Here is a 48583-nt window from a genome sequence, read left to right on the forward strand (position 1 = left end):
AAGCAGGTTAGTTGAGACTGCGGGAGGAGAAGTTTTACAGACAATTCACCAAAAGCGATCGCGTCCTCATCCCCAAACGGTTATCGGTGCTGGTAAAGTTCAAGAAATTGCTTTGCTTGTCCAAACTCTCGGTACTAATTTGGTCGTATTCAATCGCGATCTCTCCCCAGCCCAAGTCCGCAACCTGGAAAAACAATTCGGCGTGCGTGTGGTAGACCGTACTGAGGTAATTTTAGACATTTTTGCCCAACGCGCTCAATCTCGTGCAGGTAAATTACAAGTAGAACTTGCCCAGTTAGAGTATATGTTGCCTCGTCTCACAGGTCGAGGTGAAGCAATGTCTCGTTTGGGTGGTGGTATCGGTACCAGAGGACCTGGAGAAACTAAATTAGAAACTGAACGCCGTGCTATTCAACGTCGGATCTCGCGCTTGCAAAAAGAAGTTAACCAATTACAAGCACATCGTTCTCGTTTACGTCAGCGTCGTCAAAAACAAGAAGTTCCTAGCATCGCTATTGTTGGTTATACGAACGCGGGTAAATCTACTTTAATTAATGCCCTAACGAACGCGGAAGTTTACACCGCCGACCAACTTTTTGCTACTCTTGACCCGACTACAAGGCGTTTACCTGTTCCCGATGCGATCGCCGGAGAACCGCTTACAATTCTACTCACGGATACTGTCGGATTTATTCACGAGTTACCACCAGCTTTAGTCGATTCTTTCCGAGCAACCCTAGAAGAAGTTACTGAAGCTGATGCACTGCTACACCTTGTAGACTTATCTCATCCCGCATGGCAAAGTCAGATTCGTTCTGTCACCAGTATTTTAGCCGAAATGCCGGAAACCCCAGGCCCTGCTTTGATTGTCTTTAATAAAATTGACTGCGTAGACAGCGAAACCTTAGCTATAGCACAAGAAGAGTTTCCTTTAGCCGTGTTTATTTCGGCAAGCGATCGCCTCGGTTTAGAAACTCTCCGTCAAAAGTTAGGTCAGCTTGTCCATTATGCTGTTGCTTCTGTTCGGCGATCGGGTGTAGATTGACAAATTAAATATTATTGCTTCATTCAGGGATATGGTGAAAATTCGTGAATTTTACTTTCACATTCACCTCAAAGCCCGATCGTCATTTTAATTGAGTTATTCCTATTGAAAACTATAGCAAATAGTTCTTTCATTTCCATGACGTTGGCTAGGATTCCAGATTACGCAAATGGCTTCACTCCGATGAACATAAGCTGTATAGCCTTCAATCTCGGCTGTATCAGATGAACTAAACTGAACCTGAGTTCGAGAACCATTTGACCAGTGAATGATTACAGTATTGCCAGTTGACTCAATTTCACATTCTGAGTCTTCTATTATTGGCTCACTTTCTGGCTCACCATTTTGCCTCTCAAAATAAAGGCAATTTGCACTTTCGAAGGGTTCAGCTATGGAAGGATAAGCAATAACTAAATTAAGAAGTGAAACTGCAAGAGCGCAATAGTAGTAGTTAAAACCTAGTAGAAAATTAAGAGTACGTTTCATTAGGTGATTTCTTAGACAAATAATTTGGCAATCGAGATTAGAGGTTGGGGGTTGGGGACTGATAGTCAGTATTAATCACCTTACCTATCATTCCCTCATCACTTCATCCCATTACCCACCATTCCCTCATCCCACTCTCCCCCGTCTCCCTTTCAATTAACCCTCAGTCCGTCGCCGTACTGAATCAGCGTGAGAAGGTAAACCTTCAGCCTCAGCTAAAGCTTGAATCGCTGAAGACACTTTTTTCAAGGCTGTCGGTGAATATTGAATTAAACTCGAATGCTTCATAAACGTTTCTACGCCTAAAGCAGAGGCATAACGAGCAGCACCGGAAGTTGGTAAAGTGTGATTTGGACCTGCAAGATAATCTCCTACCGCTTCCGGAGTAGAGTTACCTAAGAAAATTGCGCCAGCGTGACGAATTAATTCGCTTAACGCCCAAGGATCTTCAACTTCTAATTCCAAGTGTTCTGGTGCGAATAAGTTAGAGAGTTCCGCCGCGACTTCTAAAGAATCGACAACGACAATCAAACCATAGTGCGCGATCGCTTTTTCGGTGAGAATCCGACGCTCGTGATTTTGCAGTTGATTACTCACTTCTTGTTGTACTTTCGCCGCTAGTTTGGGGTCGGTGGTTAATAAAATTGCTGCCGCTAAGGGATCGTGTTCTGCTTGTGCTAAGAGATCGGTAGCCACGTGAACTGGATTAGCATTACTATCAGCGATAATCAGCACTTCTGATGGTCCAGCTAACGAGTCGATCCCCACAGTACCGTAAACCAGCTTTTTCGCCAGAGTCACGTAGATGTTACCTGGACCTGTAATTACATCTACCTTCGGAATCGTATCCGTACCGTAAGCCAAAGCCGCGATCGCCTGCGCGCCACCGACTTTGTAAATTTCTGTAACTCCTGCTTCTTGGGCAGCTACTAGGACAGCAGGGTTAATTTTTTTCTCTTTTCCTGGTGGAGTTATCATAATAATCCGCGGCACTCCGGCAACTTTCGCCGGAATTGCGTTCATTAGTACCGTACTCGGATAAGATGCCCTACCACCCGGTACATATAACCCTGCGCGATCTACCGGGGTGTAGCGCTTGCCTAGCACGACTTCATCTTCCGCAAACTCCACCCAAGATTTCGGGATTCGTTTGCGGTGAAAAGCCGTTATTTTCCTATTAGCAAGCTGAATTGCCGCCAGTAACTCTTGATCTACTTGTTGATAAGCAGCATCTAGTTCCGAACCGCTCACGCGCAATTCTTCCGAATTGAGAGTAAGCCCGTCAAACTCTGCTGTATAGTCTAGGACGGCTCGATCTCCCAGACGTTTTACCTTTTGGAGGATTTCGCGAACGGTAGCCTCTTTGTAGAGAATCTCGTCATTGTGAGTGCGATCGCCAATCCGCCGCAGTTCGCTTTGTGCATCAGTTGCACGAGTGATGATTCGCAACATGGAGTTAACAGTCCCCATTGAAAGCTATTACCCACTGTGAGCTAACACCGTCAGCCCCACATCTTCTTTTGTTGCAGATGCGGATGCTTTCACGCTTACCCACTCCTCTAGCTTAACCTGGATTTTTGCCCCCTCGTGCTTTTTGGCAAACAGATGTTATATTGTTTGGAAGATACTATCCTTAAATTACTAATCAATTTTTTTGACCCCTTGAAAAATTTACTAAAATATGTTAATTAACTAACTTACGTAGAAAAATTAACTAAAAAGTGCTATGCTAGATAAGCTTAAGCTGATATAATTAAAATTTCAGTATAGTTTACATCGCAACAAGAAGATTTATCTAGACAACAGTGGCTAATTCTAAGTCTGCAATCAAACGAATCCAAATTGCCGAGCGCAACCGACAGCGAAACAAAACTTATAAGTCAGGGGTAAGAACTCTGATGAAAAAATATTTTGGTGCTGTAGAAGAGTACGCGGCGAATCCTACTCCAGAAAAAATGGAGCAAGTGAAACAAGCAATGGCGGCAGCATACAGCAAAATAGATAAAGCAGTAAAGCGGGGAGTATTACACAGCAACAATGGTGCAAGAAAAAAATCTCGTTTGGCAAGAGCTTTAAAGCGAGTAACGGGATCTTCCGAACAACAGCCTGCCTAAAACAAGGTATGCTACTTGTTCTTGGTGAAGAAAAAACCTCAGTCAGAAGATGATGTCCCCATGGGGGGATGCAGTTCCGAAGTAGTTTTTGGCAAGCTTGAGGAGTTTAGCTTTACTTCGATTGGGGAGAGAATGCCAAAGACAAATTTTTCAATCAGAGCTAAGCAAAAGGTTGTGTAGAAAAAAAAGGATATTTTTCTAGACAACCTCACAATTATCTAAAGATAGTCGTAGTTAGCTTGATAGAAAAAACAAAGCGAAAATAGGCGGCAAAATTAAGCAGCGCTGAAGCGCAAAAGTTCACCTCAGCAGAATGTGCCAATGGAGTTGATAGACACCCACGTTCATATTAATTTTGACGTATATCAAGGGGAGTTAGAAGCGCTATCGACGCGCTGGCGGGAAGCAAAAGTAGTCAAGTTGGTGCATTCCTGCGTTCACCCAAAAGAGTTTGCTAAGACTCAAGCACTAGCAAATCGATTTCCAGAACTGTATTTAGCAGTAGGATTGCATCCTCTGGAAGCAGACAAAGCAAACGCTCAAACTCTCCAGGAAATCCCAAAATTAGCTGCATCAGATCCGCGAGTAGTAGCCATCGGAGAAATCGGACTTGATTTTTACAAAGCAGAAAACCACGAGCAGCAAAAAAAAGTATTTATCGAGCAAGCAGCGATCGCGCGCCAACTTGGGCTACCTGTAATTATCCACTGTCGGGAAGCATCAGCAGCACTGCGAGATTTATTGCTGACAAGGGATGAAAAACAGCAACTGCGAGGAGTAATGCACTGCTGGAGCGGTACAGTAGAAGAAACAAAATGGTTTTTAGACTTAGGATTTTACATCAGTTTTAGTGGCATAGTCACGTTTAAAAATGCCACTCAGGTACAAGAATCGCTCAAAATAGTTCCTAGCGATCGCCTTTTAATCGAAACCGACTGTCCCTTTTTAGCACCAGTTCCCAAACGAGGCAAGCGTAATGAACCATCCTACGTCCAATATATCGCCGAACAAGCTGCCAAACTGCGCGGCGTATCTTTAGAAAAATTAGCAGCTCAAACAACCAAAAATGCTCGCTCTATTTTTGGTTTTTCCCTAACTCAGTCCCACGATCGCCATAAACACGCCGATTGATTTTTATCTTAGTTGAGTCAGTGAAAATCAAGCAGCAAAAAGTTACAACTCACAGCAGCGATCGAGTAACCATTACAGAAAAATTACGGGAGTAGCAATTGAGAGCAAAAAAACTAAGAAATACTCAAAATATAGCTGTGTAAATTTTAGCTGAATATCCCCAGGATCGAATTCCCAAAAATAAAATCTGTTAACAAAAAAAACTTTCCAGAAAACAACTGTAAATTAGTCAAACCGACAAAACTCAGACAAAGGCAAAAAAACCAGCAATATCAAGCTCAAAAAATTAGTAATAATCCCACCCGCTCGACTCCCCAAAACTCCTAGGGAGCCATAGTCAAAGACAAACAAAAGCAAACAAATCTTAAAGATCGCTATGAACAATTTAACTTATAACCTTCTCCCAGACTTAATTGAAATTCAGCGCTCCAGCTTCCGTTGGTTCCTTGAAGAAGGATTGATCGAAGAACTGAATAGCTTCTCGCCCATTACTGACTATACAGGAAAATTAGAGCTACACTTCCTTGGTTCGGACTACAAACTAAAACAGCCAAAATACGACGTAGACGAAGCCAAACGTCGCGACAGCACCTACGGGGTGCAAATGTATGTACCCACCAGATTAATTAACAAAGAAACAGGAGATATTAAAGAACAAGAAGTATTTATAGGCGACTTACCATTAATGACCGATCGCGGCACATTTATCATCAACGGAGCCGAACGCGTCATCGTCAACCAAATCGTCCGTAGCCCCGGAGTATACTACAAATCAGAAATCGATAAAAACGGTCGCCGTACCTACTCAGCCAGTTTAATCCCCAACCGAGGCGCATGGCTGAAATTTGAAACAGATAAAAATAGTTTAGTTTGGGTAAGGATTGACAAAACCCGCAAACTGAGCGCCCAAGTATTGCTCAAAGCCATCGGCATCTCCGATAACGAAATCATCGACGCACTACGCCACCCAGATTACTACGAAAAAACCTTAGAAAAAGAAGGCAACCCCAGCGAAGAAGACGCCCTCCTAGAGTTATACCGCAAACTGCGTCCCGGAGAACCCCCAACAGTCTCCGGCGGAGCCGCACTCTTAGAATCGAGATTCTTTGACAGCAAACGCTACGACTTAGGACGTGTCGGTCGTTACAAACTCAACAAAAAACTCCGCCTAAACGTACCAGACACCATGCGCGTACTCACCCCCACCGACATTCTCGCAGCGATCGACTACCTAATTAACCTCGAATTCGACCTCGGTGCAACCGACGACATCGACCACCTCGGAAATCGTCGCGTCCGTTCCGTCGGCGAACTACTGCAAAACCAAGTTCGCGTCGGCTTAAACCGCCTCGAACGGATTATCCGCGAACGAATGACCGTATCCGAAGCCGAAAACCTAACCCCCGCCTCCCTAGTCAATCCCAAACCATTAGTAGCCGCAATAAAAGAATTTTTCGGCTCCTCCCAACTATCCCAATTCATGGACCAAACCAATCCCCTCGCCGAATTAACTCACAAACGGCGTTTATCCGCCCTCGGACCCGGAGGATTAACCAGAGAACGAGCAGGCTTTGCCGTCCGCGACATACACCCCTCTCACTACGGTAGAATTTGTCCCGTAGAAACCCCAGAAGGTCCCAACGCAGGCTTAATTGGTTCCTTAGCGACTTATGCGCGGGTTAATCAGTATGGTTTTATCGAAACCCCCTACTACCCAGCTCAAGCAGGACGAGTCTTACGCGACGACGGACCAGTATTTTTAACCGCCGACGAAGAAGACGATTTACGGGTAGCCCCCGGTGATGTAGCCACCGACCAAGCAGGAAACATCATCGGAGACGAAATTCCCGTCCGCTATCGACACGAATTTTCCACCACCGTCCCAACTCAGGTAGATTATGTGGCTGTTTCGCCGATGCAAATCGTCTCCGTCGCCACCTCCTTAATACCCTTCCTAGAACACGACGACGCCAACCGCGCCCTCATGGGTTCCAATATGCAGCGTCAGGCAGTACCCTTATTAAGACCAGAGCGCCCCCTAGTCGGAACCGGCTTAGAAGCTCAAGCAGCAAGAGACTCCGGCATGGTCGTCGTTTCTCGCCACACTGGAATAGTCAGCTTCGTTGATGCCGAACGAGTAATCATTCAAACCAACGACGGTAAACAAATCGAGTACGAACTACAGAAATACCAGCGCTCCAACCAAGACACCTGTTTAAATCAGCGCCCCCTCGTCTACCAAGGAGAAGACGTCGTCCCCGGACAAGTTTTAGCTGATGGTTCGGCTACCGAAGGCGGCGAACTAGCCCTAGGACAAAACATCCTAGTCGCCTATATGCCTTGGGAAGGCTACAACTACGAAGACGCGATTTTGATTAGCGAGCGCCTAGTCTACGACGACATTTATACCTCAATCCACGTCGAAAAATACGAAATCGAAGCACGGCAAACCAAACTCGGTCCAGAAGAAATTACCAGAGAAATTCCCAACGTTGGTGAAGACGCTTTGCGTCAGTTAGACGAACGCGGCATTATCCGGATTGGTGCTTGGGTAGAAGCCGGGGATATTTTGGTGGGTAAAGTTACACCTAAAGGTGAATCTGACCAACCCCCAGAAGAAAAACTGCTGCGAGCTATTTTCGGTGAAAAAGCACGAGATGTGCGCGATAACAGTTTGCGCGTCCCCAACGGTGAAAAAGGTCGCGTCGTCGATGTTCGCGTCTTCACCAGAGAACAAGGAGACGAACTACCTCCAGGTGCGAACATGGTCGTCCGAGTTTACGTCGCCCAAAAACGCAAAATTCAAGTCGGCGACAAAATGGCGGGACGACATGGAAATAAGGGGATTATTTCCCGGATTTTACCGATTGAGGATATGCCTTTTCTCCCAGATGGGACACCGATGGACATCATCTTAAATCCCTTGGGCGTACCGAGCCGGATGAACGTGGGACAAGTTTTTGAGTGTCTTCTCGGATGGGCAGGAGAAAATCTGGGGGTTCGCTTTAAAGTGACTCCTTTTGACGAAATGTATGGTTCAGAAGCCTCCCGGAACTCAGTACATAGCAAACTAGACGAAGCCAGCAAACGTCCCGGACGGAATTGGATTTTCGACCCAGAACAGCCAGGGAAAATTTCCGTGTATGACGGCAGAACCGGCGAAGCCTTCGATCGCCCCATCGCAGTCGGTAAAGCCTATATGTTGAAACTAGTTCACCTAGTAGACGACAAAATTCACGCCCGTTCCACAGGTCCCTACTCCCTAGTCACCCAACAACCCCTAGGTGGCAAAGCCCAACAAGGCGGACAGCGCTTCGGCGAAATGGAAGTTTGGGCCCTCGAAGCCTATGGCGCAGCATACACATTACAAGAACTATTAACAGTCAAATCCGACGACATGCAAGGGCGAAACGAAGCCCTCAATGCGATCGTCAAAGGCAAACCCATTCCCCGTCCCGGTACCCCAGAATCCTTTAAAGTCCTGATGCGAGAACTGCAATCGTTGGGTCTAGACATCGCAGTACATAAAGTCGAAACCGCAGAAGACGGAAGCAGCAAAGACCTAGAAGTAGACCTAATGGCAGACATAGAACGAAGACGCACCCCCTCCAGACCAACCTATGAATCCTTAACAGCAGAAGACCTACAAGAAGAAGAAGAAGTCTAATTGATTTCAGCAAAAAGATTCACCAACTGGGAATCAGGAAAAATTAGCCACCAACTCCCCAACCCCCAACCACACCAAAAAAAAACATGAAAAATCAACTAGAACAACGATTTGACTACGTCAAAATTGGCATCGCCTCCCCAGAAAGAGTCCGTACTTGGGGAGAGCGAAGCCTACCCAACGGTCAAATAGTCGGCGAAGTCACCAAACCAGAAACAATAAACTATCGCACCCTCAAACCAGAGATGGACGGACTCTTCTGCGAGCGGATATTTGGTCCGGCAAAAGACTGGGAATGTCACTGCGGCAAATACAAACGAGTTCGCCACCGGGGAATAGTTTGCGAACGCTGCGGCGTAGAAGTCACCGAATCTCGCGTACGCCGACATCGCATGGGATACATCAAACTCGCAGCCCCAGTAACACACGTTTGGTACCTAAAAGGAATTCCCAGCTACCTAAGCATTTTGCTCGACATGGCACTGCGAGACGTAGAACAGATCGTTTACTTCAACGCCTACGTAGTCTTGAACCCAGGAAACGCCGGGAACTTAAGCTACAAACAACTACTCAGCGAAGACCAATGGTTAGAAATAGAAGAACAGCTTTATAGCGAAGACTCCGACCTAGAAGGCGTCGAAGTAGGAATTGGAGCCGAAGCAGTACAAAGATTACTGCGCGAAGTAGAACTAGAAACCGAAGCCGAAAAACTCCGCGAAGAAATTTCTACAGCCAAAGGACAAAAACGCGCCCGACTAATCAAAAGACTGCGAGTAATCGACAACTTCATTGCCACAGGTTCCCTACCCGAATGGATGGTCCTAACCTATATCCCCGTCATCCCCCCCGACCTCCGTCCCATGGTACAACTCGACGGCGGCAGATTCGCCACCTCCGACTTAAACGACCTCTATCGACGAGTAATTAACCGTAACAATCGATTAGCTCGCCTACAAGAAATCCTCGCCCCCGAAATCATCGTCCGTAACGAAAAGCGGATGCTCCAAGAAGCAGTTGACGCCCTAATCGACAACGGCAGACGCGGCAGAACCGTAGTTGGCGCCAACAATCGCCCCCTCAAATCCCTCTCCGATATCATCGAAGGCAAACAAGGTCGTTTCCGCCAAAACCTCCTCGGAAAAAGAGTCGATTACTCCGGACGTTCCGTCATCGTCGTCGGTCCCAAACTAAAAATTTATCAATGTGGTTTACCCAGAGAAATGGCGATCGAACTATTTCAACCCTTCGTCATTCATAGCCTCATTCGTTCCGGACTCGTCAACAACATCAAAGCAGCCAAAAAACTCATCCAGCGTAACGATCCCTCAGTCTGGGAAGTCCTCGAAGAAGTCATCGCCGGACATCCAGTCCTCCTCAACCGCGCCCCCACCCTACACCGCTTAGGAATCCAAGCCTTTGAACCAATCCTGGTAGAAGGTAGAGCAATTCAGTTACATCCCCTAGTCTGCCCCGCCTTCAACGCCGACTTTGACGGCGACCAAATGGCAGTTCACGTACCCCTATCCTTAGAATCCCAAGCTGAAGCAAGACTTTTAATGCTCGCCTGTCACAACATCCTTTCCCCAGCAACCGGAAGACCAATCGTCGCCCCCTCTCAAGACATGGTCTTAGGCTGTTATTACCTAACAGCAGAAAACCCCACCGCCAACAAAGAAGAACGCCACTTCGCCAACCTAGAAGACGCCATTAAAGCCTACGAACAAGGTCTCATTGGGCTACACGCCAAAATTTGGGTTCGTTACAACGGTGACGTCGAAACCGCCCAACTCGATACCAAAGTATTAAACCAAGAACAACACCCAGACGGAACTATCACCAAACACTACCGCCAGAAAAAAAGGAGAGAAACCCCCGACGGACAACTAATTTGTCAGTACCTGCTCACTACCCCTGGTCGAATCGTTTATAACAAAACCATTCAAGACACCCTAGCCCCAGCCTAACAACCAGTCAAACAATAAACCCCTCGATCGACTTTTCCACAGAATAAAAAAATGACAAAAGAACTCGTATTTTATAACCGCACCGTAGACAAAAAGATCCTCAAAAAACTGATCGCCTGGGCATACACCAACCACGGCAGCGCTCGCTGCGCCCAAATGGCAGACCATCTCAAACAACTCGGCTTCCGCTACGCAACCAAAGCCGGAGTCTCCATCAGCGTCGAAGACCTCCAAGTCCCCCCCATCAAGCGGAAAATGCTTGAAGTAGCCGAAGCCGAAATCCGCATCACCACCGATCGCTACTCCCGAGGCGAAATCACCGAAGTCGAACGCTTCCAAAAAGTAATCGACACCTGGAACAGCACCTCCGAAGCCCTCAAAGACGAAGTTGTCCGGAACTTTGAAGCCACCGATCCCCTCAACTCCGTTTATATGATGGCATTCTCCGGTGCCAGAGGAAACATGAGCCAAGTCCGCCAACTCGTAGGCATGCGCGGCCTAATGGCAGACCCCCAAGGCGAAATTATCGACCTCCCCATCAAAACCAACTTCCGCGAAGGTCTAACCGTCACCGAATATATCATCTCCTCCTACGGCGCCCGCAAAGGACTCGTAGACACCGCCCTGCGAACCGCCGACTCCGGCTACCTCACCCGGCGACTAGTCGATGTCGCCCAGGATGTGATCGTCCGCGAACCAGACTGCGGCACCACCAGAGGCATCCAACTCGTACCCATGAAAGACGGCGATCGCACCCTCATCCCCTTAGCAGACCGTCTCTTTGGACGCGTCCTCGGCGAAGACATCCACAGCCAAACCGGGGAATTAATAGCCTCTCGCAATCAACTAATAGACGAAATCCTAGCAAACAAAATTGCCCAACACGCCCAAGCAGTAATCGTCCGCTCCCCCCTAACCTGCGAAGCCTCCCGCTCAGTTTGTCGAAACTGTTATGGAGCCGCCCTAGCCACCGGAGACGAAGTAGACCTAGGCGAAGCAGTCGGCATCATCGCCGCCCAATCCATTGGCGAACCGGGAACTCAACTAACAATGCGGACATTCCATACCGGAGGCGTATTTACAGGACAAGTCGCCAAACAAGTGCGATCGCCCATTGCCGGAACCGTTAAACTCAAAGTACGCACCAGAACTGTTCGCACCCGCCACGGTGACGAACGAGAACAAGTCGAAGTAGCCGGTAACATCCTTATCGAACCAACAACAGGCAAATCTGTTACCTTTAGCGTCAGTCCTGGAAGTTTGATCTTAGTTAAAGACGGCGAAAAAGTAGAACCCTCCCAACTACTAGCAGAAGTTCCCGTCCGAGAGCGATCGCGCTCCACCGAACGAGCAACCAAAGACGTCGCCTCAGACCTAGCAGGAGAAGTATACTTCGACAATCTCCTCCTAGAAGAAAAAACTGACCGCCAAGGTAACACCACCCGCATTTGTTCCCGTGGCGGACTCATTTGGGTACTCTCAGGAGAAGTCTATAACCTCCCCCCAGGAGCGGAACCCGTCGTCAAAAACGGAGACTTTGTCCAACCCGGAACCGTTCTCGCCGAAACCAAACTTATCTCCGTATCCGGCGGCGTCTGTCGTACCTCTGGCGGTCGCGAAATTTCCATCATCACCGCCGACCTTCGTTTAGACCAAGCAAAAGTTCGGCGAGCCACTGGAGGTGGAGCAGAACAATACACAATTCACTCTGCCAACAACCAGCGCTTCCTCCTGAAAGCCACCCCAGGAATGAAAGTAGCCGACTCCCAAGTAATTGCCGAACTAATCGACGATCGCTATCGAACCAACACTGGTGGAATTATTAAATACGCTGGCGTCGAAGTCCAAAAAAGTAAATCCACTCGCAAACAAGGCTACGAAGTCGTTAAAGGAGGCACATTACTCTGGATACCCGAAGAATGTCACGAAGTCAACAAAGACATCTCCCTCCTTCAAGTCGAAGATGGACAATACGTTGAAGCAGGAACCGAAATCGTCAAAGACGTATTCTGTCAGTCCGCCGGAATAGTAGAAATCGTCCAGAAAAACGACATTCTCCGCGAAGTAGCAATTAAACCAGGAGAAATCCATCTCTTAGACGAAATCCCCACCTCCAATCCAGCCCCCGAACTACTATCCCCCGGTTCCGAACCCCTTCCGGGAATAATCACCCCCCACCTGAGTTGGGCAGAATACATCGAAACAGACGGCGGCATCGCCTTATTACTGCGTCCCGTCATCGAATATACCATTGCCGACGAACCCTCAGTTCCCTCCCAAGCCAGCATCAACGAATCAGACAAACCACCAATTCAACTCAGAGCAGTTCAACGACTCCTCTATAAGGACGGAGAACGAGTAAAATCAGTCGAAGGATTAGAACTAATGCGGACTCAGTTAGTCTTAGACATTAACGCAACTGACGAAGCAAGCGTTAGCGATCGCCTCTGGGCAGACATCGAATTAATTCCTTCTGAAGATGACCAACAAGAATGGCTTCTGCAAATGGTAATCCTAGAATCCCTAGTAATTCGCCGAGACATCGAAGCAGACCCCTTTGGTGGAGCCACCCAAACTAAAGTCTTAGTTTCTGACGGTGAAGAAATCGCCCCAGGAGCAGTCGTAGCTCGTACAGAAATCTACGCCAAAGAAGCCGGAGAAGTACGCGGAATCAAAGAAGGCGTCGAAGCAATACGCCGCATCCTCGTAGTTCGAGACTCAGACCGCGTTACCCTATCCACAACCGAGCGCTCCACACGCCAAATCAGCGAACTAGTCGTAGCCGGAACCGAACTTACCAACAATCAAACTAGCTCCGTCTCCGGTCAAATAGTTCGCATTACCGACCAAGAAATTACCCTCCGACGAGCGCGTCCCTATCGAGTCAGCACAAACGCTGTCCTCCACGTCGAAGACGGAGACCTAGTCCAGCGCGGCGACAACCTAGTCCTACTCGTATTCGAGCGAGCAAAAACAGGAGACATCATTCAAGGTCTGCCCAGAATTGAAGAACTACTCGAAGCCCGCAAACCCAAAGAAGCTTGCTTGCTCGCACGTCGTCCCGGAATCGCTCAAGTAGTATATAGCGACGACGAAACCGCAGACGTCAAAGTAATTGAAGCTGACGGAGTAGTCGCCGACTATCCAGTCAGTCCCGGACAAAACGTACTCATTTCCGACGAACAACAAGTAGCCGCCGGAACCCCCTTAACCGACGGTCCGGCAAACCCCCACGAAATCTTAGAAATATTCTTTCAACTCTACCTCGAAGAAAAAGGAGTTTATGAAGCAGCCCTAATTGGCTTAGAACAAGCCCAGCGCTTCCTCGTCAACGAAGTGCAATCAGTTTATCAGTCCCAGGGAATTGACATCGCTGACAAACATATTGAAGTAATCGTCCGTCAGATGACCTCAAAAGTCCGAGTAGATGACGGCGGAGACACAACCATGCTCCCAGGAGAACTAGTCGAATTGCGCCAAATCGAACAAGTAAATGAAGCCATGAGCATCACCGGAGGAGCGCCCGCACGTTATACCCCAGTCCTACTAGGAATTACCAAAGCCTCCCTCAACACAGACAGTTTCATCTCCGCAGCCTCCTTCCAAGAAACAACCAGAGTATTAACCGAAGCAGCGATCGAAGGTAAATCAGACTGGTTGCGAGGCTTGAAAGAAAACGTGATCATCGGTCGCTTAATTCCCGCCGGAACGGGCTTTTCTCAACTAACCGAAGAACCCTTAACCATAGATAGTGAAGGGGGTAGTACCAGGAGCGAAACCAACATCGCACGTACCAGCTTCCGCACTAGTCCCGTCCAAACTGACGACCCCATGGATGTCGTTTTAGACGATCGCACTGCACGCGCTTATTCATTAGTAGAAGAAGAACGCCCCTCCGGTACCCCAGACTCTCAATCTCAGAAAAATAAACCACCTGCCACCGAGAGTAATTCTCCTAGCAGTTTCACCTCAAAAAGTAACCTTAACAACATAGATGGAACTGACTCCGAAGAGTAGCGATCGCTCTTGACTTCAATTCTTCATCCAGAAGAATAACTTTCCCCAATCTTCGATCGGTAGAGACGTCGCCAAAACACGTCTCTACCTTTTATTTCAACCCTCCATCGAGCTAAGAAATCCCCTCTAACTCACCAGGTCGTATAGTTAACTTTCTCATCTCTTGACCCCGATATATGCGGATCTCAATCGGCTTACCTACCTCGCTATTTTCCACCATACGCTGTAACTGTTCCGCATCCACAACTTTTTGCCCATTAAACTCAACGATCGCATCTCCACTATTAATTCCGGCTGCGGCGGCGGGGCTATTCGGTTCGACCCCCATGACCAAAACCCCAATAACCTCCGGTAACTGAAGCGAAGAATTAGGGTCTTGATTATTCCTCGCAGCTAATTGGGGAGTTAGATTGACCATGCGAATACCCAAATAAGGGTGAACCACCTTTTCTCCTTCAGCCAACACCGGGTAAATAACCTTAGCTTTATTCACCGGAATCGCAAAACCAATACCCGTAGCTCCAGGACGAATAGCCGTGTTAATCCCGATTACTTCACCATTTTCATTTAATAACGGACCCCCAGAATTTCCCGGATTAATCGCCGCATCAGTTTGAATAAAATCCAGCCGTTTGTCAGGAATCCCCACTTGCGCGCTAGAACGATTGAGAGTGCTAACGATACCTAAAGTAACAGTATTATCAAGTCCGAGAGGATTGCCCACAGCGATCGCCCAGTCTCCTACTTCAATTTGGGAAGAGTCTCCTAGTGTAACAGTGGGAAAGTTTTCGCCTTCAATTTTGACGACTGCTAAATCGGTTACTGGATCTGCACCTAATACTTTTCCTTCAAAGGTACGTCCATCTCTAAGAATTACTGTGACGCGATCGGCGTTATTTACCACATGAGAATTAGTGAGGATGATCCCATTACTTTCAACTATAAAGCCAGAACCTTGACCGCGTAAGTGTCTTTCTTGGGGCGGTTGGAAGAGAAAATCATCACCAAAAAAGCGACGGAAAAAAGGATCGTCAAAAAATGGATCGATGCGACGAGAAATCGTTCTTTCGGTATCGATTAGCACTACTGCCTGTCCTACCTTACGAACTGCATCAGCGACAAAGCTGTGGTGAGTAGCAGTAGAAGTTTTTTGTGCTAGCTGTAGAGAGGAAAGTGTTGGACTAGCTTGAGTCGGCGAAGCGGAATAAATTCCCATCATTATCAATACCGAAAGAAGCATAGCTAACAGACGGGCAGCCTGACAACTGCAAAAAAACTTGTTTAATTTCATGGTTCCTTAATTTGCGATTTAGAAAATTATTTGGGATGAGCGGGTATTTCTAAACTTTACCAGCTACGTTCCCTGGAAAATCCCGAGTTTATGGCTTGGGATGACCGAAGAGATCTGGTCTCTAACTGTCTAGTGCTAGCAATCAGAGTTTACACTAAGTAAGATCGAACATAAGACTTTTAAGATTATCGGAGTTAACTCGTTGATTAATCAATCCTTTGACAAGCTAGCAAAAGAGGAACATTCACATCGAAAATCCGTGAAAGAAGATCTCCACCAGCATCATCATAGTCACGAAGATCGGGTAAAACCTCACGTTCATACTGAAGAGTCACTACGCAAGATTATTAATCGGCTTTCGCGGATTGAGGGACATATCCGAGGCATTAAAACAATGGTCAATGAAAGTCGTCCTTGTCCGGAAGTTTTGGTACAAATTGCGGCAGTACGGGGGGCTTTAGATCGGGTAGCGCGGATTATTTTGGACGAACATTTAAGTGAATGTATCGGTCGCGCTGCCAAGGAGGGCAATATTGAGGTGGAGATTAAAGAGTTAAAAGCAGCTTTGGATCGATTTTTGCCTTAATTAATCAAGGGGTAATGGCGCGATCGCGTCCCTCAAATTGGCTGACGTTCGTCGGATGGAAAATAAATAATTATACTAGATTGTTGTTAGCTGACTTGGCAAAGCTTGTGAGATTACTGAAACGCTCAACCGGATTTTTGACTATTTTATTGGCTAGTTCTGCTTTCGCTGGAGTAGCAAATGCTGCTTTCCCTCGGACTGAAGTTAAGAGAGCATTGCCACTAAATTGGCAACTCCTGGCGGTCAATTTACCAATTTTTCTGGCACAAAACAACGCGCCTGTGGGACTTTCATCTTTGGAAAGAGAAATAGTTGAGGAGATGAACAAGGCACGTGCTAATCCTAATGCTTATGCTGATAAACTTGAAGCTTTGAAGCCATATTACGAAGGTAATTTGCTTTCCTTGCCAGGAAAAACGCCACTGGTAACTGAAGAAGGTTTGGCAGCTGTTGAGGAGGCGATCGCCTTTTTGCGCGATGCTGAACCTTTACCACCTCTTAACGTCTCTAGGGGAATGTCTCAAGCGGCTAGAGATTTGGTTCAATATCAAGGTCCGAGAGGCGAAACGGGTCACTCGGGACGGGATGGTTCTCAAACTTGGGATCGCATCGGTCGTTATGGTCAGGCTTCTGGCAATCAAGGGGAAAATATTAGTTACGGTACCGATACAGCCGAAGAGGTGGTCTTACAGTTAATTATTGATGATGGTGTGGAAAATCGCGGTCACAGAGATAACATTTTTAGCTCTGATTACCAGTATACGGGTGTGGCTTGCGGAGATCACGCTCAACAAGACAAGATGTGCGTGATTACCTATGCGGGAGGTTATACCGATAATCTGGCGACTACTCCGGATAATGTAACTGTTCCAGAAGTGTCTCCTAGCCCGGAAACTCCTACCAGTTCGCCTCCAGAAGTGTCTCCTCCTGTGGAAACTTCTCCAGAAACGGCTGTTGGTCCGTTGTTACTGGAAAATGGTATTCTCCAAGAGGGTGATGAAATTCTGCCTAATGATAATAGTTTGTATGATGTTCATAGCTTTCAAGGTAGTGCTGGGCGTCAGGTAACAATTACTTTAGAAAGTAATCAATTTGATACTTATCTGGCTTTAATTGACCCTACAGGTGAGTTGATTCAAGAAAATGATGATGTCGCTGAAGATAATACTAATTCCTCGATTACTTTGACTTTACCGATGGATGGTGTTTATCGCATTATTGTTAATTCTTATGATGCTCAAGGTCGAGGTGAGTATCGAGTTACTGTTCGATAAAGGGAATTTAATTTAAGTTAGTGGCGATCGCTCTTTTATCTCTTGACAAAATGCGCATTTTGCATTACAAGCTTAAAAAAAGATGTCAGGGTTTTAATTTGGCGATCGCCGATATAGTAATTTTTTTGTGGAACTTCAGGTCGATATGTGGCTAACTTCTTGGGAGTTTTGCCAAGATTTCATTAAGGTTATCATCTATGCTAATTTCCATTCAATAATTATCCTCAATCGGGAAATCGAGCTAAAAAAGACCGCCCTTTGTTGATTATCTCCTCAATTTAAATCCGCGAACTCCCTACCCGTCTGGGTTTCAAGCCCCTTGTCACCCTGTAAGGTTATTTTACCTGTGACAGAAGAGAGATACTACAAAATTAGCCAAAATCGAAATCATCTCGATCGAGAAAGCCACCTTGGAATAGCGCTTGTGGTAATCAACACTCTTATTTGCTTGAGAAGATGACCTTCACAAAATTTTCGCAACTTCCTCTTAAAATGGAAATAAAAATACTACCCCAGACTCTTGAATCGAGGGAATCAGCGAACAAGGGCAAAATCAATTACCTGTGACCAGACAATTAAAATTATTGATATGAAGGAAAATAATCTACAAGGGGTCATCCACTTAAATCAATGGTTAGGTAAATACCGTTTAATAGAGGAAGTTTATCTGGGTAAACGTACTGTGGTTTATCGGGGAGTGGTAGAAGAAAATCAAGATTCTCGCCCGGTTGTGTTAAAGTGGCTACACCAAGAGTATCCCACATTCAACGACCTACTACAATTTCGCAATCAATACGCGATCGCCAAAAATCTCAAGATACGGGGAATTGTCCGTCCCTACAGTTTAGAAACCTATCGCAACAGTTATATTTTAATCATGGAAGATTTTGGCGGAATTTCTCTGCAAAATTACGTCAAAACTAACAATTTATCCCTCTTAGAGATTTTAGAAATTGCCACTCAACTAGCAACAATTTTACAAGAACTCCACCGCGATCGCGTCATTCACAAAGATATCAAACCCGCTAATATCTTAATTCATCCCTCGACTAAAGAAGTCAAAATCATTGACTTTAGCATTGCTTCCCTTTTACCCCGCGAAACTCAAGAAATACAGAATCCCAACCAATTAGAAGGAACACTAGCTTATATTTCCCCAGAACAAACCGGAAGAATGAACCGAGGAATTGACTATCGGAGTGATTTTTATTCCTTGGGTATAACCTTCTACGAATTACTCACCGGGGAATTACCTTTTCAATCAAATGACCCAATGGAATTAGTCCATTGTCATCTTGCCAAACCCGCCCCCGAAGTCCACAAAATCAACCCCCAAATTCCCTTTATTTTAGCCAAGATTGTTAAAAAATTAATCGCTAAAAATGCCGAAGACCGCTATCAAAGTGCCTTCGGACTCAAAGAAGATTTAGAAAACTGTTTAACCCAACTGCAAAAAACAGGAAAAATCGCCAAGTTTGCCATTGCCAAACGAGATATTTGCGACCGTTTTCTAATTTCCGAAAAATTATATGGTCGAGAGAAAGAAGTAGAAAAACTCTTAGCAGCATTTGCCAGAATCAGCAGTGGAACAACCGAAATGATGCTAGTAGCGGGTTTTTCTGGGATTGGTAAAACCGCAGTCGTCAACGAAGTTCACAAACCGATTGTGCGACAACGGGGTTACTTTATTAAAGGCAAATTTGACCAATTTCAACGTAATATTCCCTTCTCGGCATTTGTGCAAGCCTTTCGGGATTTAATGGGACAATTATTAACCGAAAGCGATGCTCAAATTCAGCAGTGGAAAAACAAAATCTTAGCAGCAGTAGGGGAAAATGGGCAAGTAATTATTGACGTGATTCCCGAATTAGAAAAAATTCTTGGCGAACAACCACCCGCCGTAGAATTATCGGGAACAGCCGCGCAAAATCGCTTTAATTTATTATTGCAAAAATTCACCAAAGTTTTTACCAGTAAAGAACATCCTTTAGTGATGTTTTTAGACGACTTACAATGGGCAGATGCAGCATCACTTAAATTAATACAAGTATTAATAGCAGATACCGCTCATCTATTATTAATTGGTGCCTACCGCGATAACGAAGTTAATCCCGCACATCCGTTAATCTTAACTTTGGGTGAAATTCAAAAATCAGGCTTTACCATTAATACCATTACTTTAAAGCCTCTGAACAAAACCCAGATAAATCAGTTAGTAACAGACACACTCAAAAGTACAAAAAAGTTAGCTTTACCTCTTGCTAAATTAGTCTTTCAGAAAACCAAAGGAAACCCCTTTTTTGCAAGCCAATTTCTCAAAGCTTTACACGAAGAAAATTTCATTGAATTTAACTTTGATATCGGCTGTTGGCAATGTGACATCGCCCGAATCAAACGACAAGCCTTGAGTGAGGATGTGGTAGAATTCATGGCATTGCAGTTAGAAAAACTGCCCTTAGCCAGCCAGGAAGTTCTCAAATTAGCGGCTTGTATTGGCAATCAATTTGATTTAGCAACATTAGCAATTGTTTCACAACAATCAGAAATTGAGGCGGCAGCAAATTTATGGAAAGGATTGCAAGAAGGGTTGATTTTACCAGTTGGTGAGGTTTATAAGTTTTATGTAGGGCAAGAAACGCTGGCAGACACTCCCAAAAATTCTCAAACCGTTAGCTATAAATTCCTGCACGATCGCGTCCAACAAGCTGCTTATTCTCTCATTCCCGACGAGCGAAAACAAACCACACATTATCGCATCGGACAACTGCTACTGCAAAAAATCCCTCCAGAAACCAGAGAAGAACGCATTTTTGAATTGGTCAATCAATTAAACTATGGAACGGCTTTAATTAACGAACAAAAAGAACGAGATGAACTGTCCCAATTAAATTTAATCGCCTGTCGCAAAGCCCGAAGTTCAACCGCCTATCAAGCGGGCAGGGAATATGCCAAGATCGGTTTCTCTTTGCTGGGAGAAAAGGCTTGGTCGAGGAAATATTATAAGACGCTGGAATTTCACGAACTCGCCGCAGAGTTGGCATTGCTATGCGGTGACTTTGAACAAATGGAGCGGTTTGTGAAAATAGCTTGCGATCGCGCCAATTCTTTAGTAGAAAAGGTGAAAGTTTATCGCCTAAAAATTCAAGCTCGTTTTGCCCAAAATCAATTAACCGAAGCTATTAACATTGCCCTAGAACTGTTGCAACAATTAGGAGTTACTTTTCCCGAATCACCGACGCAAAACGATATTCAACAAGCTATTGCTGAAATTTATCAACTCATTGGCGATCGCGAGGTTGAAGACCTAATTTATCTACCGCAAATGACCGACGCCAAAAAAATTGCCATCATACAAATTGCCAATAGTATCTCGCCAGCCACTTATTTTATTGGTTCTTCTTTGAATCCTTTATTGATTGCTTTAGTAGTCAAAGAATCGATTCTATTTGGCAATACTCCGGCTTCTGCTTTTGGTTATGCCGGTTATGCTTTCGTGGCTTGCAACCCTTTGCAAGATGTAGATACTGGTGTAAAATTCGGTCGGTTAGCGCTCCAAATTACTTCCCAACCAGATGCCAAACCTATAAAACCTGGAGTCTTGACAGTTGTAGGGGCATTAATTCTTCATCGCAAATTTCATGTAAAAGAGTCTTTACTTCTCCTGCAAGAAGGATATGCGACGGCACTGGAAGTAGGAGATCCCGATATAGCAGGACATAATTCCCATAACTTTTGCCTCAGTTCTTTTTGGTGCGGTCGTCCCTTGGTGGCGTTGGAACAAGAAGCTAGTGCTTACTGTAATGGATTGTTGCAAATTAAGCAATTGATAACTGCCAACTACTGTCGGATTTATTGGCAAGCAATTTTAAATTTACTCGGCAAGAGCGAACATCTTACCATCTTGGCTGGAGAGGCTTTTCAAGAAACAGAATTTATGCCCCAACTTCTCGAAGCTCGCGATTTCTATGGCATTTATATTTGTTCGGTCTATAAGTTGATGCTGTGCTATTTATTTGAGGAACTCGAAGCGGCAAAGAATCATGCCCTGGAGGTCGAGCAATACTTTATGGCTGGCATGGGAACTTTGGGAGAACCCGCATTTTATTTGTACGATTCTTTAACTATTTTAGCTTCTTTAAATCCAGAATTAGAGCCAAGAGCGGATGAGTTGAAGAAAGTAGAAAAAAACCAAACTAAATTGCAACAACAATGGGCGAATTATGCCCCAATGAATCACCAGCATAAAGTCGATCTGGTCGCAGCCGAAAAATGTCGAGTATTGAAACAAAAAACAGAGGCAAGCGAGCTATACGACAAAGCAATTTCTGGAGCCAAAGAAAACGAATATATCCAAGAAGAAGCCCTGGCTAACGAACTAGCTGCTAAATTTTATCTCGAATGGGGCAAAGAAAAATTTGCTGCCCTTCATATGCAAGAAGCCTATTATTGTTACTCGCGCTGGGGAGCAAAAGCCAAAGTCGCCGACTTAGAAAAACGCTATCCTCAACTGCTGGCTCCCATCTTACAGCAAATCCGTTCGACTCTTTCGACTCACGAAACTATCTTCGCCTTGGGAACTGTCACATCAACAAGTTCGCATACATCTAACAGTAGCGTTTCTACCGCTTTAGATTTAGCCGCTATTCTCAAAGCATCGCAAACCCTTTCGAGTGAAATCGAACTCGACAAACTGCTCTCGTCGTTGCTATCGATCGTGATTGAAAATGGGGGGGCGGATAAATGCGTCTTAATGCTGTTGCGAGACGATCGCCTGCTGATTAAAGGCTTAATAACGCTAGGGACAGAACCCGTGGTTTTACAGCGTATTCCTGTTGAACAAAGTCACGACGTTCCCTTAAAACTAATCTACAAAGTCAAGCATAACTTGCAGACAGAAACGCTGATTAATGCAAGCGCCGATCCGACTTTAGCCCATGACCCCTACATTCAGCAACATCAACCCAAGAGTGTGTTGTGTAGTCCGATTTTACATCAAGGGAAGTTGATGGGCATTTTATATCTAGAGAATAATTTAACCATGGGGGCTTTTACCCGCGATCGCGTCGAACTACTGAATTTACTTTGCGCTCAAGCCGCTATTTCCTTAGAAAATGCTCGACTTTATGAGCGATCGCAGGAATATTCCCAACAGTTAGAACAGGCATTAAATAACTTAAAAAACACCCAACTACAACTTGTCCAAAGTGAGAAAATGTCAGCATTGGGTAATTTAGTTGCGGGTGTAGCTCACGAAATTAATAACCCAGTGGGTTTTATTTCTGGCAATGTTAGCGAAGCGATCGCCGCCGTCCAAGACTTCACAGAATTTCTCTCACTCTATCAAGAAAAATTTCCTAATCCCGGAGATGAAATAGCCGACAAAGCCGAAGAGTTAGAGATTGAATATCTTTTAGAAGACCTACCGAAAATGCTAGCATCGATGCAGGTCGGGTGCGAGCGCATCAAAGGAATTAGTACCAGTTTAAGAACCTTCTCTCGGACCGATCGGGATTACAAAGTGCCGTTTAATATTCATGAAGGCATTGAAAGTACGCTGTTAATTCTTAAACATCGCCTGAAAGCAAACGAGCAACGTCCTGGAATTGAAGTTGTTAAAAATTATGGGAATTTACCCCAAGTTATGTGTTTTTCTGGTCAATTAAATCAGGTATTTATGAATGTTTTAGCCAATGCCATCGAGGCGTTAGATGAGTCAAGTATGGGCAAAAGTTTTGCAGAAATTGAGCGTCATCCTCGCCAAATTTTCATTCAAACCTCAGTGGAAAATGAAAAGGTTCAAGTTATCATAGCTGATAATGGTACGGGCATGAATGAACAAGTCAAACAAAAAATATTTGACCACTTGTTTACCACCAAAGCAGTGGGGAAAGGAACTGGGTTAGGATTGGCGATCGCGAAGTCTATAATCGTTGAAAAACATGGCGGTGAGATAATGGTTAATTCTCGACTCGGAGAAGGAACGCAATTTATTATTAGTTTTCCGATCAAAGGATGATAATTTCGGTTCTTTCCAGCGAGTGATAGATAGAGACTTTTAAGACATCTTCAACATCAATTTTCGCAGTTTCTCTAGGTTAACCCAAAATGAATTTTGTTTTTTGTTCTTTTATTTCTTGACAAAATGCACATTTTGCGATAAAGACTAAACTTTCACGCCTTCAATTTCCTCATCAGATAAATCATACAAATCTCTTAATTTCGCCAATTTCTCTTCATCAGGTTGCCAAAAACCACGCCCATTTGCTTCTAACATTCTCCCGACAATATTGCGAAAAGCTTCAGGATTTGCTTCGCGTAGTTTTGCCGCCATTTCTGCATCTAAAGCGTAAGTTTCTGCGGCTTGGTCATAAACCCAACTATCGGTAAAATTAACCGTACCTCCCCAACCTATTAAAGCAGTCATGCGTTGAGAAATTTCGTAAGCGCCACCCGAACCTTGATTAGCCATTGCTTGCGCCCACTTCGGATTTAAAAGTTTGGTACGATACTCTAATCTGAGCAATTCTGTTAACTTTCTCGGTGTAGTATCTTTCGAGAAACTTTCCACAAAATCAGCATTTACTTGCTTCCCACTTTGCTTTTCAGCAGCTTGTTTCAACGCGCCCGTATTCGCATAATATTCTTGAATATCAGTTAAACCATATTCTACCGAATCAATTTCTTGAATTACGCGATCGCACCTTTTTAGTAGTTGATTTAACACTTCTGGACGCGCTTGTCCTTTATCATTACGTCCATAGCTGTAAGAATTACGTTTTGTCCAGGTATCCGCCAACTCTTCACCAGATTCCCAGTTACTATCGACGACGCGATCGTTTACCAACGAACCAAAATCACCAGCCGGATTAGAAAATAACCTTGCAGAAGCATTTTCTACCCCTTGGGCTGACAAAGCCAAAGCGTGTTTGCGAATATAATTTTCCTCTTCACTTTCATCAGCTTCCGCAGCCCGTCGAAATAAATCATCCAATAACTCAATAATATTCACAAATGTATCGCGGAAAATACCCGAAAGATTCGCCAAAACATCAATCCGAGGATGACCAACTTCCGCCAAATCTTTCAACTCATAACGAACAATTCTCCCCGTACCTTCCTTAACAGGTTCCGCCCCCACCAATTCTAACAAAATACCCAGCGATTCACCCTTAGTTTTAATCGCATCCAAACCCCACAACATTACCGCCACAGTCTCCGGAAACTTACCCGTTTCTTCCACATTTTGCAAGATAATTTTTCGGGCAATTTCCCTTCCCCTTTCATAAGCTGCTGGTGAAGGCATTCGATAAGGATCTAAAGCATGAATATTCCTCCCAGTAGGCAATACACCAACACCATCACGTAACAAATCTCCACCAGCCGCAGGTAAAATATACTCTCCATTTAAACCCCGTAAAAGATTCGTTAACTCATCAGTATTTTGCCGCAACAACTCAATAATTTGCTTCTTTTCTTCCTCTTCTGCTTCACTTAGCGCCTTTGCGTCTTTGCGCGAGTTTCCCTCACCAAAATAAGCATCTAAATAAGACTGCAAACCCACCTCATCAGGAACTTCACCCAAACTATGTAAACCCGAAGAAAACAACCTTTGTTCAACTACCTGTAAATACTCATAAACCTTAACAAAATAATCATTAATTACCCGCTTACTAAACAACTTAGCATTCTCAACCGTAAACTCAATTCCCGACTTTCTCCCCTCCTCAAAAACACAATCTTTATCAATTCCCACATCAACAATTTTCTGACAAATTGCCTCCTTCAGCGCATAATTCTTTTCCGGATCTTCCCGATACTCAGAAATCAAATCTCGCAGCGTGAGTAACTCTTTATACAAACCTGCACGACCATAAGGAGGTACATTATGAGAAATTAACACCCCATAACCGCGACGTTTAGCCAGCATCGATTCCGAAGGATTATTAGCAGCATAAATATACAAATTCGGGAGATTTCCTAACAAAATATCCGACCAAGAATAGCCAGTATTTCCTAACGGCGATCCCGGCAACCATTCTACAGTTCCGTGCATTCCAAAATGAACAACAGCATCAGCTTGAAAATCATTTTGTAGCCACTTGTAAAAAGCAGCATATTGAGGGTGAGGTGTCAAGTCTTTTTCAAACATTAAACGCATCGGATCGCCAGCAATTCCCAGTGGAGGTTGTACCCCAATCCAAATATTTCCTAACTGAATACCACCAATATAAAAATCATCGCCGATAGTTTTTATCCCCGTTTTCGTCAAACTTTTCCATTGTTTTTCAATCCGACTTATTAACAAATACCCCAACCATTTCTCCAAAGTCTTTACATTCACACTCGTCTGTAATCCGAAGCAAATTTCTTGACTTTGCGCCTTTCTTTGCGTCTTTGCGACTTGGCGTGAAATTCTCTCTTCATCTGCTGCTTTCACCCAGCGAATAATTTCTTCGCCATCTGCTGGTAACTCCCCCACTTCATAACCGGCTGCTTGTAAATTTTGGAGAAAACTAAACAAACTTTTCGGCACATTTAATAACGCGGCGGTTCCCGTTGCGCCGTAACCTGGCGGAAACCCATACAAAATCACGGCAATTTTTCGATCTTTTGCAGGAGTTTCTCGTAATTTAATCCAAGCTTTAACTCTGCCAATTAACCGTTGAACTCGTTCGGGGACAAGATAGATTTTTTCACCGACTAAACCACCAAGAGGAACAACATCAATTGCACCATCTAATTCGGGTAACGCATACAGAACAACACTTTGCAAGCCGCCAATTCCTTGTCTTGTCCAAGAATGAATATCTTGAATTAATAAGGGCGCGGCAACAAAATAAGGGACATTTTTGGCAGCGAGAATGCGTTTTGCTACAGCTACTTGTCGTCCTGCTTCCATTGAACCCGCAGGTCCACCAACTAAGGGAAAACCTATGGTAGAAACGATCGCGTTAACTGCTACTGCTTCGGGTGAGAGAGAAAGGATTTCTTTGTTTCCTTGTTCTCTTTGTTGAGTTTCGTAAGCGGTTGTCATCCAGTCGCGGACGGCGACATGACCTTCGACACCATTTATAAATATTGGTAAGGGAATTAATCCGGCGTTTTCAAAGTAGCGAATTAGTTGAGGAATGTAGGGTTGTTTGGTAATAACGTGTTTGCGATAAAGTAAGATGCCAATGACTGGTTTGTCTTGGGGAGAAAGGCTTGTTGATGTTTCTTGGTTGACCCCTCCCTGAAACGGAGAGGGGCTTTTTGAGGTTGGTTGTTGTTGATACCAGTCAAGATATTGTTTGGGTGAGGTGAAGTATCCGTCGTAGTCAGGGTGAAGTAAACCCATGTTGGGTGTTTCAATGACTGCGGGAATTTCACCTACTTTTAAGCCTAAATATTTTTCTGCGATCGCCCAAAACATTGCGGCAACATTTTCCATTCCGCCTGCGTTCCAATAGCTGTAAATTATTAGCCAGTTTCGCAAATCTTGGACTTTTTTGGCGGGGATATATTTGAGAAGTTTGGGTCCGGTTTTGAGGAAGCTGAGATAGCCTGCGAGTTTGTCTTCTTCGCGAGAGTTGCTAAATTTAGAGAGGATAAATTTTACAGGTTTAGGCATTCCTTTGGGTTTGTCACCGATCGCGAATTTTCCCAATTTGGTGAGACTCATTAATTCGAGGGCTGACTCGAAAACGAGGCGGATGGGAATGTGTTGTACTTTTTCGCGTAACCAGATAACTTGATCGTAGTCGAAGATGAGACTGGCGAAGAAAACATCTGCTTGTTGTAGGGCTGTGGCGACTATTTCTGGGTGGGTTGCGATCGCGCGATCGCTAAATACTTCGATTTCTAGTTGTTCGCATTGGGATTTAGCTAGTTCTGCTGCTTTTCGGTATAAGTCGGTGTTAAATGATTCAAATCCGGCGATCGCGACGATGCGTTTCATACCTACAACCTATCAATTTATTTCTTGCTTCAATTTGGAAAAATTTTGGCAGTTTTTTGGGCTACTTACTCAATTTTATTTGATGATACCTTATTTTTTTTTAGTAAACTAATTTGTTTTTCTTACCAAGAAGATTTAATAACTGCGTTTTTAAACGGCATAATCATTTTTTTTAGATAACTTTAACTGGGTAAACACGAATTGCTGCATCTTGCGTAGCAATTATCAGATTATTTTGCCAAGCTTGACAAATAAGCATTCTGTCAAATGGATCGCGATGTAGCAAAGGCAATTTTGCCAATTGATTCACACTTTGTTCATCAAGTTTAAGGCTGATGATTTGATGGAAATCGCGCTGTTTTGGCAAATATATTTCCGGTGAATCTGGTAATGGTAACTTTCCCAATTGATATTTAACAATACACTCCCACACAGAAACAACACTTAAGTAGACTTGGTTATCTAGATCGCGAATAATGTCTCGAACGTCACTTGATAACCGACTGTCACCGCTAATATACCAAAGAAAAATATGTGTATCTAGCAAAATTTTCATTTTGCTTCAAACTCACTCAAAATTTCTGCTGGTAACGGGGCATTAAAATCATCAGGTAAGATAAACTCTCCAGCACACAAACCAAATGGTCGCAACTGCTTCCCAGTAGATGATATAATTGGTTTAACTTCAGCAATTGGTTGATTAGAACGAGTAATAACTAAAGTTTCACCTGCTTCGACTTGCTGCAAATATTTAAGGGGATTGCGTTGAATTTCATCAATAGTTACGTTTAGCATGAAAATACCTCTAAGCAAAATTATTGAAAGACATTTATTGGATTTTTTGGTGTTTTAATTTAATTATTATTCCTTTTTATTCCTTTATTCCCTTTAGAGAATAAGTGAATCGATTGCCAACGAGGGAAAATATTGGTAACTATTACATTTTATCTTAAATTGAGGAAAAATTACTAAACTGGGCAGGCGATCGCGTAATCGCAAGCTGAAATGTTGCCGTTTGCTAATAACTGCTGTCAAAATCAAAATTAACTAGGAAAATAGAATAAAATAAGAGATTTGTTACCCTAGGGAGTTATAGCGACTGTGGTTGTAGAAATAGCCAAGACTGATTGCGAAACGAAAACTCAAGCAATAGCGAAAGAATTGATTGCAGCGACGCGACAAAAGCGTTCTCTTTTTGCCCAAATGCGCGACCAGATGCGCTGGGATGATAAACTGTTAGCCTGGGCAATGGCTAATCCTGGTTTGCGGGTACAGTTGTTTCGCTTTATTGACTGTTTGCCAGCTTTACAAAGTAAAGCAGAATTGGCACGTCATTTACAAGAATATATGTCTGCTGAGTCGGTAGAATTACCTGCTGCTTTGAAGGGAATTCTTAATTTTACCGAACCAAATTCGCCACCAGCCCAATTAGCAGCGACGACGGTTTCTAAAGCTGTAGAAACATTAGCTTTTAAATATATTGCTGGGGAAAATATTCAGCAGGTAATTAAAACGATCGAACGTTTGCGAAAAGACAAAATGGCTTTCACCATTGACTTGTTAGGTGAAGCTGTAATTACGGAAACGGAAGCAGAAGCTTATTTAGAAAAATATCTGGAATTACTGAATGAACTTACCGCAGCTTCTCAGAATTGGTCAAATGTTCCGGAAATAGATTTGGCTGATGGGGAAGAGTTACCGAAGGTACAAGTATCGGTAAAATTAACGGCATTTTATTCACAATTTGACCCTTTAGATCCTCAAGGAAGTAAGCAGAAAGTTTGCGATCGCATTCGGATCTTGTTACGTCGGGCTGAGGAATTGGGCGCAGCGATTCACTTCGATATGGAACAATATCGTTATAAAGATTTGACGCTAGCAATTCTCAAAGAATTGTTGATGGAAGATGAGTTTCGATCTCGCACCGATTTGGGTGTGACAATTCAAGCTTATTTACGCGATTCTCAACAAGATTTACAAGGGATAATTGACTGGGCGAAACAACGCGGTAATCCGGTGACAGTACGTTTGGTAAAAGGCGCTTATTGGGACCAAGAAACAATTATTGCAATTCAAAATCATTGGCATCAACCTGTATTTAACGACAAAGCAGCCACTGATGCTAACTTTGAAAAACTGACAGAAATGATGCTGTCCAACCACGAATATATTTATTCTGCCATTGGTTCGCATAACGTGCGATCGCAAGCGAGGGCGATGGCGATCGCCGAAACTTTAAATGTCCCTCAACGTCGCGTGGAAATGCAGGTACTTTATGGGATGGGCGATCGGTTGGCGAAAGCTTTAGTTCAACGAGGATATCGCGTTCGAGTATACTCTCCCTATGGCGAACTTTTGCCGGGAATGGCTTATTTAATTCGTCGTTTGTTGGAAAATACCGCGAATAGTTCTTTCTTACGGCAAAATTTAGAAGAACGTCCCATTGAAGAGTTAATTTCACCTCCCGTTGTTACAAGCGAAACTGAATTACCCGTGGCAAATAAACAGTTTACAAATGCAGTCGATACTGACTATGCAAATTCTCAACAGCGAGAAGCAGCCCAACAAGCTTTGCAAAAAGTTCGTGGTTTATTAGGGAAAACTTATTTACCTTTAATTAACGGCGAATATGTCGAAACCGAAACAAGTTTAGATTCGGTAAATCCGGCTAATCCGAGTGAAATAATTGGTAAAGTTGGACAAATTTCCGTCGAACAAGCCGAAACCGCTTTACAAGCAGCTAAAGCAGCCTTTCCCGCATGGAGTAAAACCCCCGCAAAAGAAAGGGCGGCTATTTTACGCAAAGCAGCCGAGATTATGGAATCACGTCGCCATGAATTATCTGCTTGGATTTGTTTAGAAGTTGGGAAAATTTTATCTCAAGCCGACCCCGAAGTCTCGGAAGCGATTGATTTTTGTCGGTATTACGCCGATGAAATGGAAAGACTTGATGCTGGTTATAACTACGATATTCCCGGCGAAACTAATCGCTATTTTTATCAACCGCGAGGAATTGCAGTGGTAATTTCTCCCTGGAATTTCCCTTTAGCGATCGCGACGGGCATGACTGTGGCAGCATTAGTTACAGGGAATTGTACTTTACTCAAACCTGCTGCACCTTCTTCGATTATTGCTGCGAAAATAGCCGAAATTTTACTCGAAGCAGGCATTCCTCCCGGTGTCTTTCAATATGTACCCGGAAAAGGTTCCACTGTCGGCAATTATATGGTTAAACATCCCGATGTCCATTTAATCGCCTTTACAGGTTCCCAAGAAGTCGGCTGTCAAATTTATGCCGATGCTGCGATTTTACAACCAGGACAAAAACATCTCAAACGAGTTATCGCCGAAATGGGTGGGAAGAATGCCATTATTATCGACGAAAGTGCCGACCTTGACCAAGCTGTTGCGGGAGTCGTCGCTTCGGCGTTTGGCTATTCGGGACAAAAATGTTCTGCTTGTTCGCGAGTGGTGGTGATGGAATCAGTTTACGACAACTTTGTGGAAAGGCTTGTTTCCGCCGCGAAATCCTTAAATATTGGCGCAGCCGACAACCCTAGTACCACTGTAGGTCCTGTTGTCGATGGTAGCGCCCAAAAACGGATTCAAGAATATATTGCCAAAGGGCGTAACGAAGCGAAAGTAGCTTTAGAAATGCCTGTCCCGGAAACCGGATACTTTGTCTCACCAACAATTTTTACAGAAGTTGCGCCCACTGCGGCGATCGCCCAAGAAGAAATTTTTGGTCCCGTGGTTGCTGTCATCCGCGTGAAGAATTTTGCAGAAGCTTTAGCAGTGGCTAACGGGACAAATTACGCCCTCACTGGTGGCTTATATTCGCGAACTCCCTCCCACATCGACCAAGCTACGAGAGAATTTGAAGTGGGGAACTTGTACATTAATCGTACAATTACGGGCGCGATCGTTTCTCGTCAACCCTTCGGCGGTTTCAAACTTTCCGGAGTTGGTTCCAAAGCAGGTGGACCCGATTATTTGTTACAATTCCTCGAACCTCGCGCAGTTACGGAGAATATTCAACGTCAAGGTTTTGCCCCAATTGAAGGTGTAGAATAAGGCAATTCTGGGGACTGGGGAGGTGGTGACTGGGGACTGGGGAGGTGGTGACTGGGGAGGTGGTGACTGGGGACAGTTATCAGTTTATCTCCTAAATCTCCCTTGTCTTCCCCCTCTCCCTTTCCTTTACTCCTAAACTTATGAGTAATTTAGAAATTAGATTCGTTTCTTATCCTGAAGCGGAAAAACCGATTAGAATAATTCGGACGAAGGTGTTTCAGGAGGAACAAAAAGTTGACCCGAAGTTAGAGTTTGATGGTAAAGATGAAAGTTGCCAACATTTGTTAGCTTATTTCGACGGTGAAGCGGTTGGGACGGCGCGAATTAGATGTATAAATAATTTTCAGGCTAAAATTGAAAGATTAGCAGTTTTGCCGTTTGCTAGAAGAAAGGGTGTCGGTAAACAATTAATGGAAAAAGCTTTGGCTATTCTTGCGGAAAATGGTTATCAAGTGGTGGAAATAAATGCACAAATTTATGTTAAGGATTTATATAGTAAATTAGGTTTTACGCCCGTAGGTGAGGAATTTTTAGAAGCCGGAATGCCTCATCTTAAAATGGTTAAAAAACTTGATAATTAAGATAGATAATTCTGATTTCAATTTAGAAGACTAATATAAAATAAAGTCTTGACAAATAGAACGAAAAGTAGTAGTAAGCAAAAAGATATTGACTAACGCAATTTAACTTTAATTTAATAGGAAGAGCGCTAAAGCGCTCACTACGAACAAAGTTAATAATTTTGATTTAAACTTAACAAAACAAGCGCTAAACTGCTGAGTAAGAAATAAAAAAAAGCTTGACAAACTGATGAGAAAGTGGTAGTAGAGTGAAAAAAATAGACCGACTAAAAAATGTTAGCAGTAAAAGCTTTAGTGCGGCGATCGCACCGGAAGCAGTGACGAAAAATTTGCGAAAAGGTGCGGAAACGCTTACTGGGAAACAGAGTTTACTAATTTTAGCAGGAATTTGGTTATTAGGAGCGGTCGGCGATCGCCTCTGGTTTATACTCGATCATGCACCCCCAAGTTGGGATCGAGCTGACTATCTCAATGGTGCCATGAATTACTGGCAAGCGTTACAATCTCCTCAGTGGTTTAATGGAGAATGGTGGCGGAATTTTTGGCTACTTTCCTCGAAAATACCTCCTTTAACTTACATTGCTACCAGTCCCTTTTTTCATTTCTTCGGAGTTAGCGCCGATACAGCTACATTATTATTATTAGTTTATAGTGCAATTCTCTTACTTTCTATTTATGGGTTAGGCGTACTTTTATTTAATAACCGGATCGCGTTATGGGCGGCGGGAATATGTCAGTTATTACCAGGATTATATCGTTATCGTTTAGAATTTCTCTTAGATTATCCGGTAACGGCGGTTGTTACTTGCAGTTTCTTTTGTTTAACTCTTTGGAAAGTTAAAAGTAAGCCAATCAAGCCAGTAAATATTAACTATTTTCCGGAGAATCCACCAGAAGAGTTACCACCTCGCTCAAAGTTCCAAAAGTTTACCGATAAATACCTTAATGGTTGGGTATGCGCGATATTTTTCGGCTTATCTTTTGGTGTAGCAATGATGGTAAAACAAACCAGTTTGCTATTTTTAATAACGCCGCTAATCTGGATATTTTTGAGTATTTTATTCCAGCGTCACTGGGAAAGAATAGCGCAATTATTAGTCAGTTTTGGGATTTCAACTTTAATATTTGGCTGGTGGTATCGTACCAATTGGCTATTAATTTTAACCTCGGGAAAACGAGCAACTCTTGATAGTGCGATCGCCGAAGGAGATCCGGCTTTAAATACTATCCACGCTTGGGTTTATTATTGGAAAATTTTACCTTATTTGCTGTCTTGGCACTTGTTAATCGTGCCAATTGTCGGTTTAATTGTGTATGGTGGGCGGAAATTTTTAACCACAGATGGACGCAGATGGACGCGGATAAGTTATCGGAGTGTAACCAAGTTTATTGGTCGTTATAGTTTGGTTTGGATAGGAGTGTTTTTCTTCGGTGGCTATCTGTTTTCTTCTTTGAATATTAATAAAGATGCGCGTTATATTTTGCCAATTTTACCCGTTTTATCTTTGTTTTTAGCTGCTGGTTTATTAGCTTGGCGAGGTCGCTGGCAAAATGAGATTCGTTGGGGTACAATTGGATTAGCTTTGTTGCTCGCAGTGATTAATTTTTTTCCAATTGATCGCGCGGAAATTGTTACTAATATTCTCAGTCCTCGCGTTCAGCATCGTCCATATTTAGGGAAAGAATATCCTCACGAAGAAGTAATTGCGGAAATTATTAAGCAAGATCCTTATTTACAAACCACGTTAGCAGTTTTACCTTCAACCTCGACAATTAACCAACATAACTTTTCATTTTACGGTGCAAAAGCTAACTTTCAAGTATATGGTCGTCAGGTAGGAGTTAGGGAAAAAGAAGTAGTTGCAGATGGGCGATCGCTAGATTGGTTTATAGTGAAAACAGGCGAACAAGGTTCAGTCCCCGAAGCCCAAGCACAACTTGTCGATTTTGTCGAGGGAATTCCGGCTTTTCGTTTAGAAACCAGTTGGAAATTACCTGATGAAGACAGCGATCTAATTTTATATCATCGCAAAAAACCGTCCGTAGAAGTTAAGCCAATTTCTGGTAAACGAGAGACTGTCCAATTAGATCGAATTACCATACCAGAAGTAACACCTCCAGGAGTCCCAGTACCAGTAAAATATGAATGGTCTGGTCCTTGGGAAAAATTAAAATCTGGTTTAGTTTTACTGACTTGGGGATGGGAAGACGAGACAGAAATACCCGTCGTAGCCAAGTTTACTGATTCCAATCCTCGCATGAATTGGTTGCACGATCGCGCGATCGCCATGGGAAGATTAACTGCGGGAAGTAAAAATCCTCAGCCAGAAGATACTTTCCGAGTTATCGAACGCACAGCCATGCTTCCTGATGCTAATATTCTTCCTGGAACTTATCGTTTAGAAGCCCTTTATTTGAACCGAGAAACTGGGGAAAGTTATCCTATTCCCATACCAGAAACAACTATTCAAATAGACCCAGAAGCAGAACCAACACCAGCCCCAGAATTAGATTTAATCACCCAATTACGGACAGTTGCACCCAACTTAGCAGAGGGAGTAGCAGGTTTAGAACCAATTTTCGAGCTAACAGCCCGAATTAATCAGTATGACCCGATACAAGATTATTTAAACCAAGCAGAACAAGCTTTGGCATATCGCTTAGACCGTCAATATCTTAACCTTGATTGGGCTTATAGTTTAGTTCTAGCTCAAATTTTGCAACAAAATGTGGAAGGTGCGATCGCGTCCCTAGAAAAAGTTATCCAACTCGACTCCGATAACCCCTATAACTACGCCTATCTCGCCTTAGTATATCTTTACGATTGGCGACCCTTCACCGCCGAAGAAATTCTCGAAAAAGCTAACTCACTCAACCCTAATTTAGAAATTGTGCAAATTCTTAGTGGTGTTGCTGCTTTCATGCAAGGTCACTTGGTGAAAGCTTGGCAAATTCTTTCTCCCCTAATTAACAATTCACAATGATAATGTTTCTCAAGATAGATTAAAATTCGGGAAGATTCTCGCTACATTGATAAGAGTATGAGAATCTTTCTTTTAAGGAAAGCATCAAAAAATGACTCTTTATAGTTGTCCTTGCTGTGGTAATAATCGCACATTGCGCCACGCTCGTAGCAACGCAATTTACTGGTTTTGTCCCCATTGTCGCCAAGAAGTTATCCCCCATTATATAACTTTGAAAAAGCGGCAAGTTAGTTTAGGAACTAAAAAACCAGTTTTACAACCAGTTGGTTCTTAAAATCAGACAAAAAACAATTTAAAATTTGTGTTTAAACAACAAAAAATGGGTAAGGTGAAAGCTTTACCCATATTTAAATTTGAAGCAAAAAAAATAGACAGTCTCTTGGCGATCGCCAAATATGCCATCATGTAAAGGCAATCCCTGATTACCCCTGAAATCTAAAATCGGATGTCCGAGAAGGAGGCAAAAATGCGTAAATGGCTATTTGGGCGGTACTTGCTGGTAAGTATTTTAATCACCTTAACGGGAAGTCGCGCCAACGCATTACCAGGTCAAAGTACCGAAAGAGTAGCAGCCTGGATTGAAGGTCATCCTACCTTACGTCCCGGACTAGGTGCAGGTTTAATCGTCAAAAAAATCGATACTCCCGCCCGACGCTTTACCTTTGAAGCTAGAGAAATACCTCCTGGTAGAATTGGTTTTAACGCCAATCCAGGCATTATTCGCAGCGAAAGCATCTCCTTTTACGACGCAGTGAGCGGTGTCAGTTTCACTCGACTAGCAGAAGCTTTACGGACAATTTACGGCTTAGATATCTATCAAGACTTCGATCGCGCTACTGTCATCTACACCTATCCCACCCGCGAAACCACAGAACTAGCTAGAAGACAAAATCGTCCCCTCCTCGCAGCCCAGAAAGGAGAACTCCGCCTCGGATCTCGTTACGCTTATTGGGTGGAAATTGCTGAAACCGAGACTGGTATCGCGTACAATGGCGAAATCACCGTTTTCCTCAAAGAAGACCTTAATAAAATTGAAACCGAACTTCGCGCGAGGTAGGGGCTGGAGACAAGAAGGATAAACTGGTCACTGATAACTGTTCACTGTTCACTGAAATCCCCAATCACCAACTACTCCCAAACTCCAGAAAAAATACTTTTAACCGCCCTTTTAATTCGTTTGATATCTTCCTTTAGCAGTGGCGACCACTCAAGCCCAGCTTTTTCTCCCTTCTCGAACTGTTCGCAACTGTCCTCAGCTAAAACATACAGAGTATAAATCAACTCGCGATCCAACTCTTGAACGTCCCGTAAATTCTCAAACAAAATCTTTAAAGCCAGTAAAATCTTTGTAACTTGACCAGGAATAGGTAGCTGTCCTCTTTCCAGACGCGCTAAAAAACTATTCGCATTTTCCTCTGGTGTAGCTACCTGAGTAAAGATAATTTTACGGGCAGTTTCGTAATCCATAAACTGAGGTCAGATTTTAGCACTATTATCCCTCACGCAGAGCAATTTAGCCCTTTTTTTCAACCATTGTCCGATCGCCACAGAGTTAGTCAAGGGCAAAGTAGAGATCCTCAAGCGGCGATCGCTAATTATCTCAGGAAAGATCTAAACTTGACAATTCTTGAAATCAAACAGTTATCAAATATTCCTCCAGCTAACGAGTACCCTACTTTGAGGCGATCGCGTTTTTGATTTTTGCTTGCTGTTGCATAAATTGGGTTTCTCTTACCTATGCAGTTAGTGTGGGAACGCAAGTGGTTGATTTGGCTGTATTTCACTCTGTACAACCAGAAGCGGGAACAAATTTAGGAATTTGTCGTCTCTGATGGGAGAGGGAATTTAACCAGAAAATGGTTTTTGGCGAACATAGGTACAGCTTCAGCCCTAGGAAATCCCAATTTTTTAATGAGCTAAAGAGGGCAAGTTATAGTGAATAATCAATTAATCAGCGCGATCGCCGTTTCGTTAATTTTCGCAACTAGCTTTACTCTAGGGGCGGCTAGTCAAGAAAACCGGAATTTGCGCGATCGCACTTCTCCCCAATTACCTGAAACTAGAGAAGTACCTGGAAATCGTCCATCTCCGGTAGATTTACCTCTGCAAAATAATCAATTACCTGAGTGTTTTTGGATTTTTTGCGAACCAGATCCTCCGGAAAATCGCGAACTCACTAATCCTACGGTTGACCCCCAACAGCCGCGAGAACTTCCGGAACGAGTTAATCCTCAACAACCGCGCAATCTTCCTCGTCGTTAAAAACAAACTTGGCGATCGCTGTTACTTACTTGGGGATTGTATTGTAAATAATTTTCCAGCCAATTACAACTATCGGCGATTAGTTGCTCTAAGTTTAAACTTTGGGCTGCGGAACTGTCGTAACTCCACAGTTTCGCAGTTTTGTCGAAGCTACTCGAAAGGATAAGTTTACCGTCTGGACTAAAGTTAACACTTAAAACTCCTGCTTCGTGACCTTGTAAGGTTTGTAGTTCCTGAAAACTCGCGAGACTCCACAATTTAATGGTTTTGTCTTCGCTAGCAGAAGCGAGAACTTTTCCCTCGGGACTGAAACTTATATCCCAAACTGTGGATTCGTGACCCGACAAAGTCTGCAATAATTCACCGTCGAGGTTCCAAAGCCGAATGGTGCGATCGCGGCTGGCTGAAGCAATAATTTTACTATCGGGGCTAAATTTTACGCTCCAAATTTCATCTTGGTGTCCCTTGATTACAGTTACTATTTTACCATCAATTGTCCAAATTTTCACAGTTTTATCTTTACTTCCCGAAGCAATAAATTTCCCGTCTGGGCTAAAATTCAGGCTATAAATTGGTTGCTCGTGTGCTTCCCAACTTAGCAATTCTCGACCATCAAAGCTCCAAATTTTGATTGTTTTATCGTCACTAGCTGAAGCAAGCAATTTTCCATCAGGACTGAAATTAATCCTATTTACAGGTTCCTCATGTCCCGACAAAGTTTGTAATAACTTTCCGTCGCGACTCCAAAGTTTAATTGTCTTGTCTTGACTCGCAGAAGCAATTACTTGGTTATCGGGACTAAATTTAACATCCGTCACCCAGTTATCATGTCCTGTTAACGTGATAATTTCTTTGCCTTGAGGATGCCAAAGTTTTAACGTATTATCTAAACTAGCCGTGGCTAAAGTTTGACCATCGGGACTAAAAACTGCCTGAATAACTGGTTGTTCGTGTCCAGTTAAACGACGCTTAAAGCTAATAGTTTTTAACTGCCAAATTTTGACAGTTCGATCGTCACTAGCCGAAGCTAAAGTTTGACCATCGGGGCTAAAAGCTAGCTCGGTAATTTCTCCCTGGTGTCCGGCAAATATATCAATTTCCTTACCGTTAAGATTCCATAATTTTACCATTTTATCGCCACTACCAGAAGCAATCATTTGACCATCGGGACTAAATTGAACGCTATTAACCCAATTTTCGTGACCCACAAAAGTTGCTTGTAAGCTACCGTCTAAATGCCAAATTTTTATTGTCTTATCAGCAGCAGCAGAAGCAAGAATTTCCGGTTGATTAGGATGGAAACTTACTTCAAGAACTTCGGCATTATGTCCTTGGAGAACCTGCAAAACTTCCCCTTCGAGGTTCCAAAGTCGAATTGTGCGATCGCTGCTTGCTGAGGCGATAATTTGACCGCCTGGGCTAACGCTTACACTACTAATCCAGCCTTGATGTCCCCGTAAGGTTTTGATTTCTGCTCCTTGCAAGTTCCAAAGTTTCACAGTCTTGTCTAAACTTCCCGAAACAATTGTCTTTCTATCGGGGCTAAAAGCCACGCTAGTAACGCTATCTTGATGTCCCCGTAAGGTTTTGATTTCTGCTCCTTGCAAGTTCCAAAGTTTCACAGTCTTGTCCAAACTTCCCGAAACAATTGTCTTTCCATCGGGGCTAAAAGTCACGCTAGTAACGCTATCTTGATGTCCTTGGAGCGTGGCAATTTCTTCGCCTTGAAAACTCCAAATTTTAATCGTATTGTCAGCACTAGCCGTGGCAATATATTGATTATCTGGGCTAAAATCAACGCCCGTTATACTATCTTGATGTCCGACTAAACGGTTACGTTCTTGGATATTTTGTAATAAATAATTTAAATTTTTAACTGTAGTATTTTTTAGGCGATCGGTAACAGTTATGCTTGGCAATCTTTGTAACTGATTTGCTGCTTTTATCCCTGCCAACAATGCTTCTAATTGTCGCTCGGATAATGATAAGTTTTCAGCTAAAGAATTTAAAGTTTCAACTTGACTCGCTCTTACTTGTTGACTTTGCCAATAAGATAATCCTCCTAAACCCAAAGCAGCTATTCCTAAGATACTAATAACTGTCGCTGCTATTTGTGCTTGTCGAAGTCTTTTTTTTGCTTGTTTTTGTTGTTTTTCTCGTTCGTCTAGACAAGCAACAATAAATTCTTGAACTTCTGTCGATAATTCATCAACATACTTAATATAAATATCTTCGGCTTCTGCTAACCGCAATCCTTGTAATAAAAAGTCTGAATGTTGTTCGTTTTGCCACCATAATTTAGCTGCTTGTTCGAGTTGTCTTTGTAATTGCATTCGGGCGCGATTTTCTGCTAGCCACCAGCGTAAAGTTGACCAATGACGAATTAAAACTTCGTGAGCAACTTCGACAGTAATTTCTTCTCGCTCGCTCTCTAAATAAACTTCGTTTGTTTGTAGCGATCGCTCTCCTTTACTATTAGCATTTTGAGGGTAATTAATAGCATTCACAACTACTAATTTGCTAGCAGTTAAAGCTTGCAAAGTTCTTGCTACTAAATCCGCCGGATACTTATTGACAGCTAACTCCGATTTTAAGACTCTCCGACGAGTATCTTCTGTCCCTTCTCCTAATTGCGTTAAGTTCAAAAAAATCCATTTTGCACAAGCTTGGGCTGCGGGATCTAAACTGTCATAAACGGCTTCTGCTTTTCTTTCTAAGGCTCCTTTAATCCCGCCAATTTGTTGCTGATAAGCTGTTAAAGTAAGCTTTCCTTGACAGCGATTTTCCCACAACTGTTCTAACACAAATTGCAATAAAGGTAAGTCTCCGGTGGCACGATCTAATTGTTGTAATAGCAGTTCAACTAATTCTGGTTCTACTTTTAAACCAACTTGTTCGGCAGGTTTGATAATTGCCTGGCGATAGTCTTCTGCTGTTAAATTAGGAGGGACTAAAACACTCGATTGCTGCAATAAATTAGCCAACTCTGGTACTTCTAAACAAGCGCTAATAAAATCAGCCCGAATAGCGACAACTAATTTAAAGCGATCGCCAGCATATTCGACGGCTTTTAAGAGTATTTTTAAGCAATTTTTTTGCTCATTAGCACTAGCAAGAGTAAAAAATTCTTCAAATTGATCGATAACTAAGACTCCTACTGGTTCGGGACGCGATCGCAGCCACTGTACGAATCCTTCTACACCTAAATGAAATAAGCCTTCTAGCTCTAGTTTCTCATCTTCTGAATTGACCAAAGTTTGCATTAAAGCTTGCCAAGGTTTTGCTCCGGGGCGAAAGCTTTTTACCCACCACTGTTTGCTTCCAGGAATTTGTTTTCCTTGCTTTATTTGGGCGATCAAACCTGCTTGTAAAACTGAAGATTTTCCGCTTCCTGATGCACCCACTACAGCTAAAAATGGTTGTTGCCAAAGTTGATTAACCAGTGTCTGAGTTAAATTTTCTCTGCCGTAAAAGTAGCGCGAATCTGTTTCGCGAAAAGCCCGCAAACCAAGATAGGGACAAACTCCTAAGTCTAAGCCTTCGCTACTGTCTTGTGGCTGCAAACCGATTTTTTCAGGTAAAATTTCGAGAATACCTTGCGCTCCAGATAGCCAAACGTGAAGATTAATTTGACTTGCAGCTAATTCCACTTGTAAATTCGTAATCCATTCAGCTACAGGTAAACCAGAGATTTGATTGGCTTTCTCTAAAGTAGTTAGCAAACCCTGGACAAATTCCTCAGTACTTTCTTCCTCAGCAGTAGCGGTAATTAAACATTGTCCTCGTTCGGTTGGAAGTTGCAAATCTTCTAGCCAATCTGCTATATTTTTAGTACCAGGACAATCTAAAATTAGAATTTGTTGAGCAATTTGCGAATGACGTAAAACCTGACGCAACCAGGAACGGCTGATTCGGTATTCTTCAGCAAAAACTAGCCAAGATTCTCCTTCAGTTGTAGTTTCAATTCTGGCGCGCAAATAAAGTAAAATTGTCTGAATTTGAGGAGACTGAAAACAGCGCGCGATCGCGTCTTTAGCTTCAGCACAAGTTTTCTGCGATCGCGGTAAATATTCCAACTCAAAATTACCCGCACGGCGTAAAATTTTACTTAGGGCTAAAGTAGTCCCACTGCTAGGTATTCCTTCGACTACGATAGCTTGACGGTTATTCACTAACTGAAAATCTGGCGATCGCTTACCGAGAATAACTTCCCCTATTCCTTCCACAATCCGCTTCGGAGTTTGCAAAGAATATTCCGATCGCAACTCCATTATCCCACGCGATCGCTGTTGTTGGTTAATCAGTCGTAGTTGTTGGTTAGTTTTGTCAATGTATTGCAAGGTTTGGTGATAGACATAACGATACAATCCATCTGCATCGATAATTCCCCGTCTATCCGCCGCCTCGCCACTCAGTCCGCGCGTCAGGTAATATGTAAATACCCCATGTTCTAATTCGGGAAACTCCCAAGCTTGTTGTCCGCGATCGCAGGATAATAAAGCATAGAATCCTTGACTTTTTTGGGCTTTTTCCTGCAAAGTTTCGACAATTTGAGCCGTAGGATTTAATCTTAAGGTCATGCTGCCACTGTGACAAGCATCTAACCAAACTAACTGTTGATGGGCTGCACATTTCCCCAATAAAGTTAATAATTTTGATAATTTTAACCCGGTTGTTAGTAAATCATTCTCACGAGTATCACCTAAACATAAAATAGCTTGTTTCGTTTGGCGATCGAGCATTCCATGTCCGGAAAAATAAAATAATAATGTATCTTCAATTTTTGCTCGTTTAACAATTTCTTCTAAACTCTCAATTACTGTTACTAAATTAGGCTTTTGTTCAGCAAAATCGTGATAAATTCTTACCTGCTTTTCCGGAAAAATTTCATCTGTTTCCGCAGTAAATGCTTCTGCTAAAGCCTGACAGTCGGAAGCAGCATAACTTAAAGACGGAAAATGCTCGTCCTGATATTGATTAATTCCCACCAAAATCAGCCAAAGACAAGCTTTTTTAGTTTTTTGCTGACGATGAGAATAACTGGTACTAACAGCCACGGGAGACATATTTTTCTCGGTGGTAATTCAACAGTTTCAATGCTTCAATTTTAACTTAATTTTCTAATCTAAATCTGCCTTAGCTATGATTAAGTTTTTTGAAGCAGAGAAAACATAGCTTGATTTAACTAATTTTCGGGAGCGAGACGCTCCCACTAATCTCAGAAATTACTCCTTCCCTGTAGTAACTAACTGCTCTAATTGGTTAAGAAAATGAGACTTTTTCAACTGCATTTTTTCAGTGTTTGAGTCAATAATTCCAGCTTGTTGCAAGCGAGCTTCGATATGTTGTAAAGTTCCCTTTTCGACAATGCAGCGAATTGCACCTTGCTCATCAATTTCGTTATATTGACGGCTTCCTTCAGCTACAGGAAAACCATTACAACTGCCAAAATAAGGACAAGAAGTGCAAGTTGCTACCATTCGTGCTTCTGCTTCAGCAATAACTTGTTGATGACGTTTTCCCAGAATTAAATCTTCGAGAGAATGAGTAAAAATATTTCCGTGACTCCGTTCAATATTATAAGCATCTGCAACGCTGTAAATATCTCCTGTAGTGTTGACTAAATAAATAGATTCCCAATTATTTTTATCGTAAATAATAATTGGTTTATTGGCTGCGTGATGAAGACTAATTTGGCGAAAATACTCCAGCAAAGGCATAATACTAATATAGCCTTCGTCTTCTAACCACAAATCAACTAATTGACAGTAAGCATTTAAAGTTTCTTGAGGAGTAATTTCAAAGCCCTCATGTTGTTCGGCAAAAGCACCTTGAAAAAGAGGTAAAACTCGGAAAGAAAGATTCATTTGCTTGTAAAATTGATAAATCTCCCGAATGTAAGCTAAATTTCGTTTTGTTAGCACTGTAATGCAACCAAAATGAATATTTTCGGCTCGCAAACGATCGATATTTTTTAATACTTTTGGCTGAGAATTATTTCCGGCTCGATCTACTCTTAAACTGCCAAATAAATCTAAAGAAACTCCAATTTGGTCAAAGCCATTTTTGAGTAAATCAATTCTTTTATTGTCGAGGAGGGTAAGATTAGTTTGAATTGAGTTAATAACTGAGTCTGCTAGCTCGCCGAAAACTTGACGTTGAATAGCAAAAGCTTGCCAATAAAATTCTGGTGGTTGAAGAAGAGTTTCGCCGCCATGCCAATTAAATTCAATGGTGACAGGAAAATTCAACTGACGATAATAACTCGCAATGTTGCGAAACATTTGCTCGACTTGAGTCAAAGAAATAGCAGCTTTATTTCCTAGTTCGGCATATTCATAGCAGTAACGACAGCGCAGGTTACATAGTTTAGAAGTTTTGACAACGAAGGTTACTTTTCTGGTTTTGGAGAGCATAATTTTTCCTATTGTTTGAATTGTTTTTGATGACGCACATTTGTGCGTCCAGGTAAGATGTTTAGTTCAAAAGTTATTGGGTTGGGGGACTAAAGTCTTGACTACGAATTCATTTGTTCAAAAGTTATTGGGGTTGGGGGACTAAAGTCTTGACTACGAATTCATTTGTTCAAAAGTTATTGGGGTTGGGGGACTAANGGACTAAAGTCTTGACTACGAATTCATTTGTTCAAAAGTTATTGGGGTTGGGGGACTAAAGTCCCCACTACGAACTGATTTGTTTTGACTTAAATCAGCTTAATTCTTTAGCGAAGTTTGTTTACCGAATTATCCAAAGAGCGGAAAGTATCGACAGCAGAAGGAGAAAAAGAAGGTGGAGTTGGTTGTTTGAAATCTTGTAGTTGAGAATCATCAATAGATTCACCCCAACTGTCACTCCAACTGTCAGTCCAACTATCATCTTCTGGGCTAAGATTTCCATCAACTCCGCGCAGTTTTTGGTCTAAATTCGGCGAAAATTCAACTGGTTCGCGAAGTGTAGGAGACTCAAAATTAGTACGATTTACCGGTTCAAAAGGAACTGATTGAGCGCTAGCAGTATGAGCAAGAAAAACAGTAGGTGCAACAACACTCAAGGCGAGAAGTAAGCGAGTAGAGAAATTAGGTGTACGCATGAAATAATCTCCTGTAATTTTATTTTAGTGTGAGGTTTTGAACCCCTTCGCTTACTTGCTAGGTTTGCTGGGAAATATTTATGCAGTGTTAGGAAAAATTTTTGGGAAAAAATGTGTGAAAATAAGAAAAGTCAGGGGTTTCTACTGCTTCCGCAGTTTCATCTAAAGATAAAATTATGCGTCCTCGCCAAAACATTTTAGAAATATTTTCAACTTTTATTCAATTTGAAGGCGATCGCTTCAGCGCTTGGGCGACCGACCCCAGTCTGCGCCGCAGTATGCAACAATGTTTAGCAAATTCCCCTCAACATCAGTCTTCCCAAAAATTTTGGGCGCTATATTGGCACAAACAATGGCAAAATAATGCTACTATCCGAGCGAGAGAACATTTGACAGCCTATTTGCAAGAAGTGTGCTTTTGGGCGGCGCAAAAAACGGCTGCGGGTTTTGGTAGCAGTCAATACAGTTTGTCTGATTATTTCCAAATGGCGATCGCGCGCATTGAGAAAATTTTAAATAATTTTGACCCTCAACAAGGTGTAGCTTTGCGAAACTACGCTAAAGCAATTTTTAACACGACAATGCGGGAAATTTTGCGTCAGCGCCAAGAAGTTGATATTTGTACAGCTTGGGGTTTATTGCGGAAAATTAGCCAAAAACGTTTGATGGAATCTTTACAACAAGTAGGCTTAAGCGAAAAAACGATCGCTCGCTATATTTTAGCTTGGCATGGCTTCAAAACAATTTACGCACCTCAGCAAGCCAGAGCTAGTCGTAAATTACCTCGTCCCGACAAAGCAACTTGGGAAGCTCTGGCGGCTTTTTATAATTCTCAACGTTACCAGCAACTAGCTCCAGATGAAACAGAAATTGATGATGAAACGATTGAAAAGTGGCTAATTGCTTGCGCGACAGCCGCGAGATCTTATCTTTATCCCAGCGTCACCTCAATTAATAAACCCCAACAGGGAAACAGCGAAAGCGAATTACTCGACCAACTAGCAGCCAATGAAGGAGAATCATTATTAACCGCCGCGATCGCCGAAGAAGAAAGCCAAACTCGACAAACTCAAACAGCCCAAATGAGTCAAACCTTAGAAACGGCGATCGCCAACCTCGAACCTCCATTACCAGAAATTTTACAGTTATACTACTCCGACACTCATACTCAACAGCAAATTGCGGCAAAATTAGGCATGAAACAATATGCAGTTTCCCGTCGCTTGAGTAAAGCAAGACAGTTATTATTGCAAAAATTGGCGAACTGGAGTCAAGAAAATCTGCATATTACTCTTAACTCTGACGTATTAAAACATACTAGTACCGTCCTTGAAGACTGGTTAAGCGCTTACTACAAGCCAACTGAATCATCTCGCACGGAGTAAGTTATCATGACCTTCAATAGCGCATCCTTAGCTTTTGCTAATCCCACACAAGTATGGTTAGAATTATCTTCCACCGATTTAGATCGCGCTTGGGAACAAAGTCAGGCTTTCTCGACAACCGCTCGTCGTTGGAATGCTTATTTGAATAGACTTTGCTTAAATACTGTCTTACCTTGGCTGCAACAAGAATACGATCGCCACGCGCGGGTTTTTCCTCATCTCGCCGCTTTACCTAGTTTTTGGGAAGTCGTCAACGGAGTAGCGATCGCTCATTTATCACCACCCCAAACGAGAATAGCACTTCCCGGTCCGCGACTGATCTTAATTCCTAGCGAAGCGATAGATTGCACAGAAATTCAAGTTCCCCAAGAATGGGTAGACATTCCCAGTTGGATTGGCGATTATTACCTTGCAGTCCAAGTTAATCCCGATGACGGCTGGGTGAAAATTTGGGCATATTGCACTCACAGCCAACTCAAACAAAAAGCTAACTACGATCGCCACTCTCGTTGTTACTGTCTCAAAGAAGAAGACGCGATCGCCGATCTCAACGTTCTCTGGGTAGCCAGACAAGTCTGTCCCGACGAACCTACACGAGTTTCCATTCCACCTCTACCCAATCTATCCCTCGAACGAGCCAACGCCTTAATCCAACGCCTCAGTTCCCCCAATATTCTCCTTCCTCGCCTCGAAATACCTTTTCCCACCTGGGGCGCACTTCTCGAACACAGTGGCTACAGACAGCGCTTATATCAGCAACGCCTGGGCTTAAACGAACAATGGTCAGTGGTAGACTGGCTGCAAAAGAGGATCTCCCAAATCGCCCAAGAATTAGGTTGGCAAAAAATCCAGATGCAACCCAGTTTAGCCCAAGCACGAGGAGAAACAGAAACCCCCCAACCCATACTCTCAAAAGAATTAGTCATTGCTGGTCAAGCTTACGAATTGCGCGTCATCCCCAAAGCCGACATTTCTCAAGGAATTTGGCGCTTTGAACTCAGCAGTAACAAAATTGGCGATCGCATCCCTGGTGGCTTTAAACTGAGATTACTTACCGAAGATTTACAACCATTTGAAGATAACGAAGACATCGCCGAAACCGCCGTCGATCTCCTTTATATTGAAGTAGCCCTCGAACCAGGTGAAGGAATAGTTTGGGAAATCGAACCCCACCCGGAAAACTGCGATCGCGAAATCTTACGCTTTTAATTTTTGCACCTTTTCCACCTAAAAAAATAGAAGAAGCAATATAGCAGAGAACGAGTTAGTTCTTGACTGTCCTCATTTTCGGCAAACCTTGCTAGCATAGGCTTAAATCATTGTTCGCTATTTACTGCTAGATGATTTTCCTCATCCGCAGCACCAGGAAGTGCCGCTTTAGATACACGACGCTGCAAAGGATTATTGAAAAAAGCTCCAGTTTGTGGTGGCAATTGGGGATCGAAAATAACTTCAGCTAAACTTTTCATTACTCCCGTTACGGGAATAGCTAAAATCACGCCTAAAAGACCACCAATTTTTGCTCCCAATAACAAAGAAACTAAAATAATTACAGGTGATAAACCAGTCAAATTTCCCATCAAACGAGGCGAAATTACATTATCTTTAACTTGTTGAATAGCGACAGCAACAATTATCACCTTTACTGCTAACCACCAATCCATAAATGCCACAACAATCGCTACAGTCCCAATTCCTAAAGTTGCCCCAACAAAAGGAATAACTTCCATTGCCCCAATAAACACTGCAAACAAAAGGAAAAAAGGTACTTCTAGCAGTCGAAACGCTAGGGAAAGAGTAGTAGCCATAAACAAGCCTAACAACAGTTGTCCTGTCACAAATCTCTGTAAATTACTTCGCAGAGATTTACTTAACTCAACTTGAATACGAGGTGCTAAAATACTGGTGACACCGCGCCACAATCTTTCCCCATCAATAAGCATATAAAATGAAAGCACTAAAACTAAAATTGTATCCAAAAACCAATTAAATGTCCCTAACACCAAACCAAAACCAGTCGAAGCGATCGCTTCAGCTTGAGTTTGGACTCTTACCAATAATTGAGAAGTTAATAGTTGGACATCAAAAGGTAAATTTCGTTGCTCGCTCCAGGCTTGAAAATTTATTAACTGTTGTTGACCTTCGGCAAATAGTTCTGGTAAACGAGTAATTAATTGTCGTCCTTGGTTAAACACGGGTGGTACTAAAGTTAAACCGAGGAAAATAACTACTAAAGCGGCAAATAAGTAAACCAGAACTGCGGCGACTGAACGAGGTAAGACAGGTTTTAATAAATGTACGGCATAATTCAGCAAAAAAGCAATCAAGGCTGCGGTAAGTAAAATACTAATTAACTCACCGACATAACTAAGAGCATAAATTGTTGCTCCGAAAGTTAAGAGAATTAGTAACCAAGTTAGCAAAAACTTTTGTAAAGGTGATAAAGAAGTATTCATAACGCGATCGCTCTTGTCAATTTTTAGCGACAACCACCTTATGTTACAAGATAACTGCGATCGCTTAATGAATGGCAGTAGAAGAGGAGCGATCGCTCTTGCGGTTGTTGTCGGAGTGTTCCAATTAGGGCGATCGCGCTCTGCGAGCCATCAGCCCCACCGCAAACCGCACCGACTGTTCGCGGGCGATGGTCAGTGCGGTGACCGAAAATCTTGGGTTTCAAGCCCCGTCCTTTAGC

The 48583-nt window shown here is 43.1% G+C and carries 28 protein-coding genes and 1 pseudogene (1 of these 29 running past the window's edge); 17 read left to right on the plus strand and 12 right to left on the minus strand.

What is annotated here, in order from left to right; genetic code table 11:
- Positions 1–1045 carry the 3' portion of a GTPase HflX gene (gene hflX, locus G3T18_RS05925; RefSeq protein WP_263480279.1) on the plus strand. It extends 572 nt beyond the left edge of the window, so the window shows 1045 of its 1617 coding nt (coding positions 573–1617); the start codon falls outside the window, past its left edge; the stop codon is at positions 1043–1045.
- Between the two features lie 102 nt (positions 1046–1147).
- On the opposite strand, the gene G3T18_RS05930 is transcribed toward hflX, so the two are convergent.
- Entirely contained in the window at positions 1148–1531 is a 384-nt protein-coding gene (locus G3T18_RS05930) for a hypothetical protein (protein ID WP_224409611.1), read from the minus strand.
- Between the two features lie 156 nt (positions 1532–1687).
- A complete protein-coding gene (gene hisD / locus G3T18_RS05935; protein WP_224409645.1) occupies positions 1688–2983 on the minus strand; it encodes a histidinol dehydrogenase in 1296 nt (431 codons plus the stop codon).
- 353 nt (positions 2984–3336) lie between these two features.
- Between hisD and rpsT the strand changes: the two genes are divergently transcribed.
- From rpsT to G3T18_RS05960, 4 genes and pseudogenes are all read left to right on the plus strand, one after another.
- Positions 3337–3645, plus strand: coding sequence for a 30S ribosomal protein S20 (gene rpsT, locus G3T18_RS05940; protein WP_224409612.1), 309 nt, complete (start codon positions 3337–3339; stop codon positions 3643–3645).
- 321 nt (positions 3646–3966) lie between these two features.
- Positions 3967–4776, plus strand: a complete 810-nt coding sequence (locus G3T18_RS05945) for a TatD family hydrolase (RefSeq protein ID WP_224409613.1) — start codon at positions 3967–3969, stop codon at positions 4774–4776.
- A gap of 376 nt (positions 4777–5152) precedes the next feature.
- On the plus strand, positions 5153–8443 hold the full coding sequence (gene rpoB / locus G3T18_RS05950; protein WP_224409614.1) for a DNA-directed RNA polymerase subunit beta: 3291 nt from the start codon (positions 5153–5155) through the stop codon (positions 8441–8443).
- 86 nt (positions 8444–8529) lie between these two features.
- Positions 8530–14424 (plus strand): annotated as a pseudogene (locus G3T18_RS05960) (DNA-directed RNA polymerase subunit beta').
- 112 nt (positions 14425–14536) lie between these two features.
- Here the strand turns inward: G3T18_RS05960 and G3T18_RS05965 are convergent.
- The gene (locus G3T18_RS05965; protein ID WP_224409617.1) at positions 14537–15715 is read right to left on the minus strand and encodes an HhoA/HhoB/HtrA family serine endopeptidase; all 1179 of its coding nucleotides are present in this window, start codon (positions 15713–15715) and stop codon (positions 14537–14539) included.
- Positions 15716–15974: 259 nt separating this feature from the next.
- Here G3T18_RS05965 and G3T18_RS05970 point away from each other — a divergent pair, with 259 nt between their 5' ends.
- The 3 genes from G3T18_RS05970 (at position 15975) to G3T18_RS05980 (ending at position 23591) form a co-directional block, all read left to right on the plus strand.
- Positions 15975–16301 carry a metal-sensing transcriptional repressor gene (locus tag G3T18_RS05970; RefSeq protein WP_224409618.1) on the plus strand — a complete coding sequence of 109 codons (327 nt, stop codon included), beginning with the start codon at positions 15975–15977 and terminating at the stop codon, positions 16299–16301.
- A 14-nt stretch (positions 16302–16315) separates the two neighbouring features.
- Complete coding sequence (locus G3T18_RS05975; RefSeq protein ID WP_224409619.1) at positions 16316–17575, plus strand: CAP domain-containing protein; 1260 nt, start codon at positions 16316–16318, stop codon at positions 17573–17575.
- Between the two features lie 589 nt (positions 17576–18164).
- Positions 18165–23591 (plus strand): trifunctional serine/threonine-protein kinase/ATP-binding protein/sensor histidine kinase, encoded by a 5427-nt coding sequence (locus tag G3T18_RS05980; RefSeq protein WP_224409620.1) that lies wholly within the window; start codon positions 18165–18167, stop codon positions 23589–23591.
- Between the two features lie 147 nt (positions 23592–23738).
- Here the strand turns inward: G3T18_RS05980 and bchH are convergent, their stop codons facing one another.
- The 3 genes from bchH to G3T18_RS05995 all read right to left on the minus strand — a co-directional run bounded on the left by bchH (position 23739) and on the right by G3T18_RS05995 (position 28307).
- Positions 23739–27512, minus strand: a complete 3774-nt coding sequence (gene bchH, locus G3T18_RS05985; RefSeq protein WP_224409621.1) for a magnesium chelatase subunit H — start codon at positions 27510–27512, stop codon at positions 23739–23741.
- Positions 27513–27684: 172 nt separating this feature from the next.
- On the minus strand, positions 27685–28068 hold the full coding sequence (locus G3T18_RS05990) for a type II toxin-antitoxin system VapC family toxin (protein WP_224409622.1): 384 nt from the start codon (positions 28066–28068) through the stop codon (positions 27685–27687).
- On the minus strand, positions 28065–28307 hold the full coding sequence (locus G3T18_RS05995) for a type II toxin-antitoxin system Phd/YefM family antitoxin (protein WP_224409623.1): 243 nt from the start codon (positions 28305–28307) through the stop codon (positions 28065–28067). Before G3T18_RS05995 ends, G3T18_RS05990 begins: the two co-directional genes overlap by 4 nt.
- A 306-nt stretch (positions 28308–28613) precedes the next feature.
- On the opposite strand from G3T18_RS05995, the gene pruA reads away from it, so the two are divergent.
- From pruA to G3T18_RS06020, 5 genes are all read left to right on the plus strand, one after another.
- Entirely contained in the window at positions 28614–31586 is a 2973-nt protein-coding gene (pruA, locus tag G3T18_RS06000; RefSeq protein ID WP_224409624.1) for an L-glutamate gamma-semialdehyde dehydrogenase, read from the plus strand.
- A gap of 140 nt (positions 31587–31726) precedes the next feature.
- Complete coding sequence (locus G3T18_RS06005) at positions 31727–32167, plus strand: GNAT family N-acetyltransferase (protein ID WP_224409625.1); 441 nt, start codon at positions 31727–31729, stop codon at positions 32165–32167.
- Between the two features lie 248 nt (positions 32168–32415).
- Positions 32416–35151 (plus strand): phospholipid carrier-dependent glycosyltransferase, encoded by a 2736-nt coding sequence (locus tag G3T18_RS06010; RefSeq protein WP_224409626.1) that lies wholly within the window; start codon positions 32416–32418, stop codon positions 35149–35151.
- Between the two features lie 91 nt (positions 35152–35242).
- Positions 35243–35425, plus strand: coding sequence for a hypothetical protein (locus G3T18_RS06015; protein ID WP_224409627.1), 183 nt, complete (start codon positions 35243–35245; stop codon positions 35423–35425).
- A 192-nt stretch (positions 35426–35617) separates the two neighbouring features.
- Positions 35618–36208, plus strand: coding sequence for a hypothetical protein (locus G3T18_RS06020; RefSeq protein ID WP_224409628.1), 591 nt, complete (start codon positions 35618–35620; stop codon positions 36206–36208).
- Between the two features lie 71 nt (positions 36209–36279).
- Here G3T18_RS06020 and G3T18_RS06025 read toward each other — a convergent pair whose 3' ends face one another.
- Positions 36280–36618 carry a Dethiobiotin synthetase gene (locus G3T18_RS06025; RefSeq protein ID WP_224409629.1) on the minus strand — a complete coding sequence of 113 codons (339 nt, stop codon included), beginning with the start codon at positions 36616–36618 and terminating at the stop codon, positions 36280–36282.
- Positions 36619–36684: 66 nt separating this feature from the next.
- On the opposite strand from G3T18_RS06025, the gene G3T18_RS06030 reads away from it, so the two are divergent.
- Positions 36685–36849 carry a hypothetical protein gene (locus tag G3T18_RS06030; RefSeq protein ID WP_224409630.1) on the plus strand — a complete coding sequence of 55 codons (165 nt, stop codon included), beginning with the start codon at positions 36685–36687 and terminating at the stop codon, positions 36847–36849.
- Between the two features lie 237 nt (positions 36850–37086).
- Complete coding sequence (locus G3T18_RS06035) at positions 37087–37413, plus strand: hypothetical protein (protein WP_224409631.1); 327 nt, start codon at positions 37087–37089, stop codon at positions 37411–37413.
- On the opposite strand, the gene G3T18_RS06040 is transcribed toward G3T18_RS06035, so the two are convergent.
- The 3 genes from G3T18_RS06040 to G3T18_RS06050 all read right to left on the minus strand — a co-directional run bounded on the left by G3T18_RS06040 (position 37410) and on the right by G3T18_RS06050 (position 44503).
- Positions 37410–42479 (minus strand): nSTAND1 domain-containing NTPase, encoded by a 5070-nt coding sequence (locus G3T18_RS06040; RefSeq protein WP_224409632.1) that lies wholly within the window; start codon positions 42477–42479, stop codon positions 37410–37412. The two genes, G3T18_RS06035 and G3T18_RS06040, sit on opposite strands and share 4 nt — an antisense overlap.
- A gap of 159 nt (positions 42480–42638) precedes the next feature.
- Positions 42639–43829, minus strand: a complete 1191-nt coding sequence (locus tag G3T18_RS06045; RefSeq protein ID WP_224409633.1) for a radical SAM protein — start codon at positions 43827–43829, stop codon at positions 42639–42641.
- A 305-nt stretch (positions 43830–44134) separates the two neighbouring features.
- Positions 44135–44503 (minus strand): hypothetical protein, encoded by a 369-nt coding sequence (locus tag G3T18_RS06050; RefSeq protein ID WP_224409634.1) that lies wholly within the window; start codon positions 44501–44503, stop codon positions 44135–44137.
- Between the two features lie 176 nt (positions 44504–44679).
- On the opposite strand from G3T18_RS06050, the gene G3T18_RS06055 reads away from it, so the two are divergent.
- Positions 44680–45888, plus strand: coding sequence for a sigma-70 family RNA polymerase sigma factor (locus tag G3T18_RS06055; RefSeq protein WP_224409635.1), 1209 nt, complete (start codon positions 44680–44682; stop codon positions 45886–45888).
- Between the two features lie 6 nt (positions 45889–45894).
- Positions 45895–47097, plus strand: a complete 1203-nt coding sequence (locus tag G3T18_RS06060) for a DUF1822 family protein (protein WP_224409636.1) — start codon at positions 45895–45897, stop codon at positions 47095–47097.
- Between the two features lie 107 nt (positions 47098–47204).
- Here the strand turns inward: G3T18_RS06060 and G3T18_RS06065 are convergent, their stop codons facing one another.
- Positions 47205–48344 carry an AI-2E family transporter gene (locus G3T18_RS06065; RefSeq protein ID WP_224409637.1) on the minus strand — a complete coding sequence of 380 codons (1140 nt, stop codon included), beginning with the start codon at positions 48342–48344 and terminating at the stop codon, positions 47205–47207.
- Between the two features lie 38 nt (positions 48345–48382).
- Positions 48383–48583 (minus strand): hypothetical protein (locus tag G3T18_RS06070; protein WP_224409638.1); only part of this gene is annotated, 201 nt, incomplete at its 5' end.

The organism is Oscillatoria salina IIICB1 (genome assembly GCF_020144665.1).
Taxonomy (GTDB): Bacteria; Cyanobacteriota; Cyanobacteriia; order Cyanobacteriales; family SIO1D9; genus IIICB1.

Bases quoted from the DNA above. Each gene is read 5' to 3' on its own strand.
- G3T18_RS05930 (WP_224409611.1), bottom strand. From the start codon at position 1,531: ATGAAACGTACTCTTAATTTTCTACTAGGTTTTAACTACTACTATTGC.
- hisD (WP_224409645.1), bottom strand. From the start codon at position 2,983: ATGTTGCGAATCATCACTCGTGCAACTGATGCACAAAGCGAACTGCGG.
- G3T18_RS05945 (WP_224409613.1), top strand. From the start codon at position 3,967: ATGGAGTTGATAGACACCCACGTTCATATTAATTTTGACGTATATCAA.
- rpoB (WP_224409614.1), top strand. From the start codon at position 5,153: ATGAACAATTTAACTTATAACCTTCTCCCAGACTTAATTGAAATTCAG.
- G3T18_RS05965 (WP_224409617.1), bottom strand. From the start codon at position 15,715: ATGAAATTAAACAAGTTTTTTTGCAGTTGTCAGGCTGCCCGTCTGTTA.
- G3T18_RS05975 (WP_224409619.1), top strand. From the start codon at position 16,316: ATGGCGCGATCGCGTCCCTCAAATTGGCTGACGTTCGTCGGATGGAAA.
- G3T18_RS05980 (WP_224409620.1), top strand. From the start codon at position 18,165: ATGAAGGAAAATAATCTACAAGGGGTCATCCACTTAAATCAATGGTTA.
- bchH (WP_224409621.1), bottom strand. From the start codon at position 27,512: ATGAAACGCATCGTCGCGATCGCCGGATTTGAATCATTTAACACCGAC.
- G3T18_RS05990 (WP_224409622.1), bottom strand. From the start codon at position 28,068: ATGAAAATTTTGCTAGATACACATATTTTTCTTTGGTATATTAGCGGT.
- G3T18_RS05995 (WP_224409623.1), bottom strand. From the start codon at position 28,307: ATGCTAAACGTAACTATTGATGAAATTCAACGCAATCCCCTTAAATAT.
- G3T18_RS06005 (WP_224409625.1), top strand. From the start codon at position 31,727: ATGAGTAATTTAGAAATTAGATTCGTTTCTTATCCTGAAGCGGAAAAA.
- G3T18_RS06015 (WP_224409627.1), top strand. From the start codon at position 35,243: ATGACTCTTTATAGTTGTCCTTGCTGTGGTAATAATCGCACATTGCGC.
- G3T18_RS06020 (WP_224409628.1), top strand. From the start codon at position 35,618: ATGCGTAAATGGCTATTTGGGCGGTACTTGCTGGTAAGTATTTTAATC.
- G3T18_RS06025 (WP_224409629.1), bottom strand. From the start codon at position 36,618: ATGGATTACGAAACTGCCCGTAAAATTATCTTTACTCAGGTAGCTACA.
- G3T18_RS06040 (WP_224409632.1), bottom strand. From the start codon at position 42,479: ATGTCTCCCGTGGCTGTTAGTACCAGTTATTCTCATCGTCAGCAAAAA.
- G3T18_RS06045 (WP_224409633.1), bottom strand. From the start codon at position 43,829: ATGCTCTCCAAAACCAGAAAAGTAACCTTCGTTGTCAAAACTTCTAAA.
- G3T18_RS06050 (WP_224409634.1), bottom strand. From the start codon at position 44,503: ATGCGTACACCTAATTTCTCTACTCGCTTACTTCTCGCCTTGAGTGTT.
- G3T18_RS06055 (WP_224409635.1), top strand. From the start codon at position 44,680: ATGCGTCCTCGCCAAAACATTTTAGAAATATTTTCAACTTTTATTCAA.
- G3T18_RS06060 (WP_224409636.1), top strand. From the start codon at position 45,895: ATGACCTTCAATAGCGCATCCTTAGCTTTTGCTAATCCCACACAAGTA.
- G3T18_RS06065 (WP_224409637.1), bottom strand. From the start codon at position 48,344: ATGAATACTTCTTTATCACCTTTACAAAAGTTTTTGCTAACTTGGTTA.